Below are 56,715 nucleotides of genomic sequence, written 5' to 3' on the forward strand. Positions count from 1 at the left end.
CGCTGCGTGCCGCCGGCTCCCGGGACCAGCCCGAGCTTGACCTCCGGCAGGCCGAAGCTTGCCCCCGGCTCGGCCACACGGGCATGGCAGGCCAGCGCAATCTCGCAGCCCCCACCCAGGGCCGTGCCGTGGATGGCGGCCACAACCGGCTTAGAGCAGGCTTCGATGGCATCGATCACATCCGGCAGGTGCGGCTCGCGTGGGGGCTGGCCAAACTCGCGGATGTCGGCTCCCGCCACGAAGGTGCGGCCGGCACAGGCAATCACGACGGCTTCGACCTGCGGATTGCGGGCGATCTCATGGATCGCCGCGAGCAATCCGGCTCTCACCGACTGCGACGTTGCGTTGACCGGAGGATGATCGATTTCGATCAAAGCGACCGGGGCAGTGAGGATCACCCTGACCGGCCCGGCTCCCTCAGAGGACGAGGTCTCTGTCATGGACGCACCGCGTTCATCGTAAGCAGTTCATAGGTCGCGACCGTTTCGCCCGTGTCGGTCGTGATCTCCACGTCCCAGCGCACCTCACCGTACTGCTCATTGCGAGGCGATTTCGACTTCGCCGTCAGCCGCACCTTGATCGTCTCGCCCGGCTGAACGGGCCTGATGAAGCGCAGGGAATCGAGGCCGTAATTGGCGAGCACCGGTCCGAGATCCGGATCGACGAACAGGCCTGCCGCGAAGGACAGCAGCAGATAGCCATGGGCCACGCGGCCGGGGAAGAACGGATGGTTCTTCGTGGCTTCCTCGCTCATATGGGCATAAAAGGTGTCGCCGGTGAATTTGGCGAAGTGCTCGATGTCCTCGAGCGTGATCGTGCGTTCCTTCGACACGAAGGTCTGGCCGATGGCGAGATCCTCGAAATAGTAGCGGAAGGGGTGCCGTTCCTCTTCAACGGTCGGAGCGCCCTTGATCCAGCTTTGCGTCACACGCGAGAGCATGGCGGGCGAGCCCTGCAGGGCTGTGCGCTGCATGTAATGGTGCACGCCGCGCATGCCGCCGAGTTCCTCGCCGCCGCCGGCACGTCCCGGTCCGCCATGGACCATGTGCGGCATCGGCGAGCCATGACCGGTCTGCTCCTTGGCACAGTCGCGGTCGATCAGCACCAGACGGCCGTGGAACGCGCCGACGCCGAAGACGAGGTCGGCTGCCGTGGCGGGATCATAGGTGTAGAGGGAGGCCACGAGGCTGCCGTCGCCGCGATTGGCCAGGGCCACGGCCTGATCGAGACCGTCATAGCCCATTACGGTGCAGACCGGGCCGAAGGCCTCGACGCTATGCACGTTGGTGGCGCGGATCGGGTCTGGGCAATGCAGCAGGAGAGGAGGAATGAAGGCGCCGCGCTCCCGGTCCGCGCCCTCGACCGTGAAGTTGTCCGGATCACCAATAACGATATCGGCCTCTGTCCGCAGCTTCGCCACCTGCGCGAGCACATCGCGGCGCTGTCCGAGACCGACGACGGGTCCCATGCGGACGCCCTCGAGCTCGGGATTGCCGACCTTGATCTTGGAAAGCCGCTCGCCCAGAGCCTCGATCACGGCAGGCACATGCGCATTGGGGGCAATGGCGCGCCGGATCGCCGTGCATTTCTGGCCTGCCTTGACCGTCATCTCCTTCGCGACCTCCTTGATGAAGAGATCGAATTCCGGCGTGCCCGGTCCAGCGTCAGGTGCAAGGATGGCCGCATTGAGAGAGTCGCGCTCGGCGATGAAGCGTACGGATTCGCGCGCGATCACCGGATGGCGCTGCAGCTTCTGGGCCGTGTCGGCTGAGCCGGTGAATGATACGACGTCCTGACAGGTCAGGTGGTCGAAAAGATCGCCCGTAGAGCCTACGATGCATTGAAGCGCACCGTCGGGAAGGATGCGCGATTCCGCGATCATGCGCACGAGCGCATGCGCCACATAGGACGTGATCGTCGCAGGTTTCGTGACCACCGGTACGCCGGCCAGGATTGCAGGCGCCAGCTTTTCGAGCATGCCCCAACAGGGGAAGTTGAAGGCATTGATATGAACGGCAACGCCATTGAGAGGCGTCATCACGTGCTGTCCGACGAAGCTGCCGCCCTTGGAGAGAGGCTCAATGGCGCCATCCAGGAGGAAGGTGGTGTTGGGCAGTTCCCGGCGGCCCTTGGAGGCATAGACGAAGAGGGTGCCGATGCCGCCATCCACGTCGATGAAATTGTCGGTTCGGGTGGTGCCGGTCTGGTAGGAAAGCGTGTAGAGCTGGTCCTTGCGCTCTGATAGATAAATGGCAAGACGTTTCAGAAGTTCTGCACGTTGATGGAAAGTGAGCTTCCGCAGGCTGGGGCCGCCGACCTGACGGGCGTAGGCCAGCACCTCGCCCATGTCGAGACCGCCATTGGCGACCTGCGCGACCACATCTCCGGTGACGGCGCTGCGAATTTCGGCCAGCTCCTGACCGGGCGACATCCAACTTCCGCGAACGAAGCTCTCGAGTCTCATTGGGACACCTTGGAATGATGAATGTGCGGCCGCATTGGCCTTGCCGCACCTTTCGGGCATTATTGACCGACCGGTCGGTTAGTCAAGGAATTTTGGCGAGGCCCGGTGCAGGAGCCATGGCTCGACAGGCATGGTGAACAGCGAGTAGGTGAGGGAAAGACAGGCCGAGGAGGCGAATGCCGCTTCGGTCCTGATAACCGGAGCAGGCTTGCATGGCAGCGTTTGTGGAGACCCTCCTGGACAGGTTTCACGAGCGGACACCGATCCGGGCGGGATCGCTGATCGTGACAGTCTTTGGAGACGCTGTGGTGCCGAGGGGCGGGGTTCTGTCCCTGACCACGCTGCACGAGATCATGCGGGCCTTCCGCATCAGCGACACGCTTGTCAGGACGGCCCTGTCCCGTCTCGTCTCCGAAGGTTGGTTCGAGCGCTGGAAGGTCGGGCGCAACAGCTACTACCGTCTGACGCCTCAAGGGCATGAGGCTTTCGCCGAAGCCACGCAGCGGATCTATACCGATCCGCCTCAGAACTGGCAGGGATCCTTCGATCTCCTCCTGCTCGAGAATGCTCAGGACCGGAGCGCGCTCCGGGCCGAGCTCTCGGCGGCGGGCTACGGCTCCCTCGGGCCGGATCTCCTGTTGGCGGCTGCGGCATCGGGCGGCAAGACGGGGCCCTTCCTGAGACTTGCGGCGTCCCCGGCCGATCTGCCGACGGCTCGCAGACTGGTGGAAAGGGCGTGGCCTCTGGCCGACATCGAGAGCCGCTACAGGCGTTTCATCGACACGTATGCGGGCATCCTTGGCGCATTGGAGCGAGGCGCCGGGTTCACGAATCTCGACGCTCTGCTGGTCCGTATCCTCCTGATCCACGATTACCGCCGGGCTGTTCTGAAGGACCCGCTGCTGCCGGCCCAACTCCTCCCCCGGCCTTGGGCCGGAACGGCGGCCCGCGCTCTCTGCGGCACGATCTACAGGACGGTGCTCCCGGCCGCTGAGCACTGGATCGACGCCCATGCCCAGAACGATGTGGGACCGCTGCCTGCGGTCGATCGAGACTTCCGGCAGCGCTTCGCGTCCTTGGAGCCGAGTGCCGAATTGAAGATCGGATGACAGATACGTTACACAAATTTCTTGAATTATCGATTTTCTGTGACATATTAGAGAGGCCCGCGAAGAGTCGGAGAGGCATGTCGTTTGCATGCCGATACCCGGAATGGCGCCGAATGGCGGCTCCAGCAGGCAAAAGCTTCGGTCCACGCTCGATACGGCTCAGCCATCTTGAAGAGCCGTTCGGGAAGGGAAGAGGCCGCCAAGGCAGCGAAGTCAGGGAGAAGCGCCGTGTATGCACAGATGGTGAAAACGGGCGTTGAGCATATCCAGTCGAAGGAGGAGATGTCTCCTGAGGAGCGTGCCTTCCAGGATCGTGTCGATGCCGACATCAGGATCGAGCCAAAGGAGTGGATGCCGGAGGCCTATCGCAAGACCCTGATCCGGCAGATCTCCCAGCATGCCCATTCCGAGATTATCGGCATGCAGCCCGAGGGCAACTGGATCACGCGCGCGCCGACCCTGGAGCGCAAGGCCATCCTGCTCGCCAAGGTACAGGACGAGGCGGGCCATGGCCTCTACCTTTACTGCGCCGCCGAGACGCTCGGCGTGAGCCGCGACGAACTCTTGGAGCAGCTCAACAGCGGCAAGGCCAAGTATTCCAGCATCTTCAACTACCCGACGCTCACCTGGGCCGATATCGGCGCCATCGGCTGGCTCGTGGACGGTGCTGCGATCATGAACCAGGTGCCGTTGCAGCGCTGCTCCTACGGGCCCTATTCCCGCGCCATGATCCGCATCTGCAAGGAGGAGAGCTTCCATCAGCGGCAGGGCTATGACGCGATGACGAAGCTTGCCCGCGGCACGCCCGAGCAGAAGCAGATGGCGCAGGATGCGCTGAACCGCTGGTGGTGGCCGTCGCTGATGATGTTTGGTCCGTCCGATGCGGAATCGGTCCACAGCGCCCAGTCCCTGCGCTGGAAGATCAAGATCAATTCCAACGACGAGTTGCGCCAGAAATTCGTCGACCAGACCGTGCCGCAGGCCGAGTATCTCGGCCTCACCGTTCCCGATCCGGATCTCAAGTGGAACGCGGAGCGCGGCCATTACGATTTCGGCGAGATCAACTGGGACGAGTTCTATCAGGTGATCGCCGGCAACGGCCCTTGCAATCGTCAGCGCCTGCGCACGCGCGTGAAGGCCTATGAAGAGGGGCAATGGGTGCGCGATGCGGCGGACGCCTATGCGGCGAAGAAGGCGGCGCGGGCGCAAGTCAAGGCGGCATAAGCAGGGGAGCAGGAATGACAAACAAGAAGGAATGGCCTCTCTGGGAGGTGTTCATCCGGAGCCAGCATGGCCTCGCGCACCGGCATGTGGGCAGCCTGCACGCGTCCGATGCGGAGATGGCGATCATGAACGCGCGCGATGTCTATACCCGCCGCAACGAAGGCGTCAGCATCTGGGTCGTGAGGGCATCCGATATTGCGGCAAGCTCGCCTGGCGAAAAGGGACCGCTGTTCGATCCCGCCAACAGCAAGGTCTATCGCCACCCGACCTTCTACGAGATTCCCGAAGAGCTGGGGCATATGTGATGAACCAGCAGGACGCTCTCTTCGAGTATCTGCTGCGCCTCGGCGATAATGCCCTGATCCTCGGGCACCGCCTGTCGGAATGGTGCGGGCATTCGCCGGCGCTCGAGGAGGATCTGGCGCTCTCCAATGTCGCCCTCGACCTCATCGGGCAGACGCAGCTCTGGCTGAACCTTGCCAGCGAAGTCGAAGGCAAGGGACGGGACGCCGACAAGCTCGCTTATCTTCGTGATGGGCGCGACTTCCGCAATGTCCTTCTCGTCGAGCAGCCGAATGGCGACTTCGCCGTCACAATGGCGCGACAGTTCTATTTCGACGCCTGGCATTACCTGCTGCTGCGCGAACTGGCCGGCTCGAAGCACCCCCGCATCGCCGAGATTGCCGCGAAGGGCCTCAAGGAGGTCACGTATCACCTTGAGCGGAGCCGCGACTGGGTGCTGCGCCTCGGGGACGGCACGGAGGAAAGCCATCGCCGCATGCAGACGGCCATCGACGATCTCTGGATGTATACGGGCGAGCTGTTCGAGAGCGACGAGATCGATCAAGCCATGGCTGGCGAAGGTCTCGGGCCCGATCTCGCGACGCTGCACGAGCCTTGGCTCGGCCTCGTTCGCGCAACCGCCGAGGAGGCGACGCTGAGCTTGCCGGAGCCGGGCTGGGCGCAGAAGGGTGGCAAGCGCGGCATCCACAGTGAGCATCTCGGCTACATCCTGGCCGATCTCCAATTCCTGCAGCGGGCCTATCCCAACGCTACGTGGTAGGGAGCGAGGGGCGATGATCGACAGCCTGACACGGCCCGATCCGGATCAGATCAGAACCTGGCTGGAAGATGTTTCCGATCCGGAGGTGCCGGCCGTCTCCGTCATGGATCTCGGCATCGTCCGCGATGTGCAATGGCGTGGTGACGAACTCGTCGTTGCCATCACGCCCACCTATTCGGGCTGCCCCGCCACGAGCGTCATCGCTTTCGAGATCGAAGCCGCCCTGCGGGCAAGAGGGATCGACTGCTTGCGCATCGAGCGGCGGCTCTCGCCACCCTGGACAACGGATTGGATCACGCAGGAAGGACGGCAAAGGCTCCAAGCCTATGGCATCGCGCCGCCCGCCGAGAATGCGGGCCGGCCATCGCCCTTCGACCGCTTTCTGCGGAAGGACCTCGTGATCGCATGCCCACGCTGCAAATCCGAGAACACTGATCGGGTGAGCGAGTTCGGCTCGACGCCATGCAAGGCCCAGTACCGGTGCCGCGACTGCCTCGAGCCATTCGACTACTTCAAGTGCATTTGAAATGAGCGGACGCTCCATGACGAAGTTCTATCCCGTCACTGTTGCCGACGTGCGGCGCGAAACCCGCGACGCCATCGTTCTCACCCTCGACGTGCCGGATGAGCACAAGGACGCCTTCCGCTTTTCGCCAGGGCAATACCTGACCCTGCGCATGCATATCGACGGCGACGAGGTGCGGCGGTCCTATTCCATCTGCGCAACGCCCATGGAGGGCAGGCTCCGGGTCGGAATCAAGAGGATCGCCGGAGGAGCATTCTCCAGCTGGGCCAGCGAGCAGCTCGCGCCTGGGCAGGTCATCGAGGCCATGCCCCCCATGGGCAATTTCTTCGTGCCCCTCGATCGGGCCCGCAAGCGCCATTTTGTGGGCTTTGCCGCAGGCAGTGGGATCACGCCGCTGCTCAGCATCATCAAGACGACGCTGGTCGCCGAACCGAAATCGTCCTTCACACTGTTCTACGGCAATCGCGCGTCGAGCTCGATCATGTTCCGCGAGGAGCTCGAGGATCTCAAGAACGAGCATCTCGACCGGTTCAGCCTGATCCATATCCTCAGCCGCGAGCAGCAGGATATCGATCTGTTCAATGGCCGGTTGAGCAAAGAGAAATGCGACCAGCTGCTCGATCACTGGATCGATGCGTCTTCGATCGATACAGCGTTCATCTGCGGACCGCAGGACATGATGCTGGGCGTCGCGCGGAGCCTCGAAGAGCACGGCCTCGACAAGCGCCAGATCAAGTTCGAGCTGTTTGCCACCTCGACCCCAAGTCGCCGTCAGCGCAGGCCCGAGGAGGCGACGGCGGAGGATCGTAAGAACCTGTGCGAGGCGACTATCGTCATCGATGGGCGAGCCCGCACCCTGTCCTTCGAGAAGGGGACGGCGTCCGTGCTCGACGCGGCAACAGCCGAGGGTCTGGAGCTCCCCTATGCCTGCAAGGGCGGCGTCTGCTCCACCTGCCGGGCGATGCTGGTCGAAGGTGAAGTAGACATGGACGCGAATTTTGCCCTTGAGGATTACGAGATCGCCCGGGGCTATATCCTGACCTGCCAGAGCTATCCGGTGAGCGACAGGATCCTGGTCGATTTCGACAAGTGACGACAGAGGTGCTGCCATGGTCGATGAAGAAAGCCTCGTCAGCTTCGTGGTCGGCGGCGGTCGCCTGAGTGCGCCGGACAACGTCACGCCTCGTTATCGCGGCGAGCTCATGCGCCTGATGGCGATCTTCGTCGATTCCGAGATGGCGGGCGCCTCGGGCTTCGCCGACTGCATCAATCTCGCTCCTGGGCTGAAGGAGCGGATCATCGCCACGCGCATCGTCTTCGAGAAATTCAACCATGCCCGCCAGGTTCTGGACCTGATGGAGCAGTTCGGCGCCAATACGGCGCAATACGTGGGCGCCCATCCCTGGGCGTCCCGCCTCGACCGCAGCGTCAATCTCGGCACGCGGCGCATGGAGGGAGACATGCGTCTCAACGTGTTCCATTACCCGATCAACGGGTGGGTCGACGCGGTGGTGATGAACTGCCTGATGGGACAGGCCACGGTGGTGCAGCTCGACGAGCTGACACGCGGTTCCTACCAGCCTCTCGCCGATACTTTGGCGAACATCCTTCCTGTCGAAAGGCGCCACGCGGAGCTGGGCGAGCAGGGATTGCAGGCTGCGTTGGCGAGGGGACACGACAGGACGGACGCCCAGGCATCCGTCAACTATTGGTATCCGCGCGTGGCCGACACCTTCGGCAGCAGTACGTCGGATCATTTCGCTCAGCACCGTAAGTACGGATTGCGTCAGAAGGGCAGGGAAGGGCTAAGTGCCCAATGGCAGGATCTCATTCATCCGATGCTGTCGCGCTTTGGACTTGGCGTCCCGGGACAGGCTTCGCTCGAGATCGGCGATCAGGTCTCCCTGCAGTGACCTTTGGCCGGCAAGGCTTTCCAGACGCGCTATCCCGCAGCGCTGACGCGCCGCGATGAGCCGGCGGATTCCGCATGGAGATTGCGTGTGCCGTCCACGATGAGCTGCGAAACCAGCTCGGCATAATCCGCGCGGGTCACCTCGCCGGTGTTCTTGAACCAGAGATAATGCCAGTTGATCATGCCGAAGAGGGACATGGTCACCGGCTTGAGCAATTTGGTTCCCTTGAGCTGCGGCGCAACGCCTGCAACGGCATCGGAGAAGATCCGCACCAGGTCGCGCTCCATCGTCTTGAGTTCGCCCTGGCGGTCGGAGGGCAGCAGGCGCAGGCCGTTGATCTGCACGCTGTGCTGGGCATCGGCGTCGCGATAGGCTTCCAGCAGGGCCGCGACCAGTTCCTTGAGGCGCGCTTCCGGCGCAAGGTCCGGATGGTCGGCGGCCTCCACGACTTCAAGCAGCTCTTCGAGGTGAAAGCGGATGACGTCGAAGAGCAGTTCCTCCTTGTCCTTGTAGTAGTGATAGAGATTGGCCTTTGAGACGCCACAGGCCTCTGCGATCCTGCTCATCGACGCGCGGTCGTAGCCATGCTCGGCAAAAAGCTCGGCCGAGCGATCGAGAATCGCCCGACGCTTGTCGTCGTAATCGGTGGCGCGGGTGCGTGCCATGGGGCTCTTCTATTCTTTGGGTCTGCGGTCGATGACGCGCCGTGCCTTGCCTAGCGAGCGCTCGATCCCTTCCGGATCGAGGACATTCACCTGGGCCGTGATGCCGATGGTATCCTTGATGGCCTGGCTCAGGCGCTCGGCGGCCGCCTTCCTTGTTTCCGGGTAATCGGAGTCCGGCCGGATCTCTGCCCGGATCTCCATCTGGTCCATCCGTCCCTCGCGGGTCAGGATGATCTGGTAATGCCCCGACAAGGCCTGGATCGTGAGGAGCTTTTCCTCGATCTGGGTCGGGAAGACGTTGACGCCGCGGATGATCATCATGTCGTCGGTGCGCCCGGTGATCTTCTCCATGCGGCGCATGCTGCGTGCGGTGCCGGGCAGGAGACGCGTCAGATCCCGGGTGCGGTAGCGGATGACGGGCATCGCTTCCTTGGTCAGTGAGGTGAAGACGAGTTCACCCTCTTCGCCGTCCGGAAGAACCTCGCCCGTCAGCGGATCGATCACCTCGGGATAGAAGTGATCTTCCCAGATGTGCAGCCCGTCCTTGCTCTCCACGCACTCGCAGGCGACACCGGGACCCATGACTTCCGAGAGCCCGTAGATGTCGACGGCATGGATGTCAAAGGCTTCCTCGATCTCCGCCCGCATGGCGTTCGTCCAGGGCTCGGCGCCGAAGATGCCGACCTTCAGCGAGGATTGGCGCGGATCGAGGCCCTGTTTCCGGAACTCGTCGAGGATCGCCAGCATGTAGGACGGTGTGACCATGATGATGTCGGGCTGGAAGTCCTGGATCAGCTGGACCTGGCGCTCGGTCATGCCGCCTGACATGGGGATGACCATGCAGCCGAGGCGCTCGGCGCCGTAATGCGCGCCTAATCCACCCGTGAAGAGGCCGTAGCCATAGGCCACATGCACCTTCATGCCCGGACGCCCTCCGCTCGCCCTGATCGAGCGGGCCACCACGTCGGCCCAGGTGTCGATGTCACGCTTCGTGTAGCCGACCACCGTAGGCTTGCCGGTGGTCCCCGACGAGCCGTGCACACGGGCGATCTGGTCTTGAGGGACGGCGAACATGCCGAAGGGATAATTGTCCCGTAGGTCGGACTTGGTGGTGAAGGGGAATTTGGCGAGATCGCCCAGATCCTTGAAATCATCCGGATGAACGCCCGCCGCGTCGAGCTTCGCCTTGTAGTGCGGCACGTTCTCATAGGCATGGCGCAAGGTCCAGGCGAGGCGCTCACGCTGCCAGGCGGCAAGCTCGTCCCGTGATGCCAGTTCGAAGCGATCGAGAAGCGCCGGCTGGGGCTTGAGCTCGGACAACTTGCGGAGCGGGATCTGAAGCAAGGGAACCTCCCATTCGTTCATTCTTATTGGGTGTCTTGATCGGTCTCGGGGCCAAGAAGCGTGCCGGCGATGGTGCGGGAATGACCGCGGAATTCGGCAACCACCTCGCCTTTGCCGTCGCGGATGGTCACGTCATAGATGCCGGAGCGTCCTAAGCGATTGCGCTCGACCGCATGGGCCGTGAGCTTGTCGCCTCGCCGGGCCGGCTGCAGGAACGTCACCGCGCAGTGCTGGGCCACCGTCCGCTGATTGTAGGTGTTGCACGCGAAGGCGAAGGCCGAATCGGCAAGCGTGAAGATGAAACCGCCGTGGCAGATGCCGTGTCCGTTCGTCATGTCGGGGCGGATCGTCATTGAGATCACCGCCTCGCCCGGTGATACGCGCTCGACCACCATGCCAAGTCCCTGGCTTGCCTGATCCCCAGCCCACATGGCTTCCGCGCAAGCCTGGGCGACCTTCTGCGGTCCATCATTGGAGAGAGACGGTTGCACGTCCATCAGGCCCTCCCGGAGAATTTTGGCTGACGCTTCTCGAAGAAGGCCGTGACGCCTTCGAGATAATCCGGCGTGCGGCCGGCCTGCCCCTGCAGATCGCGTTCCAGATCGAGCTGCTGGTCGAGATCATTCGTCTCGGATGCATCGAGCGCCTGCTTGATCAACCCAAGGCCGACAGTCGGCTGAACCGCAAAGTGAGCGGCGAGGCGATGCGCCTCATCCATCAGGACGGCGTCGTCGACCGCTTTCCAGATCATGCCCCAGACTTCTGCCTGCTCCGCCAGAACCGGCTCGGCCAGCAGGGCGAGGGCGCGGGCGCGCGCCGTGCCGACGAGGCGCGGCAGGAACCAGGTCCCGCCTGAGTCCGGGACGAGGCCGAGCTTGGCGAAGGCCTGGATGAACTTGGCCGAACGGGCCGCCAGGACGATGTCGCAGGCAAGGGCAATGTTGGCGCCAGCTCCCGCTGCAACGCCGTTGACCGCACAGATGACGGGCATCCCCAGCGAACGGATTTTGCGCACCAAGGGATTGTAGAGACGCTCCAGGGTGGACGAGAGATCCGGAACCTGGCCGGGTCTGAAGACACGGTCCGAGAGATCCTGTCCAGCACAGAATCCGCGTCCGGCACCGGTGAGAATGAGAGCGCGGCAGCTGCCGTCGGTTTCGGCGTCGTCAAGGGCGGACATCAGGGCCGCATGCATCGCCTCGTTGAAGGAATTCAGGCGATCGGGCCTGTTGAGGGTGATGACGCGATAGCCCTCTCGAGGCTCCGTAACGATGAGATCGTTCTCCACCATGGCCCTCCCGAATTTTCGCTGATGGCAAGCGGATGGTCTTGCGACTTGTTTACTATTGACCAACCGTCCGGTCAATTATATTGATGGAAGAAGCAGCGTCAATGAGCCAATACTCGGCCCTTCAGGGAGCATAGCGGGATGGCGTGTTTCGACGGTCGACAGGATACGCGTGCAAAGCTGCGCCGGCTTTGCACAATCCCTTCCCATTGCTCTCTTCCCGCAACGATCCGCAGGCTCTTGGCAGCCTGACGCTTTGCGCAACAATAAGAACAACAAACGACAACGAAACCCGGAGGAAACAAATGAACTCGAAGGCAACTCTTAAAACCCTGCTGGTCGCCAGTGCCATGGGGCTCGGTCTCGCTCAAGGTGCGCTCGCGCAGGATACCGTCAAGATCGGATCGGTTCTCTCGGTTACTGGACCGTCGTCTTTCCTTGGTGAGCCCGAGGACAAGACGCTTAAGATCTATGTCGACAAGATCAATGCGGCTGGCGGCGTTGCCGGCAAGAAGATCGAGCTCGTGATTTACGATGACGGCGGTGATGCCAACAAGGCGCGTACCTTCGCGACTCGCCTCATCGAGGATGACGAGGTGATTGCGATGGTCGGCGGCACGACTACCGGCAGCACCATGGCGATGATCCCGGTGTTCGAAGAGGCGCAGGTTCCCTTCATCTCTCTGGCCGGTGCCATCGAGGTGATCGATCCGGTCCGCAAATTCGTCTTCAAGACGCCGCACACCGACAAGATGGCGTGCGAGAAGATCTTCGAGGATCTGAAGAAGCGCAATCTCACCAAGATCGGCCTGATCTCGGGCACGGACGGTTTCGGCGCATCCATGCGTGCGCAATGCGTCAAGGTCGCGCCAAATTATGGCATGCAGATTCTGATCGACGAGAATTACGGCCCGCGCGACAGCGACATGACCGCTCAGCTCACGAAGATCAAGAATACGGCCGGCGTGCAGGCTGTGGTCAATCCGGGCTTCGGCCAGGGACCGGCCATCGTGACACGCAACTATGCCCAGCTCGGCATGACCAACATCCCATTTTACCAGAGCCACGGCGTAGCCTCGAAGAGCTTCATCGATCTGGCAGGCGCTGCCGCGGAAGGCGTTCGCCTGCCGGCCGCGGCTCTCCTCGTCGGCGATAAACTGCCAGAGAGCGATCCGCAGAAAAAGGTCGTGACCGAGTACAGGCAGGCCTACGAGACCGCCACGAAGCAGCCGGTCTCGACCTTCGGCGGCCATGCCTATGACGGTCTCTTCATTCTGGTCGAGGCCATGAAGCGCGCGAACTCGACCGATCCCCAGAAGATCCGCGACGAGATCGAGAAGACCAAGGGGTTCGTCGGCACAGGCGGCATCGTGAACATGTCACCGGCCGACCATCTCGGCCTCGATCTCTCGGCGTTCCGCATGCTCGAGATCAAGGGCGGCGACTGGAACCTTGTCGCCTCCGGAAGCTGATCTCTCGCTGCAAACGATCGGACAGGAGGCTGACGATCAGCCTCCTGTCCGGCAACCTGAAGGTCGCGGGACAGCATGATGGCCGAGTTTCTCCAGTTCCTCATTTCCGGTCTGACGGTCGGAGCCGTCTATGCACTGGTCGCACTTGGCTTCACCCTGATCTACAACGCCTCGGGGGTGGTGAATTTCGCGCAGGGCGAGTTCGTTATGCTCGGCGGCATGGTGACGGTGTTCGCGGCTGCTGCTGGTGTGCCCCTGCCGCTGGCAGCCGTGATCGCCATCTGTGCAGCCATTGCGATCGGGCTCCTGCTGCATCGCTTCGCCATCGAGCCGGCGCGTGGCGCATCGGCCGTGACGCTCATCATCATCACCATCGGTGCATCGATTCTGTTGCGTGGCCTCGCGGCCATCGTCTTCGACAAGCAATTTCATAAACTGCCCGCTTTCACGGGCGACACGCCGGTTGATATGCTGGGCGCTGCCGTCCAGCCACAGAGCTTCTGGGTGCTCGGAGGTACGGCGGTCGTCGTCCTTGCCCTTTATATCTTTCTCGAACATACGCTTCTCGGCAAGGCTGTGCTGGCAACGGCCGCGAACCGTCTGGCAGCGCGTCTGGTCGGCATCAACACGACCACGATCATGGCGCTCGCCTTCGGCGGCTCCGCCGCCATCGGGGCGATTGCCGGGATACTCGTCACGCCGATCACCCTGACGAGCTACGACGTCGGCACGCTGCTGGCCTTGAAGGGCTTTGCCGCCGCCATGCTGGGCGGCATGGGGAATCCGGTCGGCGCGGTCGTCGGCGGTATGTTGCTCGGCCTGCTGGAGGCATTCGGCGCCGGCTATATCAGCTCGACCTACAAGGATGCCTTTGCGTTCCTGGTCATCCTCATCGTCCTGTTCGCGGCGCCTCAGGGCCTGTTCGGGCGCCGTGCCGTGGAGAGGGTGTGAGAATGCGTGCCTTGGTAAACCAACGCTTCATCACACTCGCGGTGCTGGCGGTCGTGATCGCCATTCTCCCGCTCATCTTTCCGTCGAGCTACTATTTTCGCGTCGCCTCGCTCGTATGGGTGTCCGCGCTCGCGGCTATCGGCCTCAACATCCTCATGGGGCAGGCGGGTCAGGTCAGCCTGGGACATGCAGCGTTCTTCGGCATCGGCGCCTATGCCGTAGCTATCGGGCCGACGCATCTTGGCATTCCTCCATGGGTTGCGATTCTCATCGGAGCCCTCCTCTCGGCGGTTCTCGCCTATCTGGTCGGCCGTCCGATCCTGCGGCTGAAAGGGCATTATCTCGCCATCGCCACTTTGGGCCTTGGCGTCCTCGTGGCTCTCGTCATCACGACGGAAAGCCGCTGGACCGGCGGACCGGATGGCATGCCGGTTGAACGACTGTCTCTCTTCGGCTGGCGGGTCAGCGGGTCCTATACATGGTACTGGGTGACGGGGGGGCTCCTGCTCATCGGAACCTGGATCGCGCTTAATCTCGACGAGACGCCCACAGGCCGGGCCTTCCGCGCCCTGCATGACAGTGAGGTGGCTGCGCAGGTGGTCGGTCTCGATGTCGCCCGCTTCAAGTTGCAGGCCTTCGTGATCGCCGCCGTCTATGCTTCGGTTGCAGGTTCCGCCCTTGCGTTCATGAACGGCTTCATCAATCCGGATCAGGCCGGCTTCCTGCATTCCGTGGAACTTGTCACCATCGTGGTGATCGGCGGTCTCGGATCCGTTGTCGGGAGCATCGTCGGCGCAGCCGTCCTTGTGACGCTTCCGCAGGCTCTGACCGTCTTTCAGGAATACGAGCATCTTCTGCTCGGCCTCATCATCATCGTGGCGATGATCTTCATGCGCAATGGCATCGTGCCGAGCCTCTCGGCCCTCGTCTTCCGGAGGGCACGCTCATGAGCATCCTGAAGGCAACGGATATCGGCATTTCCTTCGGCGGCGTGAAGGCGGTCGACGGGGTGAGTTTCTCGGTCACCCCCGGACAGATCCTGTCGATCATCGGACCGAATGGAGCCGGTAAGACAACCCTCTTCAATATCGTATCCGGTGTCTATGCCGCGAGCCGCGGCTCGATTCAGCTCGCCAACGAGGATGTGACAGGGCTTGCTCCTCACAAGCTGGCCGCGCGTGGGCTATCCCGAACCTTCCAGAATCTGCAGATCTTCCAGCGTATGACTGCCTGCGAGAACGTGATGGTGGGGCGCCATCTCCGAGAAAACTGCAGCCTTCTGCCGGCCTTGTTCAGAACTCCTGCGGTCACGCGCCAGAACCGCGAAACAAGGACGGCGGCTCTCGATCTTCTCGCCTATGTGGGCTTGAAGGACGTCGCCGATGTTCCCGCAGGTTCGTTACCATACGGCGCCTGCAAGCGCCTCGAAGTTGCCCGCGCGCTTGCCGCTGAACCGCGTGTGCTTCTTCTCGATGAGCCTGCCGCCGGCTGCAATGCGGTGGAAACCGAAGAGATCGACCACTTGATCCGCCAGGTCGCCGACAGAGGTGTGGCTGTCGTTCTTGTTGAGCATGACATGAAGCTCGTGATGAAGATCTCCGACAGAATTCTTGTGCTCGAGCGCGGACGCCCGCTTGCCGAAGGAACGCCGCGAGAGGTGCGCGATGATCCAAGGGTCCTCGAGGCTTATCTGGGACAACACGGTGCACGGGAGGCTGCCCGTGCTTGAGGTCGCAAACCTGCGCAGCGCCTATGGACGGATCGAGGTGCTCAAGGGCATCGATCTCGATGTTCAGACTGGCGAGATTGTTGCGCTGATCGGATCCAACGGGGCGGGCAAGACGACGCTGCTGCGTACGCTCTCGGGCATCCAGCCGATCACCGGCGGCGAGATCCGCTTCAAGGGAGAGCGCATTGACCGCCTGCCGCCTCACCTGAGGGTGGAGCTGGGCATTACGCAATCGCCGGAAGGCAGGCAGGTGTTCGGGCCGCTGAGCGTCGAGGACAATCTGCGGCTTGGTGCCTATCGGCGACGTGACAGAGAGATCGGTCAGGATCGCGATCGCATCTTTGCGATGTTTCCGATACTTGCGGAGAAAAAGCATCTTATGGCGGGCGGATTGTCGGGCGGTCAACAGCAGATGCTGGCGATCGGGCGTGCGCTCATGGGGCGTCCCAAGCTGCTGCTGCTGGACGAACCGTCGCTGGGTCTGTCGCCGCTCCTTGTCGATCAGATCCTGGAAGCCATCGTGTCGCTCAAGAAGGACGGCATCACCGTTCTCCTTGTCGAGCAGAACGCCAGCGCGGCTTTGGCGATTGCAGATCGCGGCTACGTGCTGGAAACCGGCAAGGTGGCCTATAGCGGAGCAGGCTCCACGCTCCTTGCCGATCCTCAGGTCAAGGCGGCCTATCTCGGTGTCGCGTAATTCATCTGCCGCATCAACCTGACGCCGGCTGCGTCTGCTCCATGGTCTGCTTGGCAAGGGCGAGTGCCTCCTGGAGCACGGCTTGGTCGCCGATATGATTGGCGAGGATCAGCACGAGGGAGGAATTGAGCGCGGCGCTCTCCTCGTCCGACAAGCCCCGATGGGCCTCGATCAGTGCACGATAGGCCCGATCCGGATCGGAGAAGCGGCTTTCGGTCACGAGTGCGCTCATACATAGTCCCCTTCGAATCCCTTCATGCGAAGGGAGGCGCGTTCGATCAACGGAGGCGTCGCACGACGCCAGCGTGCCGCAAGGTGCTGGTCAGGGCGTACGAGGTAGGTGCTGCCGGAGGTCGTGTCGAACCGCTCGGCAAAGAGGCCTTCCACATCGATCAGGTCTTTGCCGATGACGAGAACGCGCTTGCCGGTTGGCAGGGTAGCTCCATTGGGAACATGGATGAGGGTTTCCTCACCGCCCACAGCCTCGAGCAGCCAGATCGGCTGGCCGCTGCTGTCGCGCATGGGAACATCGGGCAGAGGCGCGCCGAGCCGCGCCGAACCGGACCATGCGTCGCTATCGGGAGTCGACAGAGGCGTCTCATAGGTCGACGGCATCGAAAGCCTGCCGGAATTCACCATTCGCTTGGCAAAAGGCGCATGACGCGCGAGAGCAAGGGTGGCATCGCGAAAGCGCAGCTCCTGTGCCGAGCGCGGAGCGATGAAATCCGTCGAACGGGTCGAATGGCCAATATTCTCGTCTGCGGCTGCGGAGCGTTCGAGATCGTAGGTATCGATCAAACCTTCCGGTGCCTCGCCTTTGAGGACGAGCGCGAGCTTCCAGGCAAGGTTTTCCGCATCCTGAATGCCGGAATTCGCACCACGAGCGCCGAAGGGCGAAACCTGATGGGCGGCGTCGCCGGCAAAGATCACGCGGCCGTGCACGAAACGCTCGAGGCGCCGGCACTGAAACGTGTAGACCGATACCCATTCGAGTGTGAAGGCGTCATGCCCCAGCATCTGGCGGAGCCGGGGAATTACGCGCTCAGGCGCCTGCTCGGCCTTCGCATCTGCATCGGGACCGAGCTGCAGGTCGATGCGCCAGACATCATCCGGCTGCTTGTGAAGAAGAGCAGAGCGGCCGTCGTGAAAGGGCGGGTCGAACCAGAACCAGCGCTCGGGCGGAAAATCACCCTTCATCTTCACATCCGCGATAAGAAAGCGATCCTCGAAGACCTCACCCTGGAACTTGAGCCCGAGCATTCCGCGTAAGGACGAGCGCGCACCGTCCGCCGCCACCACCCAATCGGCATCAAGATCGTAGGATCCCTCGGGTGTCTCGATGGTGAGCGTCACGCCGTCGTTGCGGTGCTTGAGATCACTCACTTTGTTGCGCCAGCGAATGTCAAGATTGGGCAGTTCCGCGGCGCGCTCCACGAGTGCACGCTCAAGATAATACTGCTGCAAGTTGATGAAGGCCGGCATCTTGTGCCCGTCCTCGGGCAGAAGGTCGAAGTCGTAGAGCTGATCGTCACCCTGAAACACCTTGCCGAGTTTCCAGGTCACGCCTTTTTCAAGACAGCTTCCGGCAACGCCGAGTCTGTCGAGGATTTCGAGGGTGCGCTTCGCATAGCAGATGCCGCGTGACCCTTCTCCAATCCGATCCGCATCATCGAGAAGCACTACGGGAATGCCGCGCTGCGCCAGGTCCATGGCCGTGCAAAGCCCGACAGGTCCCGCACCGACGACGATGACAGGGTGTCGGGATGGGGAGGGGCGATCCTGGTCCGCGCACCGGCGGTAGCCGAACTGGTAGAGGATCTTGCGGGTGTTCATGGCGTGTCCATTTCCTCCAGTTCGTACCAGCTATCCCTGGAGTTCGGCCCACATATCGTGGTCGCGTTTGGCGGTCCAGATGACGGGGTGGTCGATGCCGGAGGCCTCGTCAAACGCGCGCGAGACGTTGAACGGCAGGCAGTGCTCGTAGATGGCAAAGTCGCCGAACTTCGGATCCATCACCGCGCGCGTGGCGGCGAAGGTCTCCTTCAGGGAGCGCCCCCGCGCCACCGACAACTCCGCGGCTCCATAGAGGGTGGTGACGAAGTCGCGCGTCATCGCCACCGCCTCGCGCACCGCCTGCTCGCCCTGCAGCGCGGCGCCCCGGCCCGGCGCGATCGCCCTGGGCTGGAAGTCGAGGATCGCATCCAGCGTCTGCGGCCACTCGCGCAGGTAGGCGTCGCCGCAATAGCAGGCGGAGTGATACTCCACCAGATCGCCGGTGAACATCACCTCGGCATCCGGCACCCAGGCGACGATGTCGCCCGCCGTGTGGCCGGCCCCCAGATGGAACAGCTTGACCTCGCGTTTTCCTAAGAACACCGACATGCCGCTCTCGAAGGTCAGCGTCGGCCAGGTCAGGCCGGGCGGGATGCTGCTCTCGCCGCGGAACAGGCGCGGGAAGCGGCCGATCTCGGAGGCCTTGTCCTGCTCGCCGCGCTCGACGATGAGATCGTAGGTGGCATTCGACGCGATGATGCCCTGCGCCTGGTAGGCCGAGGCGCCGAGCACGCGCACCGCGTGGTAATGCGAGAGCACCACGTACTGGATCGGCTTGTCGGTGACGGTTCGCACGCGGGCGATCACGTCCTCGGCCATGGCGGGCGTTGCCTGGGCATCGATGACCAGGCAGCCCTCGTCGCCCACGATGATGCCGGAGTTGGGATCGCCCTCGGCCGTGTAGGCGTACAGATCCGGCCCGATCTCCGTAAACGACACCGTCTTCGCCGCCGTGTCCCCCGTCGACGCAAAGGCTTTCTCGGACATGGCGATTCTCCCTGTCATTTTTGGCAGCCCATCTGCAGGATCTTAACGGCTGCAGTGCAAGTGGCTGGCGGCGTCGAGGACAGGGTAGTCGCGATCCTGCGACCGTCAAGTTCGTGACCGCAGTTCAGCTCAACGCAAGTTGAAGCGTAGCGGCACGGTGAATGACGATTGCGGGATGAAGTCCGGTATGGGCGGAAGGGACGATCCAGGGCTTGCCGCAGCAAGCGCAGCCTGATCGAGGGCTGGGTGACCTGCGCTCCGCACAAGAGCCGCGCTGACGATGCGGCCCGACCGGTCCATGGTAAACCGCACGGTTGCGACACCCGTCACCCCCTGGTTCCGTGCGACGTCTGGATATCGCAGCCGATTGCGCAATGAAGCTACAAGACTGGCCAAGTAGCGGTTACGCGCGTTCGGATCGGCCGAAGCTGCCTGACCGCCCGTATTCTCCCGCGAGGCTGAAGCCTGCCCCTGGCGCGCGTCCGACGGAAGCGGCTTCGGCTCCGCGACCGTCGGGCGTGGACGGGGCTTGCGCTCCACGGGCTTCGGCGCAGGCTTCCTCTCAGGCTTGGGGGCGGGCTTCTCCTCGAGTGGCTTGGCGACCACAACTTCAGGCGGCGGGAGGATGACAGCGTCTGTCTGCGTCGTCTCCTGTTCGACCGGCAAGACCTCCACAGGCACAGCTTCGGTCACTTCCTGCGGCTGGGTCTCGACAATCTCCTCGGGAGGCTGCTCTTCGACAGTCTCCGGTTCAATTGGCAGAGGCTCCGTCTCGACAGGCGGTACCTCCCGGGACTGTTCGAGAGATGGGCCGACAGAAACGATCTCCTCCATCGCGGGGGCGAGATCGATAGTGATCTCCTGCTCGCCGGGCGGGTTCTCGGCATCGGACGGCCACAGTGTCACCGCCGTCAGTGCGGCGCCATGCAGAAGGAGCGCCGCGATGAAGGCAATCCCGAGCCGGCTCGGCTCCTGCGTCGATCTTATGCTTTGAACGAACATCGGACCTGCTGCAGGTGCTATTGCGCGGTGGATCCGCTAGGAGCCTGCGCGATCAGGGACACCTTGCTGAAGCCTGCAGCGTTGATCTGGCCCATGATCTCAATGATGCGCCCGTATGGAACGGCCTTGTCGCCGCGGACCAGGACAACCTGGCTCGGGTCTACGCTCGCAAGCTGCCGCAGACGCGGCATCATGGTCTCAGGGGCAAGGGGTTCCTTGTCGAGGAACGGCTGCCCCTGCGCGTCGATGGTGACGACGACCGGCTGCTTCGGCTGCGATACTTTCGGCGCCGCCGTCTTCGGCAGCTGCACGGGCACGCCGACAGTCATGAGCGGTGCGGCCACCATGAAGATGATGAGCAGAACGAGCATCACGTCCACGAGCGGCGTAACGTTGATCTCGGACAGAGGGGCGGTGCCGAACTCGTCGTCCGTGTCCTGCGTCCGGATTGGTCCCATACCCATTATTCGGCAGCCTCTGCTCGAACGTGGGATTTGCGGTCGCGAGCCAGACGGTCACCGAGCGCCGTGATGCCGGCGGCAAAAGATTGCTGCAGGCGGCCGAGATCCGTCGTCAGCTTGTTGTAGGCGATCACGGCAGGAATAGCTGCCACGAGGCCGATGGCCGTTGCGAACAAGGCTTCGGCAATGCCGGGCGCCACGACGGAGAGGCTCGTATCCTGGCTCGCAGCGATGGCCGAGAAGGAGTTCATGATGCCCCAGACCGTGCCGAACAGACCAATGAAGGGTGCTGCCGAGCCGATGGTGGCCAGAAAGGGCAAGCCGATTTGAAGCTGGCGCATATCGACGGAGAGCGCAGCCCGCATGGCGCGCTCGATACGTTCCCGCCGCTCCGCACGACTCTCGGAAACATCCTGATCGCGCCAGGCCTCATGACCTGCCGCGACGATCCGGCCTGTCGCCCCAGCCATCTGCGGATGAAGCCTGTCGCCCGAGCGAGCCGCAGCTTCGAAAGCACGGGCCTGACGACGGATGTTACTGAAGCGCAGAAGCTTCTCGAATACGATCGTCCAGCAGCCGAGAGAGGCCAGAACGAGCAGGATCATGACGCTCTTGACGATCGGATCGGCTTGCAGAAACAGGCCGAGGAAAGACATGTCATGCGATGCCGCAGGCATGATCTCGTTCATGATGGCAATCTCACTTCACGAAGGATACGGTGTCGATCTTGGAGGCCGTCTCGATCACGGACAGACAATCTTCACGAGAACTGGTTGCGCCTTCGCATGTCAGGACATCGTTGAGGAGAACACGTCCGAAGCGGGAGCAGTTCAGCCCGGGGAAGTCGAAGAGCTTGATGAGCGTCTTGCGGCGAGGCACCGGACCTATCTCCACGGCAATCCTCTTGGCAGCCACGCCATCGGTATCGAGAGCGAACAGATCGAGCTTCAGGGATTTCCAGCTTTCGCCCTTTTGATTGTCGATGAGGAAGTAGGTCCTGCAGCTGTCTCCTGATGCCTCGACCTTGTTCAACTCGATGCGCAAGGGGCTTGAAGGCGATTCGCTGTCCTGAGCAAGTGCTGTCCCGCTGAAAGGCAGGAGCAGGGCCAAGCATGCGAAGACGCTGCCGGCTGCAAACCCAGGCTCATTCCAGGTGCTCATGCCCATGAATTCGTTCTCCTCATGCTGGCGAGCGACTGTCCGACGTGATGCGCAGTTCGGGAGCCTTCGATGAAGGCGCTGAGCGCGGGTGTCGTCGGCAGGTCAATCGAATGCCCAAGATCGGGAGAATTCCCGCGGGCATCCCCGATGAGATATCTGAAAGAATCCAGATTGATCAAGGGCTTAGGATAAAATCAGAGGTATTCTAAAACAGCCGCTACCGCATTGAGATCGGGATGGAATTCGCTTCTTTAAAAGTGCTTCAAAGTAATTTTCCTGGAGTCCGTTACGCCATTATGAGGAATATCAAGGCTCATTCCTTGCTTCGTCCCAGATCTTGCTCCCACACGGAACCTCGGCAATTCTCAAAATGGTTTTCACGAAAATACCATTTTGCGCGAAGAAGAGAGGGCGTGCCTCTTAGTCCAGGAGATCCTGCTTGAGCTTCAACGGTCACGAAAAGCCCTTTCCCACTTGGTATCCTTACGCGTTCGTCGGTGTGATTGCAGCGCTTGGAGTGGTCCTTTACGTGCTTGGCTAAGGAGGCGGTAGTTTCCGCCTGTGTCAGTCATCCATCCTGGGGCTTGGATGACAGCAATTGGCATCCATGAGGAAATCGAGACCCGCTGGGTCACCTCTGGATCCGGGTCCCCTGCATACTGCCACTGCATCCCAAAGCGAATCGAGGCGGTACATCCGCGCCCCGTTCGCTTATGGGAGAGTGTTGATCCGTGCTGGATCAGCACGACGATATTCGCTTCGGCATGGTTACTTTTTGGTTAACGCAGTCCCGGGCAGGAGATTTGTCGCACGGGCATCTGCGACGAGGTTTACTTGGAATGATATATCGATTGCCTAAGTGTGCTCACATCGTCGCGCCGACCTGCCAGGGAACGAACTCAAGGTCACCGTAGCCGAGGTCTTCCGACTTCGTATGCTCCCCGGATGCGACGCGCAGAAGGATCTCAAAGATCTCCTTTCCCTTCGCCTCGAGAGAAACGCCGTCGAGGATATCGCCGCAGTTGATATCCATGTCGTCCAGCATGCGGCGGTAGATATCGGAGTTCGTGGCGAGCTTCAGGGACGGCACTGGCTTGCAGCCGAAAGCCGAGCCCCGTCCGGTGGTGAAGGCAATCAGGTTTGCACCGCCGGCCACTTGGCCCGTCGCGGCGACAGGATCGTAGCCTGGCGTATCCATATAGACGAAACCATGATCCTTTACCGGCTCGGCATATTCGTAAACGGCACGAAGCGTGGAGCGTCCGCCTTTCGCCGCCGCCCCTAGGGACTTTTCGAGGATCGTCGTCAGTCCGCCTGCCTTGTTGCCGGGTGATGGATTGTTGTTCATCTCGCCGCCGTTGCGAGCCGTATAATCCTCCCACCACCTGATCCGCGAAACGAGCTTTTCGCCGACATCCCGCGTGGCGGCCCGTCGGGTTAGCAGATGCTCCGCCCCGTAGATCTCAGGTGTTTCGGACAGGATCGACGTTCCGCCGTGGCGTACCAGCAGATCCGACGCGACGCCGAGGGCCGGGTTGGCGGTGAGGGCCGAATAGCCGTCGGAACCGCCACATTGGAGGGCGAGCACCAGCTCCGATGCGGGGCGCGTCTCGCGCTGAGCCTTGGCGACGATCGGGAGCATGTCCTTCACAGCATCGACAATGGCCTGCACGGTGCGCCTGGTGCCACCTGTCTCCTGGATGGTGAGCGTGCGGAATGTTTCGCTTTCCGTCAGGCCATACTCCTGCTTCATCCGGCCGATTTGGAACACCTCGCAGCCGAGGCCGACCATGATTACGCCGGCGAAATTGGGATGGCTCGCATACCCCCATTGTGTGCGGCGCAGGATATCGAACCCTTCGCCATAAGCCGCGTGTCCGCAGCCTGTGCCGTGGACGATCGCCACGATACCATCAATGCCGGGATAATCGCGAAGAACCCCGGAGCGCTCCACTTCAGCTGCGGCAAAACGTGCAACGGAGGCCGAGCAATTCACCGATGTCAGGATCCCGATATAGTTGCGGGTGCCTGTCCGGCCCGAAGCACGGCGGTATCCCTGGAAGGTGGCCCGAATATCGGCCGGAAGCAGATCGTCCTCCCGTGCGTCGACGCAGAATGCGTAATCGCGCTCGAAGTCGTGCAAGCCGACATTGTGCTCATGCACCCATTCGCCCGGGGCGATATGGGTCTTGGCAAAGCCGATGATCTGGCCGAACTTCCTGATAGGCTCTCCCTCACGAATCGGCCCCGCCGCCATCTTGTGACCGCGCAGGATCCGCTCGCGGGCGGTCAATCCTGCGGCGCTGGCGCCCTGCTTCACGAGATCGATGGCGATGACGACGTTATCATCGGGTGAGAGGCGGATCGTGCGGGGAGTGTTCATGAATGTCTCATCAATGGTCATATATGTCTATCGAACAATTCATTACCGCCCCAATCCCATCTTCTGCGGGAGCCAAAGAGTCAGTTCCGGAATATAGGTGATTGCGATGAGCGCGAGCATCAAGGGCACGAGCCAAGGCAAGATCGCCACAGTAGTGCGCTCGACGGAAAGCCTGGATACTCTTGCCAAGACGAAGAGCACCATGCCGAGAGGCGGATGAAGCAATCCGATCATCAGGTTCAGAGTCATGATGAGCCCGAAATGGATCGGGTCGATGCCAAGCTTCAGAACGATCGGCAGCAGAATCGGCACGAGGATGGTGATGGCCGCGATGGTATCGATGAAGCAGCCGACGAATAGGATAAGAATATTGGCCAGCAGCAGGAACACCCACTTGTTCTGCGTGAAGCCAAGGATGGCATCCGAGAGGATCTGTGCCGCCTGACTGACGGTTAGAAGCCATGCGAAGATCGACGCCGCAGTCACAATGAAGAGAACCGAAGCCGTTGTCTCGATGGTGTCGAAGGTTGCCTTGGCCAGACTCCGGAACGTCATGGAGCGATAGCGGACAAGGCCCAGAAACAACGACCAGAGGACGGCCGCAACAGCTGCCTCGGTCGGGGTGAAGAGGCCAAGCGTCATGCCGCCGATCAGGATGACGGGTGCCATCAGGGCCATCACGGCCGAGAAGTCGAAATACCAGTCAAGGGCGAGAAGCACAGCCAGCGCGATACCGATGGAGACGTTGGGTGAGAGCCCGGCCTGAATCATCAGCCATACGGTGACAGGAAACGCAAGAACGATGACAACCTCAATGGTGGCATTGCCAAGTTGATGCCATGAGAAGGGCGTGTCGGCACCCCAGCCGTTCTTATGGGCAAAGTAGGCCACGGTGCCCATCATCAGGAGCGTCATCACGATGCCGGGAATAAGACCCCCCAGGAAGAGGGCTCCGATGGAGACGTTCGCCATCATCCCGTAAATCACAAACGGCAAGGAGGGCGGGATGATCGGCCCGAGGGTTGCGGATGCCGCGGTCACGCCAACGGCGAATTCAGTCGAGTAACCATGGTCTTTCATGGCCTTGATCTCGATCGTTCCGAGACCGGCCGCATCGGCGATGGCTGTCCCTGACATGCCTGAGAAAACCACCGATCCGACGATATTCACCTGCCCGAGGCCACCTTTCATCCAGCCGACGAGCGCGACTGCGAATGAATAGATGCGGCCGGTGACGCCTGCGATATTCATGAGATTGCCGGCGAGGATGAAGAAGGGGACTGCAAGAAGCGGAAAGCTCTCGACGCCAGCGATCATGCGTTGCGCAACGATGACGTCAGGCACCGTACCGCTGGCGAGGATGTAGAGCAGGGAGGCGACTGCCATCGAGATGGCCACGGGCAGCCCAAGGATCATCAAAACAAGGAAAGAGCCAATCAGGATAAGCATCAGGTTTCCGCCACCAAGGGTGCATCGAATGCTTCAGGCCGCTCAAGCACAGAAAAGCCGCGGCGCCAGTTGGCCACAGCAACCTGAACAGAGCGGAAACACATCAGGACAAAGCCGATAAAGACAAACGCATAGCTGAGGTTCTTTGGCAGAGCGATGGTTGTCATTTGCTCGTCTCCAACGATGCTCATGAAGCGCCAGATGAGGAGGGTTCCATAGGCAAAGAAGGCGACACGGATGATATCGATGGCAGTCGCCAGCGCGCGACCAAGACCAGGAGAGAGGTAACGATAGAGGAAATCGACCTGAATGTGGCGGCTCATGCGGACGCACATGGCCGACCCGACGAAGACTAGGGCCACATTCAGGTTGGTTGCGATCTCCTCCGTCCAGGCGAAGGAATCATTCAACACGTAGCGCGTGAAGAATTGAACGAAGACGGCGAGCGCCATCGCCCAGAACAGGGCCAGGGCTAGCCAATCCTCGAAGGCATAGCCCGAAAGGTCCACTGGTGCATGCTCGCTCTCATCAAACGTCTGTGCCAGTTCTTCGGCGCTGACTTGGGTGTGAACTTCAGTCGTCATGTCTCATTGAACCTCGTCCTTGGAAGCGTGGAGCAATTCCCCTGGCGGTGCGGTATGCCGTTGGGGCCTTAGAACGATGAGAAAGGCGGGCCGCCCGGAGACGGCCCTTCCAAGGAACTCAGAGGCCCTCTGACTTCAGCGCCTGGATCTTGTCGTAATCCGCTTTCCGATAGCCCAAGGACTCCAAGGTGACGTTCTTCATCACCGCTTCCTTGAAATCGTCCTTGTTGACCTCCGTAATCGTCAAGCCCTTCTGCTTAAAGGTTTCGATCAGTTCTTTTTCCTTCGCCTGGATCTCTCCCGAGGCGCGGACGGCAGCTTCCTGAGCGACGGCGGTGAAGATTTTTTTATCTTCATCCGAGAGTTTGGCCCAGAGTTGCTTGGAGATGATCGTTGCAAGATGATCGACGATGTGGCCGGTGAGCACGATCTGCTTCTGGACCTCAAAGAATTTCTTTGCCTCGATAGTCGTCAGCGGGTTCTCCTGCGCATCGACGGTGCCGTTCTGAAGCGCCAGGTACACTTCGGCGAAGGCGATCGGAGATGTATTGGCACCACAGGAGCGTGGCATCGCCAGATAGGCCGGAGCATCGGGCACACGAATCTTGAGGCCCTTCATTTCAGCGCAGGTCTTGAAGGGCTTGTTCGTGGAACTGTGGCGCACACCATAGTAAGTGAGGGCCACCATCTGGTGTCCTGTCTTATCGGCGTAGCCGGCGCTGAGATCCTTAAAGACGTCGCTCTTCGCGAAGGCGAGCAGATGGGCGGAGTCTCGGAAGATATAGGGATAGTACCCGACGCCGATCGGCGGATAACTACGCGCAGCGAAGCTTGGGCCGGAGATGATCATATCGACGGTGCCGAGCGACAGGCCCTGATTGATGTCGCTTTCCTTGCCGAGCTGGGATGCCGGATACACGTCAATCTGGTAGCGGTTGCTGGTTCGCTTCGCGATTTCCTGCGCCGCCCATACGGACTGGGTATGGAAAGGCTCCGAGGTCTCATAAACGTGGGCCCATTTCAGCTTCGTCTGGGCTGTGGCAGGCAGAGCAGGTAGCACAGCAGTTGCGGCTGCGATGAGGCCGAACGCTAGGCGGCGGGTCAGAAAAGGCATAGGCGTTTCTCCGAAAAGCCGGCTCTGCGGCCGGTTGAACATGATCACGAGCGGCTCCGCTCGTGTAAGAGACCCGACAAGCATGTGGCGTCCGCCTATCGGTTCGGCTAACATGTTAGGCAAATGGACGCGATCGACAAGAGAAAAAAATATAATTTCCTTGCTCGCCTCGAGCGGGGAGCACGGGGGCATACGACCGAGCAGGTGGAACGCTGCCTCCGATCCGCCATCGTGGCTCTCGATTTCGCTCCTGGCGAGTTCATCGATAAGGGAGCTGTCTGCGCGACGCTCGGGGTATCCCGATTTCCGGTTTCCGAGGCTCTCGCGCGTCTGGCGGTCGAGGGGCTGGTCGAGATCCTGCCCCAGCGCGGTTCACGCGCGGCACGCATTCGCCTTTCCGAAGTCAGGGAATCGATGCTGATCCGACAGGCTCTGGAAGGCATGGTGGCCGAGGCTGCCGCAAAGCGCCTGTCCTCCATGGCTATCGAAGCCCTTCGCGGCAACCTGGAGGCGCAGCAGGAGGCGGTCTCGAGGGGAGATCGCCCCGGCTTCCATGCCCTGGATCTGGAATTCCATACGATCCTGGTTGAGGGATTGGAGATGCCGCGGGTGGCTTCCGTAATCGACGCCTCGCGCGCGAATATCGACCGGGTGCGCCGCCTTCTCTCCTCGCCCCGGCGCCATGTCATAACTCTCGAGGAGCATTGGGAGATCTTTCGCGCTCTCGATACCCATGACACTGCGGCGGCCCGCCGGGCGATGGAGGCTCATCTGGAAGCGGTCGTAGAGGAGTTGGAGCGCTTCTCGGTCGAACATGCCGAAGTCTTCGTGCAGCCGTGAAAGGAGAGATGCCGGTCAGGCGCTTCGGGGCGATGTTTCTGGAGTCTCACGAAGTACCGCCGGCGCGCATTTCGCCCCCTGCCGGGCGCCACTTCACCGGTGCTGTTCCGCAGTATATATATGTCACCCGGCGAAGAGGCGCGCTTGTGGCATGAGGTTTCTGATGACACTGCAGATTTGCGATATCGCGCCGGATTTCGAAGCTGAGACGACGGAAGGGCGCATCCGTTTCCACGATTGGATCGGTGCTTCCTGGTGCGTGCTCTTCTCTCATCCCATGAACTTTACCCCGGTCTGCACGACAGAGCTGGGATACATGGCCAGGATCAAGCCCGAGTTCGACCGGCGCAATGTGAAGGTCGTCGGGCTCAGCGTCGATCCAATGGACAATCATTCGCAGTGGGCCAAGGATATCAGGGAGACCCAAGGCGCTGCGCCCAACATCCTGATGATCGGCGATACCAATCCTACGTTTTCCCAACTCTATGGGATGCGTCCGGCAAGCACGAGCGGCACTTCGGAAGGCAGGACGCCTGCGGACGACCAGACCGTGTGCAACGTGTTCGTTGTCGGACCGGATAAGAAGATCAAGCAGGTTCTCGTCTATCCAATGACGACAGGGCGCAATTTCGACGAGGTGCTTCGCGTCATTGATTCCCTTCAGCTGACAGCCAAACGCCGGGTTGCGACGCCTGCGAACCGGAAGCAGGGCGAGGACGTCATCATAGCAGGTTCGGTATCCGACGAGGAAGCCAAGAAGATTTACCCACAAGACTGGAAAGTTCCGAAGCCCTATATCCGAATCGTGCCGCAGCCCGGCGCCTGACAGGGGTTGGCACAAGTGGCATATGCCGGTCTTCCAAGCCCACCGCATGCTGATCCGGGCGGCCTTTCATGACGGTTTGAGGGGCCTCAACGTTTTGTGCGCCCGCGTTTGAAGGAGTAGAGGCAATGAACACAGAGGCTTTCCCTCAGCCGGCGTCCGATCGCTCCACGGCCCGGCCACAGGTCGATGCGTTTTTCGACAAGCGCACCTGCAGCGTCCAGTACATCGTCTCCGATCCTGCAACTGGATGCTGCGCTCTCATCGATCCGGTTCTCGACTATGACGAGAAGTCGGGTTCCATCGCGACTACGTCGGCCGATACTTTGCTCGCACGTGTGAAGGAGCGGGGCCTGACAGTCGAATGGATCCTGGATACGCACCCGCATGCAGATCACCTGTCTGCATGCGGGTATTTGAAGGACCAGACAGGAGCGAAGACGGCCATCGGCGAGCGCATCGTGGATGTTCAACGGCTCTGGAAGAAGATCTACAATCTCGGCGGCTTCGAGGCGGATGGCTCGCAATGGGATCGTTTGTTCGCTGATGGCGACGATTTCCAGATCGGAACCATGGACGTCCGGGTCGTTTTCTCTCCAGGGCATACTCTTGCATCCATTACCTATGTCGTCGGAGATGCCGCCTTCATTCATGATACGCTCTTCATGCCCGATTTCGGCACGGCGCGGTGCGATTTCCCCGGGGGAGATGCAAGAGCCTTGTGGCGCACCATCCAGCGCATTCTCTCTCTGCCCGATGATACCCGTCTGTTCTCAGGCCACGATTACATGCCAGGCGGGCGGGCCCCGGTATGGGAGAGTACGGTTGCCAGCCAGAAGGCCCAAAACATTCATCTTGTCCAGGTTCACACCGAGGATGAATTCGTTGCAATGCGTCAGGCGCGGGATGCGAAGCTGCCAATGCCAAAGCTTATCCTGCATGCCTTGCAGGTAAACGTGGTGGGTGGACGGTTGCCGATGCCGGAGAGCAATGGAACGCGTTACCTCAAGATACCGCTCGATGCGCTTCCCTATGCCGTTTGGGACTGACGCAGTATCGCCAAAAGTCCAGAGAAGGGCGAGCCGAGCGGCGCCATCTGGGCCAATCAATTCGGCAATGACACCGGCCGTGACGGTCATGTCGGTGCCGCCTAGCCCGGAGATTTGGGCTCGCACTAATGGCTTTCCCGACAGTTTTGTGTGCCGCCGAGTGGGGAGGTGCGCTGCCCAGGCCAGCAATGGCGCTGATGGAGCGCAATCCCAAGTTTGCCATTGGTCTGGCTGACCCAGTGGGTACTGCCTTTATAACTATAATACGCAGGGCGAGTTGAGAGCAGAGGAATCAATGGGGCCGGGGCTATCCATCCTGCGCATCCTCTTGGACCCGGCCATACGATTGTAACCGTATTGTGTGACTATGGTGCACGCTACCAGTCGAAGCTGTTCAAACCGGACTTCTTGCGCTCCAAGAATCTGCCGGTTCCGGTATGGCTGGCGCGGGAAAGCACCTTGGACAAGTACCTCGTTTAAAAGATAGCTATCTGGTAAGGCCTTTCACACATCCTCAATCTTCGAATATCACCTTCCGGGGCTATAATAGCGTTATCCCGATGAGACCTAAAAAGGGTTAGCCTTCAGAGCTGATCGGTCCATCCAAATGCCGTCGGGGCTGAGGGAGCAACGCCCATGCTGCCGAAGAACGAACAAGGCATTGTTCAGACCCTGCGCCCGTCTATTAAGGCACCGGTCTTTCCCGGCACCTCGACCGAGTTCATCAACGTCTTGGCGCATTATCATCGCGCCGAAATCGCCCGCATGGCGGGTTGGCGCGATCGCATCGACCGGACCACCAACTGGGCCATTACCGTCGTGGCCGCCATGCTGTCGGTCTCGCTGTCCACGCCGACGGCTCACCATGGCGTGCTGATCTTCGCCATGGTTCTGGTTCTGCTGCTGCTGGTGATCGAGGCGCGCCGGTACCGCTTCTTCGATGTCTACCGCAATCGCGTGCGCCAGATGGAACGTAATTACTTCGCTCAGATCTTCGCCCCTGAAGACGGAACGACGGACGACTGGATCCAAAAGCTCGGAGACGATCTCAGGCGCCCCCTCTTCCTGACGAGCACCAGCCAAGCCCTCTCGCGCCGCCTTCGGCGCAATTATTGCTGGTTGTTCCTGATCCTGCTGCTCGCCTGGATGGTGAAGACGACTTTCATCAGGATGCAGGAGAGTGCCGTCGAAGCCCACCTTGTCATGTCGGTTGGGGAATGGGTCCGGAATGCCGCCATCGGGCCGATTCCCGGGTGGGCCGTGATTATCGCGCTGTCGATCTTCTATGGGTGGATCCTTCATGCTGCGCTGCGCAGACCGACGGGCGAAGGCGAGCTCGCCTTCGGCAACGTACACGTCTGAAGGAGCAGGGTGCGGCACGAAGATATGATATGCCGAACGCGGGTTTCGGGAGTATGATGATCCTCTAGGCATCGGCTCGCAGGCCAACCGAGGTGGTTGCGATGAAAGCCATTCTGGTTCCGGTTGAGCAGCATAGTTTTATCCGTTCGGTCCTGGACGCCACCCTGCTGGTTGCGGGCCGGTTCGGGAGCCACGTGGAGGGCTTGGCCCTCGGTCCCGATATTCCTGATGTCATCGCCTTCGATGTTCCAGTCGGCTGGTCGATCCTGAGCGAAAAGGAACAGCGCGAACTCGTGGAGCGGTCTCGGCACCTCTTCGAGGAATTCATGCTCTCCTGTGCGGTGCCGCGAAAGACGGAGGCACCGGATGAGGCCTCCTGCGGGTGGCTCGGCCAGCAATTGTTCGGGGACAGCTATATCGGCAGCTTCGGCCGCGTATTCGATCTGATCGTGCTCGGCCGTCCCGGAGCGAGCGACGAGCCGCCGCGTCTGGCCACTCTCGAGGCGGCCCTGTTCGAAGGTGGACGGCCCGTCCTGATGGTCCCGCCCTCGTCTCCGGCGTCCATCGGGGAGATCATCGTGATTGCCTGGAACGGCAGCACCGAAACAGCCCGGACCGTGGCACTCGCCATGCCCATGCTGGAAAAGGCCGGCCGGATCGTCGTTCTGACGCTGGAAGGTTGGGGCGTGGAGGGACCGAGCGGCGCGGAGCTCGCGCTTCGCCTGCAGCGGAACGGTATCAGAGCCGAGACGGCGGCACGCAGGCTGAACACGCGTTCTCCAGGAGAAGCGATCCTTGAAGATGCAGCCTCGTTCCATGCGGATCTGCTCATCAAGGGGGCTTATACCCAGAGCCGTCTGAGGCAGATGATCTTCGGCGGCGCCACGAGCCACATCATTGCCCATGCGGGTATTCCGGTCCTGATGGCCCATTAGGAATCGGCGAAGCGGGGCAGATTGTGTAACCGTGATTTGCCCGGTCAAAGGAGGGCATGGATCATGATCGACAACCGCATCGACATGACCATCAACATCGCCAATGCCGCGCTTGGCGGAATCCTGTTTCTCTCCCCATGGCTGCTCGGCTTCGGTCAGGAGACCTGGACTGCCGTGAATGCCAGGCTCAGCGGAGGGATCGTGGTCCTGCTGGCACTCCTGGCGGCGGTCCGGACCCATGACTGGGAGGAGTGGCTCAATGTAATCGCAGGTCTCTGGATCGCAGGAGCGCCCTGGCTCCTCTGGTTCGAGGGCGTGCTCTCCGCGCGCTGGACTCATGTGGTCATCGGATTCGGTATTGTGGCGATTGCCGCCTTCGAACTCTACCGGCTCTATCTCGAACCGGACGACACGGTTTCCCGCCGCGGGCAACCGAGATGAGCGTAGCGCGCTCGACGTGAGCGCGGTCCTGGCTTCGGGCATGTCTGATCCCGGTTCGTGAAGCATTGCGCCCGTTCTGTCGTTGCCAGGGGTTGCGTTCGTCTGCAGCGGATGGAGACGTCCATGTATGTGGTCATTCGAAAGTTCAGAAGCATGCGCTCCATGCCCGAGGCGGTCCGGCGGGCCGAGAGCGGAATTGGACAGATGCTGCGACAATCTCCGGGCTTCCAGGAGTACCATGTCTTCGATTGCGGCAACGGTGTCGGTGGTTCGATCACTCTGTTCGACGATCGTGACACTGCACTTGCGGCGAACGAGAAGGCCCTGATATGGATTCGTGCGAGTTTGGCCGATCTGGTTCAAGGGGAACCTGAAATCACAGCCGGCGAGGTCCTGGTGACGCTGAAACCTTGATGGCGTCTCGCAGGGCCGCTACGCGCTCTCCTGGAGCCTGTCGATAACCGGCTTTCTCCTCTTTAGAAATGGCTCAGCCTATGGCCGAATGGTGTTTCGTTCCTAGTTCTCTCGGGAGGAGAACGAAAAGACCATGACCGACTATGGACCTCTGACCCTTCACGTACCCGAACCGGCCGTTCGACCGGGGGGAGCCCCCGATTTCTCGAATGTGAAGATTCCCAAGGCTGGAGCCGTTCCCCGGCCTGCCGTCGATGCGGATCCGGAAACCATCCGCGATCTCGCCTTTTCCATCATCCGGGTTCTCAACCGGGCCGGAGAGGCGGTCGGCCCCTGGGCCGGGCTCTTGAGCGATGAAGAACTCATCGAGGGCATGCGCAACATGATGACGCTGCGCACCTTCGACGCGCGGATGCTGATCGCCCAGAGGCAGGGCAAAACCTCCTTCTACATGCAGCACCTAGGGGAGGAGGCTATCAGTTCCGCCTTCCGCAAGGCCTTGTTGCCGGGCGACATGAACTTCCCGACATACCGGCAGGCCGGTCTCCTGATCGCCGGCGGCTATTCCATGGTCGACATGATGTGTCAGGTCTATTCGAATTCCCGGGATCCGCTGAAGGGGCGCCAACTTCCCGTCATGTACTCCTCCAAGGAGCACGGGTTCTTCACGATCTCGGGCAATCTTGCCACCCAATATGTCCAGGCCGTCGGCTGGGCGATGGCCTCGGCCATCCAGAACGATACCAAGATCGCCGCCGCCTGGATCGGAGACGGATCGACGGCGGAATCGGATTTTCACGCGGCGCTCGTCTTCGCCTCCACCTACAAGGCCCCGGTCATTCTCAACATCGTCAATAATCAATGGGCGATCTCCACGTTCCAGGGCATCGCGCGAGGCGGGGCAGGGACCTTCGCTGCCCGCGGGCTCGGCTTCGGCATTCCCTCGCTGCGGGTCGACGGTAACGATTATCTCGCGGTCTATGCGGTTGCGAAATGGGCTGCCGAACGGGCCCGGCGCAATCTTGGACCGACGCTCGTCGAATACGTCACCTATCGGGTCGGAGCCCACTCGACGTCCGACGATCCCTCGGCTTACCGCCCGAAAACGGAATCCGATGCCTGGCCTCTCGGCGATCCCATCATTCGGCTGAAAAACCATCTCATCCTGCGGGAAGCCTGGTCCGAGGAGCGGCACAAGCAGGCGGAGGCCGAGATCCTCGATACAGTGATCACAGCGCAGAAGGAGGCGGAGAGCTATGGCACACTTCACGCCGGTGCCAAGCCGTCCGCGCGGGAGATGTTCGACGGCGTCTATGCCGAAATGCCACCGCATCTGCGCCGTCAGCGCCAGCAGGCGGGGGTCTGAGCCATGGCGCGCATGACGATGATCGAAGCCATCCGCGATGCCATGGATGTGATGATGGCGCGCGATGAGCGTGTCGTGGTTTTCGGCGAGGATGTAGGCTATTTCGGCGGCGTCTTCCGCTGCACGGCCGGCCTCCAGCAGAAATATGGAAAGACGCGCTGCTTCGATGCCCCGATCAGCGAAGCCGGCATCGTCGGAACGGCGATCGGCATGGCGAGTTACGGATTGCGACCCTGCATCGAAATCCAGTTCGCCGATTACATGTATCCGGCCTATGATCAGATCGTCTCTGAGGCGGCCCGGCTGCGCTACCGCTCGAACGGCGAATTCACCTGTCCCATGGTGATCCGCATGCCGACCGGCGGCGGCATCTTCGGCGGACAGACCCATAGCCAGAGCCCCGAGGCGCTGTTCACCCATGTGGCAGGCTTGAAAACGGTCGTTCCGTCCAACCCCCATGACGCCAAGGGGCTTCTGATCGCGGCCATCGAGGATCCCGATCCCGTGATCTTCCTGGAGCCGAAGCGCCTCTACAACGGCCCCTTCGACGGACATCACGACCGACCGGTGACTCCATGGTCGAAGCACGACTTGAGCGAAGTGCCGACCGGTCATTTCAGCCTGCCGCTCGGCAAGGCCTCGATCGTGCGGGAAGGTGCTGCCGTCACCGTGCTGGCCTATGGAACGATGGTCTATGTCGCGCAGGCGGCTGCAGCGGAGACCGGCATCGATGCGGAGATCATCGACCTGCGAACGTTGATCCCTCTCGACATGGAAACGATTGCAGCATCCGTCAGGAAGACGGGCCGCTGCGTCGTCGTGCACGAGGCCACTCTCACATCAGGCTTCGGGGCGGAACTGGCCACACTTGTCCAGGAAAACTGTTTCTTCCAGCTGGAAGCCCCCGTCGCCCGGGTGACCGGATGGGATACGCCTTATCCGCATGCTCAGGAATGGGATTACTTCCCGGGGCCGGCCCGTGTCGGACGCGCCCTTGTCGAGACGATGGAGGCCTGACATGGGCGAGCACCTGATCAAAATGCCCGATGTCGGCGAAGGCATTGCCGAGGCCGAACTCGTCGAGTGGCACGTCAAGGTCGGCGATCTCGTCCGTGAGGATGCGGTGCTGGCAGCGGTTATGACCGACAAGGCGACTGTGGAAATTCCCTCTCCTGTCGATGGCGAGATCCTGTGGCTCGGGGCGGAGATCGGCGACGTGGTGGCCATCGGCTCGCCTTTGATCCGCCTGAAGGTGGAAGGGGAGGCCGGCGCCTCTTCTGAAAGCAGTTCGGCAGAAAAGGCGTCTGGGTCGCCCGCCCGGACCGAGGAAATAGAAGCCCAAGCGGATGGCGCGGTCAAAGTCCCTGAAGCCATCGTCGAGCGGCAGGCCAAGAGCGCACCACCTCAGCCGACAGAGAAACCGCAGGCTCCTCCCGCAAAGATGCATCGCGCGCCCGTGACGCGCGCCGAGGGCGAGAAGCCGGTTGCTTCGCCCGCCGTCCGGTTGAGAGCACGCGAGGCCGGGGTCGATCTGCGGCAGGTTTCCGGCTCCGGTCCCGCGGGCCGGATCACCCATGAGGATCTGGACGCCTTCTTCACCCATGGACGACAGTCCACCAAGGCGCCGGGGCTGTCTCAGAACACATCAGTCGAGCACATCAAGGTCATCGGGCTGCGCCGCAAGATTGCGGAGAAGATGGCGATTGCGAAATCGCGCATCCCGCATATTACCTATGTCGAGGAAGTCGACGTGACGGCACTCGAGGATCTGAGGGCGGGGCTCAATGCGAGCAAGCGGGCCGACCGTCCGAAACTGACCCTGTTGCCGTTCCTGATGCGCGCGATGGTGAAAGCCATTGCGGAGCAGCCACATCTGAACGCCATCTATGATGACGACGCTGGCGTCGTCCATCAACATGGGGGGGTGCATATCGGAATTGCGACGCAGACGGGCTCCGGCCTCATGGTGCCGGTGGTGAAGCACGCGGAGGCGCGCGATCTCTGGGAGTGCGCGGCAGAACTGAACAGGCTTGCGGAGGCGGCGAAGTCCGGTCTCGCGAGTCGTGAGGAACTGAGCGGGTCGACGATCACCATCACGTCGCTTGGCGCTATGGGCGGCATCGTCACCACGCCGGTCATCAATTATCCTGAGGTCGCGATCATCGGCGTCAACAAGATGGTGGTACGGCCGGTCTGGGATGGATCGACCTTCATCCCCCGCAAAATGATGAACCTGTCCTCCAGCTTTGATCATCGGATCATCGACGGCTGGGACGCGGCGGTCTTCGTGCAGCGCATCAAGGCGCTTCTGGAGACACCCGCGATGATCTTCGTGGAGGCTTAAAGTCGATGAAGGATATTTCCTGCAAGCTCCTCGTCATCGGAGCCGGGCCTGGAGGCTATGTCTGCGCCATCCGCGCGGGCCAGCTCGGAATCGACACGGTCATCGTCGAGGCGGGCAAGCCCGGTGGAACCTGCCTCAATGTCGGCTGCATTCCCTCCAAGGCGCTTATTCATGCGGCGGAGGAATACGACAGGATCGTTCATCTCGCGAATGGCCGGAATCCTCTTGGGATCAGGACGACGAAGCCGGAGCTCGATCTCTCCCAGACCATAGCCTGGAAGGACGTCATCGTCGGGCGCCTCAACAGTGGCGTGTCGGGCCTGCTCAAGAAGGCGAAGGTGAAGATCGTTCAGGGCCATGCGCGCTTTCGCGACGGCAAAACCGTTGAAGTGGAGACGGAAACCGGTAGGCAGATCATTCGCGCCGAGAACGTCGTGATCGCAACAGGATCCGCTCCCGTCGAGCTGCCAAACCTGCCATTCGGTGGTCCTGTGATCTCCTCCACCGAAGCGCTGGCGTTGACATCCGTTCCGGAGCGGCTTGTCGTGGTCGGCGGCGGCTATATCGGCCTGGAACTCGGCACGGCCTTCGCGAAGATGGGAGCGAAGGTGACGGTCGTCGAAGCGCAGCCCCGGATCCTGCCGCAATACGATGCCGAACTGACGCGCCCGGTTGCCAAGAGGTTGCAAGCCCTCGGCATCGAAGTGATGACCGGCGCCAAGGCGATGGGCTTGGCGAAAGCAGGCGGTACGTTGCTGGTCGAGGCCGGGGACGGTTCGGAGAAGTCCCTGGCGGCCGACAAGATCCTCGTCACGGTCGGAAGGCGGCCTGTCACGCAAGAGTGGGGACTGGATGAGCTCGTCCTCGACATGGATGGACCCTTCATCCGCATCGACGAGAGATGCCAGACATCCATGCGCGGGATCTATGCCATCGGTGACGTGACCGGTGAGCCGATGCTGGCCCATCGCGCCATGGCGCAGGGTGAGATGACGGCGGAGATTATCGCGGGCCACAAACGCGCTTGGGATAAGCGCAGCATTCCGGCCGTCTGCTTCACCGATCCTGAGGTCGTCACCGTCGGCTTGTCGCCGGAGGATGCACGTCGGACGGAGGTCGACGTCAAAGTCGGTCAGTTCCCGTTTTCGGCCAACGGGCGGGCGATGACCAAGCTCGCCGAGGACGGTTTCATTCGGGCCGTTGCACGGGCGGACAATCATCTGGTTCTTGGAATCCAGGCCGTCGGGCAGGGTGTTTCCGAACTGGCGGCGGCTTTCGTCCTGGCGCTTGAGATGGGTGCTCGCCTCGAGGACATCGCAGGCACGATTCATGCCCATCCGACACAAGGCGAGGCATTTCAAGAGGCGACACTCAAGGCTTTAGGGCAGGAACTTCATATCTGAAGTGATCTCCCTCGCTTCAGATTAGTGCGAGACGACAACGCGGTAAGCCTCCAGATTGCCCTTGCCCTTGATCGGGACCGGGCCCAACGGCACAGCCTTGATGCGGGTTTTCACCTGTTCCCATGCGGCTGCGCTGATATTGATGCTGGCGCTCGTGCCATAGGCAGCAAGGCGAGCCGCGACATTGACCGTATCGCCCCAGATATCGAAGCTGAATTTCTGCCGGCCGACGACGCCGGCCACGACCGGTCCGACATGTATGCCCACCCGCACATCCCAGGGAATCGGCAGGCGACGGGCCGAGGTGATGGTCGATGCCGCGCATTCGATGCTGGACATCACCGGATCCGGATTGGGCAGGAGAAGACCGGCGGTGGCGAGGAGACCGTCGCCGACGGTCTTGATCTTCTCAAGTCCGTGTTCCGCGGCGCAGTCCTCGAAGGCCGTGGCAAAGACGTGAAGGTTGGCAACGATCTCTTCGGGCGCGAGGAGATCGCAATAGGCCGTAAACCCGACCACGTCCGCAAAGAGCACAATGACGTTCTCATGGCGGCGGGGCGTGACGCTCTGGAAGCTCTCGAGCTCATCCACCGCTTGGGCGGGAAGGATGGCATGGAGCAGCGCCTCGGAACGGGATCGTTGCCGCTCGATCTCCTCGATATAGCTCAACTCCTGATCATGCAGTCTCTTCTTTTCCAGGCAGGCGCCGACTCTCGCCCGCAGCAGCGCCGGGTTGAAAGGCTTGGGCAGGTAATCCTCGGCCCCGAGTTCGATGCAGCGGACGACACTCTCGAACTCGGAGAGTGCCGAGATCATCAGGACCGGAATGTCGCGCGTCGCCGGATCCGACTTCAGCTGCCTCAGAACCTCATATCCATTCACGTCGGGCATCATGATATCGAGCAGGACGAGGTCAAAGCGCTCCTGTGCAATCTTGTCCAATGCCTCGCGCCCATTCTCGGCCGTGACCACATCCGTCCAGCCCTCGCGATGCAGCCTGCGCGTCAATGTATATCGGTTGTCCTCGTTGTCATCCACGACGAGGATGCGCACTCCGGCATAGATCATGGTGGGGGCCGATCTTGCAGAAGGTAGGCGATCTTCGCCAGAAGTCTCTCGAACTCGACCGGCTTGGTATCGTACTCGTCGCAACCTGCAGCCAATGCCCGTTCCCTGTCTCCGGGCATCGTGTGCGCAGAGAGCGCGATGACCGGGATAGGCCTGGTCTCAGGAGCCTCCTTCAGGAGACGGGCTGCGCCCCAGCCGTCGAGAGACGGCAGGCCGAGATCCATCAGGATCAAATCGGGTTTTTCCCGGCGGGCCATCTCGATACCCTGCTCGCCATCGGAAGCAACGATGACCTCAAAGCCATGCTTCTTCAGGCGCTGAGACAGCATGTACACATTGTCCTCGTTGTCCTCGACATACAGAATCCGGATCATATCCGCTCCTGATGATCCACCCGTCCAAGCCGCAGGCAATCGGCGATGACCTCCCGCAGGGAGGAAAGCACCTCATCCTTTCCGCCAAGCCGTTTGCGCAGGATTTTCCGGACGCCGCCGCTCAGGCGGCGATGATCCTCTTCGCTGAGCTCCGCGGCTGTGAGCGCGATTAAGGGGAGATGGCGCGTCTTCTCATCCCGGCGGATCACATCGACGAACTCGAAGCCGTCCATCTCGGGCATCATCAGATCGAGAAGGACGATGTCGGGATTGACGAGGGGAAGGCGTTCCAGGGCGACGTGCCCGTTCTCCGCCTCGGCTGCCTCCCATCCATCCTCGCGCAGGATGCGTGTGAGCCATCCACGGGTATGGGGGTCATCCTCAATGACCAAGATCCGTGGGCTCGCATGGTCAGGACGGCAGGAGGCAAGCGCCTTCAGGAGGCATTCCCGATTGACCGGCTTCGTCAGATAGGCTGCAGCTCCGAGGGTATAGGCGCGGTTCTCCTCATCGACGATGGTCACCATGATGACGGGAATGTCCCTCAGCTCAGCATCACGCTTTAGCTCCTGCAAGATGCTCCAGCCATCGGGATCGGGCATCAGGACATCGAGCGTGATGATAGAAGGTCGAAAGTCACGGGCCATCTGGACTCCCTGAAGACCGCTTTCGGCCGTCATGACGTCGAAGCCCTCGCGCGTCAGGATCTGCCGCAGGATATCCCGTGACGTATCCTCATCGTCGATCACCAGGGCGCGTCGCCCCTGCCCATTTGGTTGAGAGTAGATCGGCGAGTGCCTCAGGTCGGAATGAGAGCCGGGTTTGCCCGTTGAGCCTTTCCCAGCAGGCAGCGTGACGGTGAAAGTGCTCCCCTTCCCCACGGTACTTCGAACTTCGATTTCTCCACCCATGAGACGGCACAGCCGGCGGCTGATGGCGAGGCCAAGTCCGGTCCCCCCGTATTTCCGCGTTGTCGAACCGTCGGCCTGAGTGAACTCCTGAAAAAGCTTGGCGCATTGATCCTCAGTCAGGCCGATCCCGGTATCCTGAACGGAAATGCTCACGAGATCTCCGCCCGAACCGGTCTCCCGACTGGCGCGAAGAGTGACGGCGCCGTTTCTCGTGAACTTGCAGGCGTTGCTCAGGAGATTGAGCGCCACCTGGGAGGTTCGAAGGGGATCGAGCTGGACGCGGCCGAGATCCGATGCGATTCTGATATCGAGCCGGTTGCCGTTCTTCTCCGCGAGGGGCATGGCCGTTCTGGCAACATCCTCCATCAAGCACCCGAGATCGACTTCCTCAGGATGAAGTTCGAACTTGCCGGACTCGATCTTGGCAAGATCGAGGATCTCATTGATGAGAGCCAGAAGGTGGGCACCCGCATGATGGATCCGGTCCAGCGGCTCGATCAGTGGTTCTTCGCCCGTTTCCTGGGCCTCTTCCTTCAGCATCTCGGTGATGCCGATGATGGCGTTCAGCGGCGTCCTCAGTTCATGGCTCATATTGGTGAGAAACTGGCTCTTTGCCCTCGTCGCCGCCATGGCCTGGTCTCGTGCAAGTTCGAGCTGTGCCGCGTGGCGCTTGATGTCGGTAATGTCGGTATAGACGGCAACGGTCCCGCCGCCGGCGATCCTGCGCTCGCTCACCTGGATCCAGCGATCGCCATCACGATGCTGAGCCTCGGCTGCAACGGGGTTCTTATGACGGGCCAATCTCTCCGCGACCCAAGCGTCGATCCGTCCCTTCGCTTCCTGAATAAGCCCGAGCTCCGCCGCGCGCCGGATCACCGTTTCGAACGGCGTGCCGGGCGTCATGGGCACATCCGTTTCCGGATAAAGCAACTCCTCATAGCGGCTGTTACACAGGACAAGGCGATCGTCGGCATCGTAGAGTGCAAATCCCTCATTGATGCTCTCGATGGCATCGATCAGACGCTGTCGGGCGTTGGCGACTTCGCGCAGGTTCTGCTCCTCGACCTCGATCGCCGTATCGCGGAAGACGGCGAGCGCTTTCGCCATCTGACCGATTTCATCGCCGCTATCTGCCGGAAGAGGGGCTCGCAGGTTGCCGCCCGCAATGGCCAGCATGCTGTCGCTCAGATTGCGCAGCCGCGCGACCAGGTTACGGTCGACATAGAGCCAGACGATGAGAAGTGAGCTGAGGAGACTCAAGGCGACCACGCCGCGGAGCACATTGTTGCCGACGCGTTGCGTCATCAGCGCTTCTCGACCGGCAGCCTGAATATCCTGCCGGGCCGTATTGACGAGCCCGTCAACAGCCTTGGTGAGTTGAGACGACAGACCGGCATTTTCCTGCAAGAGGCGCTCGGCATCCTCGACGAGTCCGAGCTCCGTCCTCCGTGCCGAAAGGATACTGTCTGGCCCTTCGACCAGCTTTGCGAAATCGGCGATGCGCTGATCGAAACGGGAGCGCAGACGTGGATCGGTCAGATCCGATGAGATTTGACGCAAAGCCGAAAGCGATCGGTTCAAGGGAAAGCTCAGGACGGCAATGTCCGCTGAATTCTCAGCCAAGGAGGCTTTGAGCAGACCATCGCTGATCGCCGCGAATTCGAGTTGCGCCTTCTGCATCAGCAAGTTTTCGGCTATCTCCTGGATGACAACCGCGGGAGGCTGGGGGGAGCCCTGGGTCGGCTGCTCACGGTGGGAGGCTGCAAACTTTGAATCCAGAACCACGAGGGCAGGGGCGACCACGCGTTGCGCTGCCACGGTGGCATTCGAAAGACGCCGGAGGAGAGCATCCTTGTGATCTGAGACGGCAAGCCGACCGGCGACGAGACCAGCGAGAGCTGTGAGGTTGCGACGGAGCCTTTCGACGGAGGGTTCCATGGCCGTCCCCATCGCAGGATCGACATCGCTCCTGATCAGCGCAAGCAGGGTCTCCAAACGATCGACCTCTGCCGTGATCGTTGCCGAGATCTCCTGGTATTGCCCCTGTGAGCGCGCGCTCAGCAGAGTGGGAGCGGCGGCGACGATGCGTTCGGCCTGCCGGGACAGATCGAGTGCGGTGAGTGCCGAGGGCACACGTTGTTCCGTGATCCGCTCGATGACATAGGCCATCTGGCGGAAGGCGTAGGTGCCCGCAGCGGCGGCGAGCACCGCGAAGGCGCTGATTCCGAGAAACGCAAGCAGCAGGCGCCAGCGTACGCTCAGCCGATCGGGCATGATGGTAAGGGCATTGCCCCTCCCTCACTCCAGGGGAACATACCGGTCACTCCGCCACACGAACCACTCGAATCCAGGCTGTCTTACATCGCCCTTGGCATCGAAGCTGATCCGTCCAAGGATCGTATCGAACTCATTTCTGCGCAGCGCATCGATGACGGCTTTGAATTCTGTCGATCCTGCCTTCGTGGCTGCCTGGGCCCAAGCCTGGATGGCTCCGTAACTGTAGAGCGTATAGCCCTCGGGCTCGAAGCCCTGCTGGCGGAAGCGATCGACAACGGATGCCGCGACCGGGCTCCGGCGCGGGTCGCGGAAAGAGGTGAAAATGGTGCCTTTGCCGTCTTCTCCGGTAACCTGCACGAAGGCTTCGCTGGCAATGCCGTCTCCGGACACCAGCTGTAATTGATAGCCTTCCTCGCGAGCACCGCGGATCAGCAGCGCCGCTTCCCGGTAGTAGCCGCCAAAATAGGCGATCTCGATACCGGCCGCCCGCAATCTCGCAATCAGCCCAGAGTAGTCGCTCAATCCGGGCATCAATTCCTCATAGAGAGTTTCGGTGATCCCATGCTTTCGGAGCTGTCGCCGGGTCTCTTCGGCAAGGCCCTTGCCGTAGACGGAGCCGTCATTGACGATGGCGATCCTGGCCCCTCGCCATCGCGCAGCGAGGAAGTCACCGGCGATGGCACCCTGCTGATCGTCGCGCCCGCAGATGCGGAAGACGTTGGTGCGGCCCTCTTCCGTGAGGCGGGGATTGGTGGAAGCCGGCGTCATCTGGATGATGCCGGCTCTCGTATAGATCGCGGCGGCTGGAATGGACGCTCCCGAGCATTGGTGCCCAACGACAAACGACACTTTGGCAGCAACCAGCCTTTGCGCAGCGGCGACGGCTTGGCCGCTGTCGCACGCATCGTCGACGGAAATCAGCCTCAATTGTTGACCGAGAATGCCACCGGCGGCGTTGAGGTCGGCGACAGCCATTTCAACGCCCTGCTGCTGCTGCTCACCCTGATAGGCATTAGGGCCCGTCAGAGCTCCTGCCATGCCGATCAGGATTTCGGCTTTGGCTGCGGCGGAACTCATCGTCCAAATGAAGACGATGGAAAGACTCCACAGCAGCTGTCTCATGGCGAGCCTCCCGAAATCCGGGTGCATCAATGGCGTGTCCACCGCTGACGGAGAGGTTCGAATGTTATATTGCTTCCGATATCGGGTTGGGGAACATCATCTGCACGCCGAGGCCCTTCCACCAAACACGAAAGCCTTTCGCCGACAGCAATTAGCTACGCTCCAGTGCTCATACTAAACGATCTGATCTCGAGGGTCGATGCTGTTCACTGCCAACTCAAGGGGCTGGCATATGGCCCGTAGTACTGTGGCAGCCCTAACTAGGTCCGACCATGATCACGGCAAGTCTTAGGAGCGTGAAGATCACGCAATAGAAAGCAATAAGCAAAAACGATCATAAATTTTGATATTTGATAGAGGAGCCCAGGCTTAGGCTGAGTAATTGACGTGCTCTACTGGCCATGAGAGCATTCATTCTTACAACTAAAAACAGTTCAAAATCCACGTCCGTCGGGAGGAAACAATGCAGTTGAGGCAGCTTACACTATTGTCTGCAGCAGGTTGGATTGCAGGCGCGGGTCTGGCATTGGCTCAAGGCCAGACCTTGACGATCGCGACGGTCAATAATGCTGACATGATCATCATGCAGCGGCTGTCGCCGAAGTGGGAGCAGGCAACGGGCAACAAGTTGAACTGGGTGGTGCTCGAGGAGAACGTGCTTCGCCAACGCGCGACAACCGATATCGCCACCAAGGGCGGGCAGTTCGATATCATCACGATCGGTTCCTATGAGGCGCCGATCTGGGGCAAGCAGAACTGGCTCGTCACCCTCGACAATCTCGGCGCCGATTATGACTATGCCGACATCATCCCGTCCGTGAAGAATGGCCTTTCCTATAACGGCAAGCTCTATGCCGTGCCGTTCTATGCCGAAAGCTCGTTCACATTCTATCGCAAGGATCTGTTCGATCAGGCCGGCATCAAGATGCCGGACAAGCCCAATTACGATCAGATCGCGGAATACGCGGCCAAGCTGACTGACAAGTCGAAGGAACAATACGGCTTCTGCCAGCGCGGGAAGCCGGGCTGGGGCGAGAACATGGCCTTTATCGGCCCCATGGTGAATGCCTTCGGCGGACGCTGGTTCAACGAGAAGTGGGAACCGCAGCTCACGACGGAGCCATGGAAGAACGCGATCAATTACTATGTCAAGAACATGCGGGAGTACGGGCCTCCTGGCGCGACTGCGAATGGGCACAATGAGAACCGTGCGCTGTTCGCGACGGGACATTGCGCCATGTGGGTCGATGCTACATCAGCGGCAGGTTACATCTACAACCCGAAAGAAAGCCAAGTTGCGGACAAGACCGCTTTCACGGCGGCGCCAGTGCAGGTCACAAGCAACGGCTCCGGCTGGTTCTGGGCTTGGTCGCTTGGCATTCCTGCCTCCTCGAAGAAGGTCGATGCCGCCAAATCCTTCGTGAAATGGGCCACGTCGAAAGACTATATCACGCTGGTAGGCGGCGAAGCCGGTTGGGTCGCCGCTCCTCCCGGCACGCGCAAGTCGACCTACGACAATCCCGAGTATCAGAAGGCTGCGCCCTTCGCGAAAGTGGTCTATGACGCGATCGTCAATGCTGATCTGACCAAACCGACGAAGGATCCCGTCCCCTATATCGGCATCCAGTATGTCGCCATTCCCGAATTCCAGGGCATCGGCACGGCGGTCGGGCAGCAGATCGCCGCAGCTTTGGCCGGGCAGACGACCGTGGAGCAGGCGCTGGAAACGGCGCAACGCTCTACGGAGCGCACGATGAAGCAGGCAGGCTATCCGAAATAGGCCGGTTGTCACGCAATCGGCGGATACTAGCCCCCGCCGATTGCTCTCTTCAGAGTGAGCAACCGAGATGGCGAGCACCACCACCGTTACTGTCCCCAGCGCCACGGCTCCTGCTGGGAGGCGCATCCAGCGCAATGTCAGAACCCTGCCGTTGATCGCGCCGTCCGTGGTCGTCCTGTTCCTCTGGATGATCGTGCCGCTCGCGATGACGCTCTGGTTTTCGTTTCAATACTACAACCTGCTCGATCCATCCGTCGGCGGGTTCGCAGGCTTCGAGAACTACACCTTCCTGTTGACCGATCCGTCGCTCTGGACGGCAATGGCGAACACGCTTTTCCTGGTCTTCTGGGTGCTCGTGATCACCGTGGGTTTGGGCACGCTCCTTGCCGTCCTGTTCGACCAGGATTTTTACGGCCGGAGCATTGCCCGCCTGCTGGCCATCGCTCCGTTCTTCGTCATGCCGACGGTTAGTGCGTTGATTTGGAAGAACATGCTGATGCACCCGGTCAACGGGCTCTTCGCATTCTTCGCACGCTCCCTTGGCCTGCCGGCCATCGACTTCTTCGGCAGTTTCCCACTGACCTCCGTCATCATCATTGTCGCGTGGCAGTGGCTGCCCTTCGCTCTGCTGATCCTGCTCACCGCAATCCAATCGCTCGATAGCGAGCAGAAGGAGGCAGCGCGCATGGACGGCGCCGGGCCGTTCTCGATGTTCTTCTTCATCATCCTGCCCCACCTCGGCCGCGCCATCAGCGTGGTCATCATGATCGAGACGATCTTCCTGCTGTCGGTCTTCGCCGAGATCTACGTCACAACCTCGGGCGGGCCTGGTCTCGCGTCAACCAATCTGGCCTTCCTGATCTATTTGCGGGCCTTGCGTGAGTACGACGTGGGCGGCGCGTCAGCTGCCGGGGTCATTGCCGTGATCCTAGCCAATATCGTGGCGATCTTCCTTGTCCGCTCGATTGCCAAGAACATCACCGATTGAGGTCGAGCCATGCATCCCAGAACCCGTGAAAAGATCATCCTCACACTAGCCGGATGGCTCGCCGCAGGGCTGATCTTCTTCCCAATATTCTGGATGATCCTGACGAGCTTCAAGACCGAGGTGGAGGCGATTGCGACGCCGCCGAAACTCTTCTTCAGCCCGACACTGGAAAACTACGTCACAGTGCGCGAGCGGGCCGACTACATCCATTTCGCCATCAACAGCATCGTCATCTCGGTCGGAGCCACGCTTCTGGCGACCCTCATCGCCGTTCCGGCCGCCTACGCCATGGCATTCTTCCCAGGTAGGCGCACGAAGGACCTTCTGCTCTGGATGTTGTCGACCAAGATGATGCCGGCGGTCGGCGTCTTGATCCCGATTTATCTGCTTTTCCGGGATGCCGGCGCCATCGATACGCGCTGGGGCCTGATCGTGGTCTACACGCTCATGAACCTGCCGATCGTCGTATGGATGCTCTACACATTCTTCAAGGAAGTGCCGAAGGACATTCTCGAGGCCGGGCGCATGGACGGGGCTAAACCGAAACAGGAAGTCTGGATGCTCCTCCTGCCCCTGTCACTGCCCGGCATCGCATCGACGGCACTTCTGTCCATCATCCTGTGCTGGAATGAGGCATTCTGGAGCCTTAACCTCACCACCTCGGAGGCGGCGCCACTGACCACCTTCATCGCCTCGTTCTCTGCGCCCGAAGGGTTATTCTGGGCCAAGCTCTCTGCCGCGTCGACGATCGCCATCGCACCCATCCTGGTCTTCGGCTGGATGAGCCAGCGCCAACTCGTTCGAGGCCTGACCTTTGGCGCCGTCAAGTAAATGGGAAGTGCAGCATGGCGACGATCGTCCTCAAAGGCATTGAGAAGAGCTACGGCACTGTGCAGGTCATCAAAGGTATCGACCTGTCCATCGACGACCGAGAATTCTGCGTCTTCGTCGGCCCTTCCGGATGTGGAAAGTCGACGCTTCTGCGGATGATCGCCGGTCTCGAGGAGATCACCGAGGGAGACCTTCTGATCGATGGCCAAAAGGTCAATGATGTGCCGCCATCGGAGCGTGGACTCGCCATGGTGTTCCAATCTTATGCCCTCTATCCGCATATGTCCGTTGCGGATAACATGGGCTTCTCGCTGCGTCTTGCCGGCGTGTCCAAGGAGGAGCGGCGTGCCAAGGTGGCGGAAGCAGCGCGCATCCTGCACCTCGACAAGTTTTTGGACCGGAAGCCGAAGGAATTGTCCGGCGGTCAGCGGCAGCGCGTTGCGATCGGCCGGGCCATCGTGCGCAAGCCCAAGGTATTTCTCTTCGACGAGCCGCTATCCAACCTCGATGCGGCGCTGCGCGTCCAGATGCGTATCGAACTGGCTCGTCTGCACGACGAACTGGCTGCGACCATGATCTATGTCACCCACGATCAGGTCGAGGCCATGACGATGGCGGACAAGATCGTGGTGCTGCAAGGAGGCATCGTCGAGCAGGCCGGCACGCCGCTGGAACTCTATCATCATCCGAGAAACCTGTTCGTCGCGGGCTTCATCGGCAGCCCCAAGATGAACTTCCTTCCCGCCATGGTCACTGCGGTGACGGATGCAGAGACCACCATCCAGCTTGCCGGTGGAGCAAATCTGGCGGTTCCGGTCCGATCCGGCCGCCACAAGGTCGGGGATACGGTGACCCTTGGCGTGCGTCCCGAGCACATGGGGCTGGCAGGAGAAGGGGAGATCGTCGGCGAGGTGATGGTGGTCGAGCGCCTTGGGGGTGAAACGTTTCTCTATACTCAGCTCAAGGACGGTACGATGCTGACTGTGCAGGCAGACGGAGAGATCCCGACAGGCGTTCATGAACGCATCGCCATCAGACTCGATTCAGCGACCTGCCATCTGTTCGATGGCGATGGCCTCGCAATCGAGCGCGTGCAGCGGCACCCGTTGGCCAGTTTGCGTCGGATGCCGACCCACAAGGCGAGCTGAGGCCGTTGTCGGAAGCGACCAATGGCATCAAAGCGATTTGATTACATCGTGGTTGGCGGCGGCAGTGCAGGATGCGTCGTGGCAAGCCGCCTCGTGGCCGAGCATGATGCTCGGGTGCTGCTCGTCGAGGCGGGTCCCCGCCGGGTAAGTCCTATCCTTGCGATGCCGGCGGGTTACATGAAGTTTCTCGCGCGGGACACCTACCTGACGATGCACCACGTTCTCCCTCAGGAGCGGCTTGGTGGCCGCGCGCCCATCGTGCCGCAGGCCAAGGTGCTGGGTGGAGGCAGTGCGGTCAACGCGATGGTCTATATCCGCGGCCAAGCGGCCGATTACGACGGGTGGGACGAGGCATTGGGCGGCGCCGGGTGGGGCTACAGGGATCTTCTTCCCTATTTCATTCGGCAGGAAGGCAACGATCACCTGGGCGCGCCCTATCACGGTGTCAGCGGTCCCTTGAAGGTGTCTCACCTGGGACAGCACTCGGCCATGAGCCGTGCCTTTGTGCAGGCGATGCAGGAGCGGGGCGTTCCCTTTACGCCCGACTTTAATGGAACCCGGCAGAACGGCGTCGGGTTCATGCAGCACACGATCGATTGGACCACCCGCCGCCGGTGCAGCGCGGTCGACGCATTTCTTCGGCCGGTACTCTCCCATCCGAAACTGACCGTGGCGACAGAGACGACGGTCACTCGCATCCAGTTGGAGAAAAGCCGTGCGATAGGTGTGGAGTTTCACGGGCCCGCCGGATCGGAAACCGCTTTCGCCGACGCGGAGGTGATCCTCGCGGCGGGAACCTACATGACACCGAAGCTTCTGATGCTGTCCGGCATCGGTCCGGCTGACGAGCTTTCCGGCCACGGCTTCACGATTGTCGCCGACCTGCCCGGCGTCGGCCGGAACCTGCAGGATCATCACGAAGTCCCCGTTGTTGCAGCGACATCGGGAGCTTTCGGATATTTCGGGCAGGATCGCGGCCTCGCAATGCTGAGCAATGGTTTGCAATACATGCTGTTCAAATCTGGAGCTGTCACCACCACGGGCGTGGAGGCCTGCGCCTTCATCGACCCCGATGGCGGCGAGAGGCCGACGATCCAGCTTTATTGCGTGCCTACGGTTTATCTCGACCGTGATGTCTCAGGGATCGAGCCGACCCATGGGGTGACGTTGAACCCTTGTTTGTTGCGCCCGAAGGCACGTGGATCCGTGCGGCTTGCATCCGCAGACCCAACCGCGTTGCCGCGGGTGGATCCTCAGTTCTTCGGTGATGAGGACGATCTTCGCCTGACCATTGCCGGGTTGCGCTACGCCCGAGAGGTTCTCGCGACAAGTCCCGTTAGGGAAATGGTCGACCATGAACTCTTTCCCGGACGGGCCGTAATTTCAGATGTGGACCTCGCCGATCATTGCCGCAGAACGGTGAAAACGAACTACCATCCGGTTGGTACCTGTCGCATGGGCTGCGCGTCCGATCCCCTAGCCGTGGTCGCGTCGGACTTGACAGTCCGTGGCATTGAGAGTTTGAGGATCGTCGACGCCTCCATCATGCCGACCATCCCTAGCGGCAACACGAATGCCCCGGTGCTGGCAATCGCCGACAAAGCCGTTGACATCATCACAGGTCATGGCCGCATGCCCCGTGAACAGGCAGCTGCTCCATCGAACCACGTTTCCTCTATTCCCGATCAGGTCCATCCGCCATGAATCAGAGCTTGAATCTTGCCAATCTCGTGAACCTGCCGTCCAGTGTCGCCAGGCCTCGCTATGCTCGGGATGAGCTTAAGGCGGGCATCCTGCACATCGGCGTCGGCAACTTCCACCGTGCCCATCAGGCCGTGTATCTGGACGATCTCTTCAATGCCGGAAAGGATCTCGACTGGGGTCTGATCGGCGCGGGCATCCGTGCCGGCGACAGGGCGATGCGGCAGGCGCTGGAGCCTCAGGACTGGCTGACGACGGTGGTGGAGCTCGAGCCAGGCGCCAACGTCGCCCGGGTGACCGGCGCCATGATAGGCTTCGTGCCCGTCAATGAGGATGGACGTGCCATCGTCGATGCTCTCGATGATTCCGCGCTGCGCATCGTTTCCCTGACCGTCACGGAAGGCGGCTATTGCATCGATCCAGCCACGGGATCGTTCAATCCGGACCATCCGGACATTGTTTATGATGCCGCTCACATGGATGCGCCCCGGGGCGTGTTCGGGCTTCTCCTCGCGGCGTTGAAGCGCCGTCGCGATGAAGGTCGAGCACCTTTCACGGTGATGTCGTGCGACAACATCCCCCACAATGGCCAAGTGGCGAGGGATGCCGTGGCAGGACTCGCCGATCTCGTGGATCCTTCGCTGGCGGCTTACGTGCGAGAGCAGGTGGCCTTTCCCAACAGCATGGTCGACCGCATCACACCCGCGACGTCTGACCGCGAGCGTACGATTCTGATGGAACACTTTGGCATCCAGGATAATTGGCCGGTTTTCTGCGAACCGTTCCGTCAGTGGGTTCTGGAGGACAATTTCCCGACGGGCCGTCCAGCCCTGGAGGACGTCGGCGTTACCTTCACCCCGCATGTAGCGGCCTTCGAGTTGATGAAGCTTCGGATATTGAACGGCGGTCATGCCGCCATTGCCTATCCGGCAGGGCTCCTGGGGATCCACTTCGTGCACGACGCCATGGCGGATCCACTCGTGCGGGGCTTCTTGGACAAGCTTGAGGCCGAAGAGATCATTCCCTGCGTGCCGCCCGTGCCCGGTGTCGACCTTCAAGCTTACTACCAGCTGATCGCTCGCCGCTTCGCTAATCCGGACGTAGGAGATACGATCCCGCGTCTGGCCCAGGATGGTTCCAATCGGCAGCCCAAGTTCATCCTGCCTTCGACGCGGGATCGCCTGAAGGCAGGGGCCGACGTGACGGGTCTGGCCCTTGAATCGGCCCTGTGGTGCCGGTACTGCGCTGGGACGACCGATGCCGGTAAGCCTTTCAACCTTGATGATCCCAATGCCGGCCGCCTCACAGCCGCAGCCTTGGCTTCGAAGGACGATCCGGCATCCTTTCTCGATCTGCGCGACATCTTTGGCGATGTCGCAGATGCACCGCAGTTTCGGTCTCGGTTCGAGACGGCTTTGAAGAGCCTGTGGCGCGACGGGACTCCGGCTACGTTGCAGCGCTACTTGAACGGCAGCGTCTGAACCTTCAGGCGCACATGTCGATCTGCCCCTTTACAGGGCCGAGCGCCAGTGCCCTCATGGCTCACTCTCCTCTTCGAGAGTTGTGTTCTGACCGATCATGACATGGGTGCCTAGCACTTCTACGACTTCGCAGGGTTCTCCCCTTTCGCATGATGATTTCGACCGCAAAAAGCGCCGGCTAGGGAAGCTCGGAGTTCGGGTCCGTTGCGGAATGTGCAACGGGCGTCTCGCCTTGACTGGGCGAGCATAGGTTCGCGGCCTGAAGGAGCCCGTAGCCGTAAGTCTTGTCGCGGCCCGGCGCGCCAAGATCGAGGGTGCTGCTCTCGAGCGTCGCCTGAAGATCTGTTGCATTCAATGTGCCGGTGGAAGCATTGAGGATCGCTGCTGCGGCTGATATGAACGGCACTGCGTAGGATGTCCCGCTCCTGACGGAGCCTCCTCCATCAGCGGAGGCTGTCCAAAGATCCACTCCGGGAGCCGCTAGGTCGATAAATTCACCCTGCGTCGCCCGGGAATAGATCGCCAGCTTCTTGTCCACAGCGGTGACGGCGATCACTCCGGGATAGGCGGCGGGATAGGACGGCTCTGCACCCGCCCCATTATTGCCCGCCGCCGCAACAATGACCATGCCCTTCGCTTGGGCGGAAGCAATCGCTCGCTTCAAGACTTCATTGGACGAACCGGACAGGCTCATGTTGACGACACGCACGTTGCGTTCCGCCAGCGTCTCCAACGCCCGGACGAGCGTTATCACGTCGGTCCGATCCGCGGTCCCTCCATCGCGATAGAAGGCATCCACGGCCAGAAGGCGCGCGCCGGGAAGGAGGCCGGGAGTGCTGCTGCCGCTCCGGCCCACGAGGATCGCCGCTATAGCTGTACCGTGATCCTGCTGAGACGGGTTGCCGCGAAGCTCGAGACCCGACAGGACTTCGATCGACTGTCCTTTCAGAGCTTCATGATCGCGGTTGATGCCTGTGTCGATCAGGCCGATGGTCGGAACGGGGCCGCATTGTTCGGAGGCGGATTCGCTCCAGCCGACGAGCGAAATTGCCTCGCAGCTTGGCCCGGAGCAGGCTGAGCCTTCGTCCGTGTAGTAGTAGTGGTCGAAGTCGGCTGCCGCGCCTGCATCGACCATACGCACCCTGCGCTGTGCCTCACCGAGTGATACTCCCCGCGGCGGGATGAGTCGGACCACGTTCGCAAGGGTGCCCGTTGTCTGCATTTCCGTTCGGAACCCTTGTGCGCTCAACCGAGCCAAGCTGATTGATGTCAGGCCAACCGCAACAATCGAATGCTTGGCACGAACGGGTTTGGGGAGAGATCGGTCCGCCGTTGCTGCTGGGGGAGCAGGACGAGAGGGCCGCATTGGCTCTGTTGCATGCGCCTTCGTTCCTGTCCTTCGCGTACCTCTGCTATCAATGGCAGCCTCTGCTTTGCCGTTCTGGCCCGCGCGACGGGATGCAGATTGTTTCGATTCGGAAATCGGTGACCTGGATTTTTCTTTCGCGGTGCTCTTGCGAGTTTTGGCTTTTTCAACGGCTCTCACTGGCGTCGCCACACGGGGGCGAAAGCTATCGGAGATCGCTCCGAAAAGGGCCGTCAGTCCGCCAGTTATAGGGGATGCCGACTGACCGATACCTAGACCATTGCCTGCTTTCGGGCCCGACGCCTTGCCCTTGTCTGAGGCCTTTCCTTGACCTGCTGAATTGCCCCCGCGGGACGAGGCTCCTTGGCTTGACGATTGTCCAGGGCTCGAAGTGCCTCCCTGACTTGATGCGCTTCCCCGGCTGCCAGAATTGTTTTGTCCCGCATTCGCGTTGCTGGCACTTCTGCCACCTCCGTTGCCCACTCCGCCCGCGTTGCCATTGCCTTTGCCGTTTCCGTTATTCCCGGCGCCACCTGCGGCTCCATTGTTTCCCGAGGCGCCGTTGCCGCCGGCATTCCCTTTATTCCCAGCGTTCCCGTTGTTCCCGGAGTTCCCATTATTCCCGGAGTTGCCATTACTTCCGGAGTTCCCATTGTTTCCAGAGCTCCCGTTATTCCCAGCATTGCCGTTGTTGCCTCCGCCGTTCCCTCTCCCGCCGCCATTGTTGCCTTCCTTGGCGGCAGCTGAGACCTTCTCGAAGGCTAGGCCACCGCTCTTCGCGACGTCGATCTGAACCCTCACCGGGCACACAAGGGCAAGGCACGATACCGCAATCAGAAGATGGCGCTGTCTTGGTTTCATCGAAGCGGCTCACCTTTGCAGTTGGGTCTAGAGGAGACGTTCTGCAATCGATTCAGGAAAACGCATCCAGAAGATAATAACGGCTAAGGCGTAGGGTTGGTTTCAGAGGCAGGCCGGCGCCTTGAATGGGACCCGATTGAACGGGAAAGCGGAACTGACGTCACCAGTGGTTCCGCGGGCCTTATATCGGAATGACGACCTTCACTCGCGGTTGTGATGAACAGGAGATGAATAATGGCCAAGTGTATATGCATGGCGCAGAGCATTCATCGCCTGTTCATACTTATGTGAAGCTACAACTGTGCAGTATGAGTTGGGTTTTGCTTTGAAACTACTTTAGGAGTGACGCGTTGTCGGTTGCCGGGTGAAAAGCCCGAACAATCATTCAGGAGTAAGGTCATGTCGAAGAGATTCCTTCTTGCTAGCGCCGTCCTCGCTACTCTTGCGCCTGCCGCTGCCTTCGCACAGTCGGGCGGGGCCGCTGCCGGTGCCGCCACGGGCGCGGTCGGCGGCGCAATTGTCGGCGGTCCGGTCGGAGCCGCCGTAGGCGGTGTCACGGGGGCCATCGTCGGTGGGATCGCCGATCAGCAGCAGCCAGAATTCCGCCAGTACGTGACTACACAAAGGGTGCCCTCCTACACCTATAGGGAAGAGGTTCGTGTCGGTGCGGTTCTTCCGGAATCCGGGGTGACCTATCACGAAGTTCCTGCGGAATATAAGGTCAAGGGCTACCGCTATACGGTTGTGAACGATAAACCTGTGCTGGTGGAGCCGAGCAGCCGAAAGATCGTGCAGGTCATCCGCTAAAGTCTGCTATTTCCCTAACTCAGCCATGGGCGGCCGTCTTGGCCGCCCATTTTTTGTGTTTGCGGAGGTGGCGGATCTGCACTTGCTTGTGTTCCGCGCCGGGAACGGGGGCGCTGCTGTCCGTTCCCATTCAGCCTGCGCAGGTTCCCTACTTGAGATTGGAATAAAACGTCTAGGTTCTCCGTTATGATCGGAAGAGGCTTTGCGGAGCAGGAATGCCGGCAGGCATAGGACAGGAATTGGTGGCGCTTCTGCCTCGGTTGAGGCGCTTTGCATTGGTGCTTTGCCGCTCACAGCCCCTTGCGGACGATCTCGTTCAGGGGGCTTGCGAGCGCGCGCTCGCCAATGCGGGAAGCTGGACACCGGGGACCAAGTTCGACGCATGGATGTTCCGCATTCTCCGCAACTACTGGATCGATCACCTGAGACGGATGAGAACCGAAGGGATGATGGAAGACATATCGATGCAGACGCAGCTTGTCGGGGACGCGGGTGAGGGGCCGATCCTGAGCCGGCTGGTTCTGTCCGAGGTCCAACGCGCCATCGATAGCCTGCCTCAAGAGCAGCGGGAGGTTCTCGTCCTCGTGTGTGCCGAAGATCTCAGCTACCGGGAGGCCGCCGAGATCCTGGACGTTCCTATCGGGACCGTCATGAGTCGGCTTGCACGGGCGCGCAGGCGGCTGATGGAGATGACGGCCGCTGCCTAAGTGCTGAGGAAAGCAAGAGCGGAGCAATATGAATGTCCCAGCTACATCTCACCGATGAGATCCTGATGGCCTTTGCAGACGGTGAACTTGAGGAGCCTACGGCTGCTGCAGTTGCCAAAGCGATGGCGGAGGATCCGACCGTGGCCAAGCGGATCATGGATTTCCAGCAGAGTCGCCGTTTAACCCGGTCAGCCTTTTCCATGGCCTTGATGCCCGATGTCCCGCCCGAATTGCAGGCCGCCGTATTGGCTCAGGTCGCGTCCTATGAAGCCGACGGAGATTCGAAGGCAGGCTCGGACATCAAGCCGCCGCAAGACGCATGGATCAGGCGAAAGAGGCCATTCATGCAAATGGCTTTGGCAGCGTCCCTTGCTGCCATCGCGCTCGCCTTGGGCTATTTCGTGGGCTGGCAAGCCGAACCGGGGACAGGCGGTCTGATAGCGCAGTTGGAGAGCCCTCTCGTCCACCATGAGTTGAACAGCAGCGCGTCTGGCAAAGATGTGGAACTGCCATTCGGTCGTATGCGGGTGATTTCGACCTACCGCCTCGCGAACGGCTCCTTATGCCGTGAATTCCAACTCCGGTCTTCGACCGAGGCAGCGGAAGCCGTTGCTTGCCGCAACAGTCATTGGAACGCGACCTTCGCCTTGGCGAGTCCTATCAGCGACGCCGGATACACCCCGAGCGGCGGAGGTGACCCGATGGCGGCGTACTTGCAGAGCATCGGCGCAGGTCAGCCTCTCGTGGACGAGGCGGAAGCCAAGGCTCTGGCCGAGGCCGGCCGCTAAGCCGTAGGCCTCAGGCCCTTCCAGTGCGGATGCGGGACTGTCTTGAGAATTCTTCTAGAAAGAGTGGAATAATACCGCGAGCCGCTTCGTTCTCTGTCTAGTCTGACGA

At 61.1% G+C, this 56,715-nt stretch carries 54 protein-coding genes (1 of these 54 only partly in view); 32 read left to right on the plus strand and 22 right to left on the minus strand.

The window, feature by feature from the left end; genetic code table 11:
- Window positions 1-440: the 5' end (the start) of a 3-hydroxyacyl-CoA dehydrogenase NAD-binding domain-containing protein gene (locus KHP60_RS03695; protein WP_213562226.1), read on the minus strand. The gene continues 1,651 nt to the left of window position 1, outside the view; only the first 440 of its 2,091 coding nucleotides appear in the window; its start codon is at window positions 438-440; its stop codon lies off the left edge, out of view.
- Window positions 437-2,464 carry a phenylacetic acid degradation bifunctional protein PaaZ gene (paaZ, locus tag KHP60_RS03700; protein WP_213562227.1) on the minus strand — a complete coding sequence of 676 codons (2,028 nt, stop codon included), beginning with the start codon at window positions 2,462-2,464 and terminating at the stop codon, window positions 437-439. The genes KHP60_RS03695 and paaZ overlap by 4 nt, the downstream gene beginning before the upstream one ends.
- Before the next feature lie 212 nt (window positions 2,465-2,676).
- Between paaZ and KHP60_RS03705 the strand changes: the two genes are divergently transcribed.
- The 7 genes from KHP60_RS03705 (at window position 2,677) to KHP60_RS03735 (ending at window position 8,299) form a co-directional block, all read left to right on the plus strand.
- Window positions 2,677-3,573 (plus strand): PaaX family transcriptional regulator C-terminal domain-containing protein, encoded by an 897-nt coding sequence (locus tag KHP60_RS03705; protein ID WP_213562228.1) that lies wholly within the window; start codon window positions 2,677-2,679, stop codon window positions 3,571-3,573.
- A 228-nt stretch (window positions 3,574-3,801) separates the two neighbouring features.
- A complete protein-coding gene (gene paaA, locus KHP60_RS03710) occupies window positions 3,802-4,797 on the plus strand; it encodes a 1,2-phenylacetyl-CoA epoxidase subunit PaaA (protein WP_213562229.1) in 996 nt (331 codons plus the stop codon).
- A gap of 14 nt (window positions 4,798-4,811) precedes the next feature.
- A complete protein-coding gene (gene paaB, locus KHP60_RS03715) occupies window positions 4,812-5,102 on the plus strand; it encodes a 1,2-phenylacetyl-CoA epoxidase subunit PaaB (RefSeq protein WP_213562230.1) in 291 nt (96 codons plus the stop codon).
- A complete protein-coding gene (gene paaC / locus KHP60_RS03720; protein ID WP_213562231.1) occupies window positions 5,102-5,860 on the plus strand; it encodes a 1,2-phenylacetyl-CoA epoxidase subunit PaaC in 759 nt (252 codons plus the stop codon). Before paaB ends, paaC begins: the two co-directional genes overlap by 1 nt.
- 13 nt (window positions 5,861-5,873) lie before the next feature.
- Window positions 5,874-6,386 (plus strand): 1,2-phenylacetyl-CoA epoxidase subunit PaaD, encoded by a 513-nt coding sequence (gene paaD / locus KHP60_RS03725; RefSeq protein ID WP_213562232.1) that lies wholly within the window; start codon window positions 5,874-5,876, stop codon window positions 6,384-6,386.
- A gap of 16 nt (window positions 6,387-6,402) precedes the next feature.
- Window positions 6,403-7,479, plus strand: coding sequence for a 1,2-phenylacetyl-CoA epoxidase subunit PaaE (gene paaE / locus KHP60_RS03730; RefSeq protein WP_213562233.1), 1,077 nt, complete (start codon window positions 6,403-6,405; stop codon window positions 7,477-7,479).
- A gap of 16 nt (window positions 7,480-7,495) precedes the next feature.
- A complete protein-coding gene (locus KHP60_RS03735; RefSeq protein ID WP_213562234.1) occupies window positions 7,496-8,299 on the plus strand; it encodes a Phenylacetic acid catabolic protein in 804 nt (267 codons plus the stop codon).
- Between the two features lie 29 nt (window positions 8,300-8,328).
- Here the strand turns inward: KHP60_RS03735 and KHP60_RS03740 are convergent, their stop codons facing one another.
- From KHP60_RS03740 to paaG, 4 genes are read right to left on the minus strand one after another with little or no spacing between them, the layout of a single operon-like run.
- Window positions 8,329-8,964 carry a TetR/AcrR family transcriptional regulator gene (locus KHP60_RS03740; RefSeq protein ID WP_213562235.1) on the minus strand — a complete coding sequence of 212 codons (636 nt, stop codon included), beginning with the start codon at window positions 8,962-8,964 and terminating at the stop codon, window positions 8,329-8,331.
- A gap of 9 nt (window positions 8,965-8,973) precedes the next feature.
- The gene (gene paaK / locus KHP60_RS03745) at window positions 8,974-10,329 is read right to left on the minus strand and encodes a phenylacetate--CoA ligase PaaK (protein ID WP_409366250.1); all 1,356 of its coding nucleotides are present in this window, start codon (window positions 10,327-10,329) and stop codon (window positions 8,974-8,976) included.
- 2 nt (window positions 10,330-10,331) lie between these two features.
- Entirely contained in the window at window positions 10,332-10,805 is a 474-nt protein-coding gene (gene paaI, locus KHP60_RS03750) for a hydroxyphenylacetyl-CoA thioesterase PaaI (RefSeq protein WP_213562236.1), read from the minus strand.
- Complete coding sequence (gene paaG / locus KHP60_RS03755) at window positions 10,805-11,599, minus strand: 2-(1,2-epoxy-1,2-dihydrophenyl)acetyl-CoA isomerase PaaG (RefSeq protein WP_249688482.1); 795 nt, start codon at window positions 11,597-11,599, stop codon at window positions 10,805-10,807. The genes paaI and paaG overlap by 1 nt, the downstream gene beginning before the upstream one ends.
- Before the next feature lie 347 nt (window positions 11,600-11,946).
- Between paaG and KHP60_RS03760 the strand changes: the two genes are divergently transcribed.
- The 5 genes from KHP60_RS03760 to KHP60_RS03780 all read left to right on the plus strand — a co-directional run bounded on the left by KHP60_RS03760 (window position 11,947) and on the right by KHP60_RS03780 (window position 16,445).
- On the plus strand, window positions 11,947-13,068 hold the full coding sequence (locus tag KHP60_RS03760) for an ABC transporter substrate-binding protein (protein ID WP_249688497.1): 1,122 nt from the start codon (window positions 11,947-11,949) through the stop codon (window positions 13,066-13,068).
- 78 nt (window positions 13,069-13,146) lie between these two features.
- The gene (locus tag KHP60_RS03765) at window positions 13,147-14,019 is read left to right on the plus strand and encodes a branched-chain amino acid ABC transporter permease (RefSeq protein ID WP_213562238.1); all 873 of its coding nucleotides are present in this window, start codon (window positions 13,147-13,149) and stop codon (window positions 14,017-14,019) included.
- Window positions 14,020-14,021: 2 nt separating this feature from the next.
- On the plus strand, window positions 14,022-14,969 hold the full coding sequence (locus KHP60_RS03770; protein WP_213562239.1) for a branched-chain amino acid ABC transporter permease: 948 nt from the start codon (window positions 14,022-14,024) through the stop codon (window positions 14,967-14,969).
- Complete coding sequence (locus tag KHP60_RS03775; protein ID WP_213562240.1) at window positions 14,966-15,748, plus strand: ABC transporter ATP-binding protein; 783 nt, start codon at window positions 14,966-14,968, stop codon at window positions 15,746-15,748. The genes KHP60_RS03770 and KHP60_RS03775 overlap by 4 nt, the downstream gene beginning before the upstream one ends.
- Window positions 15,741-16,445, plus strand: coding sequence for an ABC transporter ATP-binding protein (locus KHP60_RS03780; protein WP_213562241.1), 705 nt, complete (start codon window positions 15,741-15,743; stop codon window positions 16,443-16,445). Before KHP60_RS03775 ends, KHP60_RS03780 begins: the two co-directional genes overlap by 8 nt.
- A 13-nt stretch (window positions 16,446-16,458) precedes the next feature.
- Here the strand turns inward: KHP60_RS03780 and KHP60_RS03785 are convergent, their stop codons facing one another.
- From KHP60_RS03785 to KHP60_RS03835, 11 genes are all read right to left on the minus strand, one after another.
- Complete coding sequence (locus KHP60_RS03785) at window positions 16,459-16,677, minus strand: DUF2783 domain-containing protein (protein WP_213562242.1); 219 nt, start codon at window positions 16,675-16,677, stop codon at window positions 16,459-16,461.
- Window positions 16,674-18,278 carry an FAD-dependent oxidoreductase gene (locus KHP60_RS03790; protein WP_213562243.1) on the minus strand — a complete coding sequence of 535 codons (1,605 nt, stop codon included), beginning with the start codon at window positions 18,276-18,278 and terminating at the stop codon, window positions 16,674-16,676. Before KHP60_RS03790 ends, KHP60_RS03785 begins: the two co-directional genes overlap by 4 nt.
- A gap of 30 nt (window positions 18,279-18,308) precedes the next feature.
- Entirely contained in the window at window positions 18,309-19,265 is a 957-nt protein-coding gene (locus tag KHP60_RS03795) for an MBL fold metallo-hydrolase (protein ID WP_213562362.1), read from the minus strand.
- 129 nt (window positions 19,266-19,394) lie between these two features.
- Window positions 19,395-20,267 (minus strand): TonB family protein, encoded by an 873-nt coding sequence (locus KHP60_RS03800; protein WP_213562244.1) that lies wholly within the window; start codon window positions 20,265-20,267, stop codon window positions 19,395-19,397.
- Window positions 20,268-20,284: 17 nt separating this feature from the next.
- Window positions 20,285-20,731, minus strand: coding sequence for a protein TolR (tolR, locus tag KHP60_RS03805; protein WP_213562245.1), 447 nt, complete (start codon window positions 20,729-20,731; stop codon window positions 20,285-20,287).
- Window positions 20,731-21,417, minus strand: a complete 687-nt coding sequence (locus tag KHP60_RS03810) for a MotA/TolQ/ExbB proton channel family protein (RefSeq protein WP_213562246.1) — start codon at window positions 21,415-21,417, stop codon at window positions 20,731-20,733. Before KHP60_RS03810 ends, tolR begins: the two co-directional genes overlap by 1 nt.
- Window positions 21,418-21,427: 10 nt before the next feature.
- Window positions 21,428-21,889, minus strand: coding sequence for a Tat pathway signal protein (locus KHP60_RS03815; protein ID WP_249688484.1), 462 nt, complete (start codon window positions 21,887-21,889; stop codon window positions 21,428-21,430).
- Window positions 21,890-22,754: 865 nt separating this feature from the next.
- Complete coding sequence (locus KHP60_RS03820; RefSeq protein ID WP_213562248.1) at window positions 22,755-24,272, minus strand: UxaA family hydrolase; 1,518 nt, start codon at window positions 24,270-24,272, stop codon at window positions 22,755-22,757.
- Window positions 24,273-24,314: 42 nt separating this feature from the next.
- Window positions 24,315-25,721 carry a TRAP transporter large permease gene (locus tag KHP60_RS03825; protein WP_213562249.1) on the minus strand — a complete coding sequence of 469 codons (1,407 nt, stop codon included), beginning with the start codon at window positions 25,719-25,721 and terminating at the stop codon, window positions 24,315-24,317.
- Complete coding sequence (locus KHP60_RS03830; protein WP_213562250.1) at window positions 25,721-26,305, minus strand: TRAP transporter small permease; 585 nt, start codon at window positions 26,303-26,305, stop codon at window positions 25,721-25,723. The genes KHP60_RS03825 and KHP60_RS03830 overlap by 1 nt, the downstream gene beginning before the upstream one ends.
- Window positions 26,306-26,423: 118 nt before the next feature.
- Window positions 26,424-27,410 (minus strand): sialic acid TRAP transporter substrate-binding protein SiaP, encoded by a 987-nt coding sequence (locus KHP60_RS03835; RefSeq protein ID WP_213562363.1) that lies wholly within the window; start codon window positions 27,408-27,410, stop codon window positions 26,424-26,426.
- A gap of 132 nt (window positions 27,411-27,542) precedes the next feature.
- Here KHP60_RS03835 and KHP60_RS03840 point away from each other — a divergent pair, with 132 nt between their 5' ends.
- The 11 genes from KHP60_RS03840 to lpdA all read left to right on the plus strand — a co-directional run bounded on the left by KHP60_RS03840 (window position 27,543) and on the right by lpdA (window position 38,396).
- Window positions 27,543-28,259 (plus strand): GntR family transcriptional regulator, encoded by a 717-nt coding sequence (locus KHP60_RS03840; RefSeq protein WP_213562251.1) that lies wholly within the window; start codon window positions 27,543-27,545, stop codon window positions 28,257-28,259.
- A gap of 163 nt (window positions 28,260-28,422) precedes the next feature.
- Window positions 28,423-29,085 (plus strand): peroxiredoxin, encoded by a 663-nt coding sequence (locus tag KHP60_RS03845; protein ID WP_213562252.1) that lies wholly within the window; start codon window positions 28,423-28,425, stop codon window positions 29,083-29,085.
- 125 nt (window positions 29,086-29,210) lie between these two features.
- Complete coding sequence (locus KHP60_RS03850; protein WP_213562253.1) at window positions 29,211-30,131, plus strand: MBL fold metallo-hydrolase; 921 nt, start codon at window positions 29,211-29,213, stop codon at window positions 30,129-30,131.
- A gap of 636 nt (window positions 30,132-30,767) precedes the next feature.
- Window positions 30,768-31,493 (plus strand): DUF2270 domain-containing protein, encoded by a 726-nt coding sequence (locus KHP60_RS03855; RefSeq protein ID WP_213562254.1) that lies wholly within the window; start codon window positions 30,768-30,770, stop codon window positions 31,491-31,493.
- Window positions 31,494-31,594: 101 nt separating this feature from the next.
- Entirely contained in the window at window positions 31,595-32,428 is an 834-nt protein-coding gene (locus tag KHP60_RS03860; protein WP_213562255.1) for a universal stress protein, read from the plus strand.
- Between the two features lie 63 nt (window positions 32,429-32,491).
- On the plus strand, window positions 32,492-32,869 hold the full coding sequence (locus tag KHP60_RS03865) for an SPW repeat protein (RefSeq protein WP_213562256.1): 378 nt from the start codon (window positions 32,492-32,494) through the stop codon (window positions 32,867-32,869).
- 123 nt (window positions 32,870-32,992) lie between these two features.
- Window positions 32,993-33,283 (plus strand): hypothetical protein, encoded by a 291-nt coding sequence (locus KHP60_RS03870; protein WP_213562257.1) that lies wholly within the window; start codon window positions 32,993-32,995, stop codon window positions 33,281-33,283.
- 133 nt (window positions 33,284-33,416) lie between these two features.
- Window positions 33,417-34,649, plus strand: coding sequence for a 3-methyl-2-oxobutanoate dehydrogenase (2-methylpropanoyl-transferring) subunit alpha (locus KHP60_RS03875; RefSeq protein ID WP_213562258.1), 1,233 nt, complete (start codon window positions 33,417-33,419; stop codon window positions 34,647-34,649).
- Window positions 34,650-34,652: 3 nt separating this feature from the next.
- On the plus strand, window positions 34,653-35,666 hold the full coding sequence (locus KHP60_RS03880; protein WP_213562259.1) for an alpha-ketoacid dehydrogenase subunit beta: 1,014 nt from the start codon (window positions 34,653-34,655) through the stop codon (window positions 35,664-35,666).
- Window position 35,667: 1 nt separating this feature from the next.
- Window positions 35,668-36,993, plus strand: coding sequence for a dihydrolipoamide acetyltransferase family protein (locus KHP60_RS03885; RefSeq protein WP_213562260.1), 1,326 nt, complete (start codon window positions 35,668-35,670; stop codon window positions 36,991-36,993).
- Between the two features lie 5 nt (window positions 36,994-36,998).
- Window positions 36,999-38,396, plus strand: a complete 1,398-nt coding sequence (lpdA, locus tag KHP60_RS03890) for a dihydrolipoyl dehydrogenase (RefSeq protein WP_213562261.1) — start codon at window positions 36,999-37,001, stop codon at window positions 38,394-38,396.
- 21 nt (window positions 38,397-38,417) lie between these two features.
- Here the strand turns inward: lpdA and KHP60_RS03895 are convergent, their stop codons facing one another.
- Genes KHP60_RS03895 through KHP60_RS03910 form a run of 4 tightly spaced genes read right to left on the minus strand, consistent with a single transcriptional unit; the run spans window position 38,418 to window position 44,148 of the window.
- Window positions 38,418-39,464, minus strand: coding sequence for an adenylate/guanylate cyclase domain-containing protein (locus KHP60_RS03895; RefSeq protein ID WP_213562262.1), 1,047 nt, complete (start codon window positions 39,462-39,464; stop codon window positions 38,418-38,420).
- Window positions 39,461-39,838 (minus strand): response regulator, encoded by a 378-nt coding sequence (locus KHP60_RS03900; protein ID WP_213562263.1) that lies wholly within the window; start codon window positions 39,836-39,838, stop codon window positions 39,461-39,463. The genes KHP60_RS03895 and KHP60_RS03900 overlap by 4 nt, the downstream gene beginning before the upstream one ends.
- The gene (locus KHP60_RS03905) at window positions 39,835-43,023 is read right to left on the minus strand and encodes a response regulator (RefSeq protein WP_213562264.1); all 3,189 of its coding nucleotides are present in this window, start codon (window positions 43,021-43,023) and stop codon (window positions 39,835-39,837) included. Before KHP60_RS03905 ends, KHP60_RS03900 begins: the two co-directional genes overlap by 4 nt.
- 24 nt (window positions 43,024-43,047) lie before the next feature.
- Window positions 43,048-44,148, minus strand: coding sequence for a branched-chain amino acid ABC transporter substrate-binding protein (locus KHP60_RS03910; RefSeq protein ID WP_213562265.1), 1,101 nt, complete (start codon window positions 44,146-44,148; stop codon window positions 43,048-43,050).
- Window positions 44,149-44,611: 463 nt separating this feature from the next.
- On the opposite strand from KHP60_RS03910, the gene KHP60_RS03915 reads away from it, so the two are divergent.
- The 6 genes from KHP60_RS03915 to KHP60_RS03940 all read left to right on the plus strand — a co-directional run bounded on the left by KHP60_RS03915 (window position 44,612) and on the right by KHP60_RS03940 (window position 52,077).
- The gene (locus KHP60_RS03915; protein ID WP_213562266.1) at window positions 44,612-45,928 is read left to right on the plus strand and encodes a sugar ABC transporter substrate-binding protein; all 1,317 of its coding nucleotides are present in this window, start codon (window positions 44,612-44,614) and stop codon (window positions 45,926-45,928) included.
- A 67-nt stretch (window positions 45,929-45,995) separates the two neighbouring features.
- Complete coding sequence (locus KHP60_RS03920) at window positions 45,996-46,916, plus strand: carbohydrate ABC transporter permease (RefSeq protein ID WP_213562267.1); 921 nt, start codon at window positions 45,996-45,998, stop codon at window positions 46,914-46,916.
- Window positions 46,917-46,925: 9 nt separating this feature from the next.
- On the plus strand, window positions 46,926-47,747 hold the full coding sequence (locus KHP60_RS03925) for a carbohydrate ABC transporter permease (RefSeq protein WP_213562268.1): 822 nt from the start codon (window positions 46,926-46,928) through the stop codon (window positions 47,745-47,747).
- A gap of 14 nt (window positions 47,748-47,761) precedes the next feature.
- Window positions 47,762-48,895, plus strand: a complete 1,134-nt coding sequence (locus KHP60_RS03930; RefSeq protein WP_213562269.1) for an ABC transporter ATP-binding protein — start codon at window positions 47,762-47,764, stop codon at window positions 48,893-48,895.
- Window positions 48,896-48,916: 21 nt separating this feature from the next.
- A complete protein-coding gene (locus tag KHP60_RS03935) occupies window positions 48,917-50,599 on the plus strand; it encodes a GMC family oxidoreductase (RefSeq protein WP_213562270.1) in 1,683 nt (560 codons plus the stop codon).
- A complete protein-coding gene (locus KHP60_RS03940; protein WP_213562271.1) occupies window positions 50,596-52,077 on the plus strand; it encodes a mannitol dehydrogenase family protein in 1,482 nt (493 codons plus the stop codon). Before KHP60_RS03935 ends, KHP60_RS03940 begins: the two co-directional genes overlap by 4 nt.
- A gap of 178 nt (window positions 52,078-52,255) precedes the next feature.
- Here the strand turns inward: KHP60_RS03940 and KHP60_RS03945 are convergent, their stop codons facing one another.
- A complete protein-coding gene (locus KHP60_RS03945; RefSeq protein ID WP_213562272.1) occupies window positions 52,256-53,212 on the minus strand; it encodes a S8 family serine peptidase in 957 nt (318 codons plus the stop codon).
- Between the two features lie 1,491 nt (window positions 53,213-54,703).
- Here KHP60_RS03945 and KHP60_RS03950 point away from each other — a divergent pair.
- The 3 genes from KHP60_RS03950 to KHP60_RS03960 all read left to right on the plus strand — a co-directional run bounded on the left by KHP60_RS03950 (window position 54,704) and on the right by KHP60_RS03960 (window position 56,606).
- Window positions 54,704-55,111: a DUF1236 domain-containing protein gene (locus tag KHP60_RS03950; protein ID WP_213562273.1), complete on the plus strand. Its 408-nt coding sequence runs from the start codon at window positions 54,704-54,706 to the stop codon at window positions 55,109-55,111.
- Between the two features lie 215 nt (window positions 55,112-55,326).
- Window positions 55,327-55,818 (plus strand): RNA polymerase sigma factor, encoded by a 492-nt coding sequence (locus KHP60_RS03955; RefSeq protein ID WP_213562274.1) that lies wholly within the window; start codon window positions 55,327-55,329, stop codon window positions 55,816-55,818.
- A gap of 140 nt (window positions 55,819-55,958) precedes the next feature.
- Entirely contained in the window at window positions 55,959-56,606 is a 648-nt protein-coding gene (locus KHP60_RS03960; RefSeq protein WP_213562275.1) for a hypothetical protein, read from the plus strand.
- Window positions 56,607-56,715: the final 109 nt, after the last annotated feature.

The sequence above is a fragment of the Microvirga sp. 3-52 genome, from assembly GCF_018383585.1.
GTDB lineage: Bacteria > Pseudomonadota > Alphaproteobacteria > Rhizobiales > Beijerinckiaceae > Microvirga.

Excerpts from the sequence above, each read along its gene's own strand:
- KHP60_RS03935 (WP_213562270.1), top strand. The coding sequence starts at position 48,917 with ATGGCATCAAAGCGATTTGATTACATCGTGGTTGGCGGCGGCAGTGCA.
- KHP60_RS03825 (WP_213562249.1), bottom strand. The coding sequence starts at position 25,721 with ATGCTTATCCTGATTGGCTCTTTCCTTGTTTTGATGATCCTTGGGCTG.
- KHP60_RS03735 (WP_213562234.1), top strand. The coding sequence starts at position 7,496 with ATGGTCGATGAAGAAAGCCTCGTCAGCTTCGTGGTCGGCGGCGGTCGC.
- KHP60_RS03785 (WP_213562242.1), bottom strand. The coding sequence starts at position 16,677 with ATGAGCGCACTCGTGACCGAAAGCCGCTTCTCCGATCCGGATCGGGCC.
- KHP60_RS03830 (WP_213562250.1), bottom strand. The coding sequence starts at position 26,305 with ATGACGACTGAAGTTCACACCCAAGTCAGCGCCGAAGAACTGGCACAG.
- KHP60_RS03900 (WP_213562263.1), bottom strand. The coding sequence starts at position 39,838 with ATGATCCGGATTCTGTATGTCGAGGACAACGAGGACAATGTGTACATG.
- paaI (WP_213562236.1), bottom strand. The coding sequence starts at position 10,805 with ATGGACGTGCAACCGTCTCTCTCCAATGATGGACCGCAGAAGGTCGCC.
- KHP60_RS03810 (WP_213562246.1), bottom strand. The coding sequence starts at position 21,417 with ATGAACGAGATCATGCCTGCGGCATCGCATGACATGTCTTTCCTCGGC.
- KHP60_RS03820 (WP_213562248.1), bottom strand. The coding sequence starts at position 24,272 with ATGAACACTCCCCGCACGATCCGCCTCTCACCCGATGATAACGTCGTC.
- KHP60_RS03845 (WP_213562252.1), top strand. The coding sequence starts at position 28,423 with ATGACACTGCAGATTTGCGATATCGCGCCGGATTTCGAAGCTGAGACG.
- KHP60_RS03920 (WP_213562267.1), top strand. The coding sequence starts at position 45,996 with ATGGCGAGCACCACCACCGTTACTGTCCCCAGCGCCACGGCTCCTGCT.
- KHP60_RS03705 (WP_213562228.1), top strand. The coding sequence starts at position 2,677 with ATGGCAGCGTTTGTGGAGACCCTCCTGGACAGGTTTCACGAGCGGACA.
- KHP60_RS03770 (WP_213562239.1), top strand. The coding sequence starts at position 14,022 with ATGCGTGCCTTGGTAAACCAACGCTTCATCACACTCGCGGTGCTGGCG.
- KHP60_RS03905 (WP_213562264.1), bottom strand. The coding sequence starts at position 43,023 with ATGCCCGATCGGCTGAGCGTACGCTGGCGCCTGCTGCTTGCGTTTCTC.
- KHP60_RS03925 (WP_213562268.1), top strand. The coding sequence starts at position 46,926 with ATGCATCCCAGAACCCGTGAAAAGATCATCCTCACACTAGCCGGATGG.
- KHP60_RS03795 (WP_213562362.1), bottom strand. The coding sequence starts at position 19,265 with ATGTCCGAGAAAGCCTTTGCGTCGACGGGGGACACGGCGGCGAAGACG.
- KHP60_RS03910 (WP_213562265.1), bottom strand. The coding sequence starts at position 44,148 with ATGAGACAGCTGCTGTGGAGTCTTTCCATCGTCTTCATTTGGACGATG.
- KHP60_RS03950 (WP_213562273.1), top strand. The coding sequence starts at position 54,704 with ATGTCGAAGAGATTCCTTCTTGCTAGCGCCGTCCTCGCTACTCTTGCG.
- KHP60_RS03885 (WP_213562260.1), top strand. The coding sequence starts at position 35,668 with ATGGGCGAGCACCTGATCAAAATGCCCGATGTCGGCGAAGGCATTGCC.
- tolR (WP_213562245.1), bottom strand. The coding sequence starts at position 20,731 with ATGGGTATGGGACCAATCCGGACGCAGGACACGGACGACGAGTTCGGC.
- KHP60_RS03855 (WP_213562254.1), top strand. The coding sequence starts at position 30,768 with ATGCTGCCGAAGAACGAACAAGGCATTGTTCAGACCCTGCGCCCGTCT.
- KHP60_RS03955 (WP_213562274.1), top strand. The coding sequence starts at position 55,327 with ATGCCGGCAGGCATAGGACAGGAATTGGTGGCGCTTCTGCCTCGGTTG.
- KHP60_RS03880 (WP_213562259.1), top strand. The coding sequence starts at position 34,653 with ATGGCGCGCATGACGATGATCGAAGCCATCCGCGATGCCATGGATGTG.
- KHP60_RS03945 (WP_213562272.1), bottom strand. The coding sequence starts at position 53,212 with ATGGTCGATGCAGGCGCGGCAGCCGACTTCGACCACTACTACTACACG.
- KHP60_RS03930 (WP_213562269.1), top strand. The coding sequence starts at position 47,762 with ATGGCGACGATCGTCCTCAAAGGCATTGAGAAGAGCTACGGCACTGTG.
- KHP60_RS03940 (WP_213562271.1), top strand. The coding sequence starts at position 50,596 with ATGAATCAGAGCTTGAATCTTGCCAATCTCGTGAACCTGCCGTCCAGT.
- paaG (WP_249688482.1), bottom strand. The coding sequence starts at position 11,599 with ATGGTGGAGAACGATCTCATCGTTACGGAGCCTCGAGAGGGCTATCGC.
- KHP60_RS03915 (WP_213562266.1), top strand. The coding sequence starts at position 44,612 with ATGCAGTTGAGGCAGCTTACACTATTGTCTGCAGCAGGTTGGATTGCA.
- paaK (WP_409366250.1), bottom strand. The coding sequence starts at position 10,329 with ATGAACGAATGGGAGGTTCCCTTGCTTCAGATCCCGCTCCGCAAGTTG.
- lpdA (WP_213562261.1), top strand. The coding sequence starts at position 36,999 with ATGAAGGATATTTCCTGCAAGCTCCTCGTCATCGGAGCCGGGCCTGGA.
- KHP60_RS03865 (WP_213562256.1), top strand. The coding sequence starts at position 32,492 with ATGATCGACAACCGCATCGACATGACCATCAACATCGCCAATGCCGCG.
- KHP60_RS03740 (WP_213562235.1), bottom strand. The coding sequence starts at position 8,964 with ATGGCACGCACCCGCGCCACCGATTACGACGACAAGCGTCGGGCGATT.
- paaB (WP_213562230.1), top strand. The coding sequence starts at position 4,812 with ATGACAAACAAGAAGGAATGGCCTCTCTGGGAGGTGTTCATCCGGAGC.
- KHP60_RS03790 (WP_213562243.1), bottom strand. The coding sequence starts at position 18,278 with ATGAACACCCGCAAGATCCTCTACCAGTTCGGCTACCGCCGGTGCGCG.
- KHP60_RS03850 (WP_213562253.1), top strand. The coding sequence starts at position 29,211 with ATGAACACAGAGGCTTTCCCTCAGCCGGCGTCCGATCGCTCCACGGCC.
- KHP60_RS03870 (WP_213562257.1), top strand. The coding sequence starts at position 32,993 with ATGTATGTGGTCATTCGAAAGTTCAGAAGCATGCGCTCCATGCCCGAG.
- paaD (WP_213562232.1), top strand. The coding sequence starts at position 5,874 with ATGATCGACAGCCTGACACGGCCCGATCCGGATCAGATCAGAACCTGG.
- KHP60_RS03875 (WP_213562258.1), top strand. The coding sequence starts at position 33,417 with ATGACCGACTATGGACCTCTGACCCTTCACGTACCCGAACCGGCCGTT.
- KHP60_RS03860 (WP_213562255.1), top strand. The coding sequence starts at position 31,595 with ATGAAAGCCATTCTGGTTCCGGTTGAGCAGCATAGTTTTATCCGTTCG.
- paaE (WP_213562233.1), top strand. The coding sequence starts at position 6,403 with ATGACGAAGTTCTATCCCGTCACTGTTGCCGACGTGCGGCGCGAAACC.
- KHP60_RS03760 (WP_249688497.1), top strand. The coding sequence starts at position 11,947 with ATGGGGCTCGGTCTCGCTCAAGGTGCGCTCGCGCAGGATACCGTCAAG.
- paaZ (WP_213562227.1), bottom strand. The coding sequence starts at position 2,464 with ATGAGACTCGAGAGCTTCGTTCGCGGAAGTTGGATGTCGCCCGGTCAG.
- KHP60_RS03765 (WP_213562238.1), top strand. The coding sequence starts at position 13,147 with ATGGCCGAGTTTCTCCAGTTCCTCATTTCCGGTCTGACGGTCGGAGCC.
- KHP60_RS03840 (WP_213562251.1), top strand. The coding sequence starts at position 27,543 with ATGGACGCGATCGACAAGAGAAAAAAATATAATTTCCTTGCTCGCCTC.
- paaC (WP_213562231.1), top strand. The coding sequence starts at position 5,102 with ATGAACCAGCAGGACGCTCTCTTCGAGTATCTGCTGCGCCTCGGCGAT.
- KHP60_RS03895 (WP_213562262.1), bottom strand. The coding sequence starts at position 39,464 with ATGATCTATGCCGGAGTGCGCATCCTCGTCGTGGATGACAACGAGGAC.
- KHP60_RS03815 (WP_249688484.1), bottom strand. The coding sequence starts at position 21,889 with ATGAGCACCTGGAATGAGCCTGGGTTTGCAGCCGGCAGCGTCTTCGCA.
- KHP60_RS03775 (WP_213562240.1), top strand. The coding sequence starts at position 14,966 with ATGAGCATCCTGAAGGCAACGGATATCGGCATTTCCTTCGGCGGCGTG.
- KHP60_RS03800 (WP_213562244.1), bottom strand. The coding sequence starts at position 20,267 with ATGTTCGTTCAAAGCATAAGATCGACGCAGGAGCCGAGCCGGCTCGGG.